Genomic DNA, 55,684 nt, shown 5'->3' with positions numbered 1-55,684 from the left:
GCAACGTTAAATAATGCAAGGGAAATGCCGCATATCGCGCAGTTTAATGATCAATTTCGTGATGGAATAAAAGGAAGTACGTTCAATATAAATAAACGTGGCTTTGCATTTGGTGGGCATGTAGACTGTCATCATTTGCAGTATATAGCGTCTGGTAGCCTTTTAAGTATGAAAGAAACAGGATTGTTTCTAGAGCCGGTGCAAAGTATTAACTATGTAGAATGTCACGACAATATGACGATGTGGGATAAACTAGTGCGCAGCAATGAAGAATCGGAAGAGGTTTTGAAAAAGCGTCACCTTCTTGCAAGCGCCATGGTTATTCTTTCACAAGGTATTCCTTTTTTACATGCGGGGCAAGAGTTTTATCGTACGAAGAAAGGGAATGAAAATAGTTATAATGCGAGTGATGAAATCAATCAATTAGATTGGGATCAAAAAGAGAAAGAGATGGAGACCGTTACGTATATAAAAGGATTAATTGCGATTCGGAAAGAGCATGGAGCATTTCGCTTACAAAACGCAAACCTTATAAAAAAGCACATGACTTTTTTGCAAACATCTACAGAAGTACTTGCATACCACCTGCAGCATGTAGAATCATTTGGACCTTGGAAAGAGATTGTAGTTATATTCAATAGCGGTTTGGAAGTGAACACGGTGCAACTTCCAAAAGAAGAAACGTGGCATGTGTTAGTGAACGAAAAGCAAGCGAAAATAGAGCCAATTTCTTCATTTAGAGGAAAGGAACTTAGGCTGGCTCCAATCAGCGCGTATATATTGACGATAATGTGACAAATCGCTACTTGACGATGCGAATGTAATAAATGTAGAATTGACAAAGGTGACGATTTTGATAAGTTGTCATCCTATGACTGGTTTTGTAAAATAAAATAGAGAGTTTTTGGCATATGCCAAGATTTCTTTTCATTTACAGTAAAATATATATGAATCCACAACATGTGTAGAAATGTTGCGGTTTTTCTTTTCATAACTATAAAAGATAAGGATTTGTTAACGGGTAATGAATATGGAATGGTTGGAACAATTATTAGGAAAAGAGTGGAGTCTTATACCGGCTGGTGGAGTAACGGGCGATGCATATATTGCGCAAAATGGACAACAGAAGTTATTTTTAAAGCGGAATACATCGCCCTTTTTAGCGGTATTGTCAGCAGAAGGAATTGTTCCAAAATTACTTTGGACAAGAAGGGTAACGAACGGTGATGTAATTTCTGCTCAAAAATGGCTTCCGGGACAGAAGCTAGAGCCAGAGGATATGAAACTAGAGCGTGTTGCGAAACTTTTGAAAAAAATACACTCCTCTAAAGCACTTGTGCAGATGATTCAAAGGCTTGGGAAACAGCCGCTTCACGCACAAGAGTTATTACAACAACTGCAACTTGTTTTAAGAGGAGATATAAGGGTTGATGAAACAATTCAGCAAGGTCTTCAATATTTAACGGCGTCATTAAAAGATATTGAATACAATGAATTCGTTGTATGCCATTGTGATGTAAATCATAACAATTGGCTATTGTCGGATGAAGATGAGTTGTTTTTAATTGATTGGGATGGAGCTGTAATTGCTGACCCAGCTTTAGACCTTGGTATGTTATTGTATTGGTACATTCCGCGCCAGGAATGGAGTGAATGGCTCGGGTATTATGATATTGAAATGGATGAATCGCTGCTTAGGCGTATGAGATGGTATGTAATAGCCCAAACGATTTTATCTATTCAATGGCACACAACAAAAAAACAGCAAGCAGAAGCTGAATATTGGCATCAATATTTACAGCAACTACTTGCTTCAGAATAGTATTTAAGAAAAATTGTCCATTCCAGCAATCCACTGAGTAAGTTGTTCTTGATTATTGGAAATATGGTTGTCCAAATTAGAGGAAGATTTACCCGATTGACTATAAGAATATACATCGTTTAGCATTGTTTTAGCGTCACTACTTATATTATCATTTGCGAGTAATGATTGAATGAGACGCTCTAATTGCTCGCATTCAGAAACTGTCCCGCAGCAATCACTTTGGTGATTGACCAAAATATCTTTTAACACTTCTAATTGATGTTGTTGATTAATTGGCATGAACGGATCATCCTTTCGATTGTTTTTCTCTTCCCAGAAATGTAAGAGAAAAAGCTGCTTCGTCATGGAATGTTTAATGCTGTATGTAGTTTTTATCAAAATGGTACATCTTATACTTGAAAGAAACGGACCGAGTGCTCGTACGTACTTGGTTTTTTGTTTGATAGATTGATTAAAACAGAAAAAAGGAATTATTCCTTTAAAATAGTTTTGTAAAGAGAGGGAGACATCTATGCGTTTAAGACATAAACCGTATGCAATGGATCGAATTAATGAATATTCACATATCGTAATTGGGAACCCAGAGGAACGTGCTGGTAGCTGGAAAGAAGTATTTGGAAATGACCAACCAATTCATATTGAAGTAGGTACAGGTCGTGGCCGCTTTATGTATGATATGGCAAAAGCGAATCCTCATATTAATTATATTGGAATTGAAAAATTCACAAGTGTTGTTGTAGATGCACTTGATAAATTAATTGAAGAAGAAGTACCGAACTTAAAGTTAATTAATAAAGATGCTGAAGATTTAACAGTTTTCTTTGCAAAAGGTGAAATTGATCGCGTTTATTTAAACTTCTCAGATCCATGGCCAAAGAAACGTCATACGAAGCGTCGTTTAACGTATAAAACATTTTTACGCAATTATGAAGAAGTGTTAGTAGAGGGCGGAGAGATTCATTTCAAAACAGATAACCAAGGTTTATTTGAATATTCTCTTATGAGTATGGCTGAGTATGGCATGTTACTAACGTACTTAAGCTTAGATCTTCATAATAGCGATTTTGAAGGTAACATTATGACTGAGTACGAAGAGAAATTCTCTAGTAAAGGTCATCGTATTTACCGTGTAGAAGCAAAATATCGTACGGAGCCTATGCAGTAATGCATAGGTTTTTTTATGGCTAAAATAATCAGAATTTTATGTTAAAATTAACGAAAAGGGGGATATGTAATGGAACAACTACAAATTGGAGATATAAAAGTGACGTGGCTAAAAGGTGGGAACACACATTTAGATGGGGGAGCAATGTTTGGCGTTGTGCCGAAAGTACTTTGGTCACGCAAATATAAACATAATGATACAAATCATATTTATTTACGAACAGATCCGTTACTTTTGCAAACGAAAGACGGTAATATGCTTATTGATTCTGGAATAGGCAATGGTAAATTGAATGAGAAGATGAAGCGAAATCAAGGTGTAACAGAAGAGTCATCGGTTTATGAATCATTAGAAAAACTAGGATTGAAGCCTGAAGATATTCACTATGTTTTAATGACGCACATGCATTTTGATCATGCATCCGGCTTAACAAAATGGGAAGGCGATCAACTTATACCTGCATTTCCGAATGCGAAAATTTATGTGAGTGAAACAGAATGGAATGAAATGAGGAACCCGAATATTAGATCACGTAATACATATTGGAAAGAAAATTGGGAGCCAATTGTAGAGCAAGTCGTTACGTTCCAGCAAGAAATAGAAATTACAGATGAAATAAAAATGGCGCATACAGGTGGTCATAGTGATGGACATGCCGTTATTGCTTTAGAAAGCCAAGGGGAAACAATGCTTCATTTAGCAGACCTATTGCCGACGCATGCACATCAAAATGTATTATGGGTAATGGCTTATGATGATTATCCGATGACATCGATTGAAAATAAGCAAAAGTGGATGAAGTATGGCGCTGAAAAAGAGGCGTGGTTTACGTTTTATCATGACGCATATTATCGTGCAGTAAAGTGGAATGAGGAAGGGCATATAGTAGAAAAAATAGAGCGAAAAACGAGTATAGAGGCTTAAAAAGAGGAGGTTGTCCCAGAATATTTGCTGGAGCAGCCTCTTTATTATTGTCGTTTTTTGTCGGTAAGTCGATATATTCAAAAAATCGCCGATATAATTTGAGTTACGGTCGATATATTCAAAAAATCGCTGATATATTTGGAGTTGCAGTCGATATATTCAAAAAATCGCTGATATAATTTTAATCAATACCCACAATTGCAAAAAAAAAAGAGGTTCACCAAATGGGAAACCTCTTTTTATGCTGCTATAACCTCTAAAACAGTACCTGTTTTAGCATCAACTAAAAATTCAAATCGTTCTTGTATATCATCTAACATCGTTGTAAGACCGCCACGATAAACTTCGTATGCGACATCATATTTTTCAAATGTCTCTGGAACCATATGTACCCAAGAGCCAGTAATTTCACCTTTATGACTTAATGCTTGTTTCACCATTTTCAATGCTTTTTCTGAAGAAATATGGGATTGTTCTTGTACTTTGTTTGCAACGAAATAACCAGCTGCGAATCCAACGCCAAGACCTGCTACTAAACCTTTCCAGCTCATATATTCACCTCAATTCTATAAAATAAAAATAGTGTACCAATAATAATTATAAAGCAAATACAGCTAAAAAAGAAGAAACTAGAAACATTTCGAAAATTTCGTTACAATAAAAGAGGTATTCTACTAAGGTTTGAAAGAAGGGGACTTCGTGAATAAAGAGACATTACAATTATTTCGTACGTTAACAGAATTACAAGGTGCGTCAGGTTTTGAACATGATGTACGCCGTTTTATGAAGCAAGAATTAAGCAAATATGCTGATGAAATTGTACAAGACGGTTTAGGTAGCGTATTTGGTCTGAAAAAAGGGGACGAAACTGGCCCACGTGTTCTTGTAGCAGGTCATATGGATGAAGTAGGTTTCATGATTACGCAAATTACGAAAAACGGAATGCTTCGTTTTCAACCGTTAGGCGGCTGGTGGAGTCAAGTTCTATTAGCGCAGCGCGTACAAGTGATGACGAAGAATGGTCCTGTTATTGGGGTTGTTGGCTCTATTCCTCCTCATTTATTAAGTGACGCGCAACGTGCAAAACCGATGGATATAAAAAACATGTTAATTGATATAGGTGCAGATAGTTATGAAGATGCGATTGAAATTGGTATAAAACCAGGACAACAAATCGTGCCAATCTGCCCGTTTACGCCGATGGCAAACGAAAAGAAAATTATGGCGAAAGCTTGGGACAACCGTTACGGATGTGGCCTTGCGATCGAATTATTAAAAGAATTAAAAGACGAAACATTACCGAACACATTATACTCTGGCGCGACTGTACAAGAAGAAGTTGGTCTTCGCGGTGCACAAACTGCTGCAAATATGATTCAACCAGATATCTTCTATGCGCTTGATGCAAGTCCAGCGAATGATGCATCTGGTGATAAAACGCAGTTCGGTCAATTAGGAAAAGGTGCTCTTCTTCGTATTTATGACCGCACAATGGTAACACATAGAGGAATGCGCGAATTCATTTTAGATACAGCAGAAACACACAACATTCCGTACCAATACTTTATTTCACAAGGTGGTACAGATGCGGGCCGTGTACATACAAGTAATTCTGGTATCCCGTCAGCAGTAATCGGTGTTTGCGCACGTTACATTCATACACATGCTTCTATTTTACATGTTGATGATTATGCAGCAGCGAAAGAACTCATTACGAAGCTTGTAAGAGCAACGGACAAAACGACGTTAGAAACAATTAAGAATAACGCGTAAGGAGGAAGGGCGAAAAACCCTTCTTTTTTTAGGTTGAATAGATGACCCATTCATGAGTGGGAGCGGTCAGTGCTTAATGGGTGCTCGAATGGTGTATTAAGAGCGCGGGTAGGAAGTGAGAGGAAGGCTGTTTTTGCTTTCGAAGACGGTAATGTTGTTAGAAAAAACCTTCTTTTTTAGGCTGAATAGATGACACGGTGATATGTGGTAGTGGTTGGTGCCTAATTCGTACTCGAAGCGGATATTAGAATAAAATGATGAATCTTTATAGAGGTGAACGAGATGAAAGTAGTAGTTGGATCGAAGAATAAAACGAAGGTTGGAGCGGTGGAGAAGGTTTGGGGAGATGCTACAATTACATCCCTTTCTGTTCCTTCAGGAGTAGCAGCGCAGCCGTTTTCAGATGAAGAGACGATGCAAGGAGCGATAAATAGAGCGAAACGAGCGCTCCAGGAAGGAGAAGCTCAAATTGGTATTGGACTAGAAGGCGGCGTAATGAAAACAACGCACGGTTTATTTATGTGTAACTGGGGTGCGCTAGCAACAAGTGATGGTAAAACATTTGTTGCAGGAGGCGCTCGTATTAAATTACCAGATGACTTTTTAACGCCACTTGAAGAAGGAAAAGAGTTAAGTGAAGTGATGGAAGAATTTGTACAACGAAAAGACATTCGTAGCCACGAAGGTGCGATCGGTATCTTTACAGATGATTATGTCAATCGCACGGAATTATTTGTACACGTTGTTAAGTTGTTAGTTGGACAATATAAGTATGACGAAAAGCAAGCATAAACCTTGCACCGTGCGCGATGTATGGTAGTATAAAGGAAAGATTATAACATGAAAAAAAGCACTCGTTAGAGGAGGAAATATAGATGAAATCATTAGAAAGCATGGAGCAATTCCAACAATTAAAAAATGAAGAGAATGTAGTCTTTATGTTCTCAGCAGAATGGTGCCCAGACTGCCGATTTGTAGACCCATTTATGCCAGAAGTAGAAGAGAAATATAGTGATTTTTCATTTTACTATGTAGATCGTGATGAGTTTATTGATCTATGCGTGAAATTAGACGTATTTGGCATTCCGAGCTTTGTAGCGTACAATAAAGGTGAAGAAACAGGTCGCTATGTAAACAAAGATCGTAAAACACAAGAACAAATCGAAGAGTTTATTGAAGGTTTAAAATAAGGCAATTTGCCAATTGAATTGTAAAACAACCTCTACCTTCGCGGGGGAGGTTATTTTTTTGGAAGGGAGGATAAAGAGATGAAGATGACAAGTAAAAAGATGAAAGATGAGTTAATAAAGAAATTATCTCGCCCAGAATGGGACTTTCATTATGATAGTGAGAAAGAAGTTCTGCGTATTGAACAGAAAGACTCGAAAAAAGGCATTAACGTATCACTTCCAGGAGTTGTGGCAAAATGGGAAGTGAATAAAGAAAAAGCGATTGACGAAGTCGCATATTACGTACAAGAAGCGTTAATTGCGATGCATAAAGAAGAAAATAGCGGAGCGAAAATTTTACCTGTTATTCGTTCTACTTCTTTCCCGAAACAAGCAGAAGAAGGAAATCCGTTTATTATGACGGATCATACGGCGGAAACACGTATTTACTACGCGCTAGATTCTAATAAAACGTATCGACTCATTGATGAGCGTTTATTACAAAAGTTAGAGCTTACAGAACAACAAGTACGTGAAATGGCATTATTCAATGCTCGCTCATTAGGTTATGAATTTAAGCAGGACACAGTAGCAGGGAATACATTCTACTTTTTAAACACAAATGATGGGTATGACGCGACTCGTATTTTAAACGAATCGTTACTACAATCGATGCGTGAAAAGATTGCTGGTGACATGGTTGTTGCTGTTCCTCACCAAGATGTATTAATTATTGCTGATATCGTCAACGAAATCGGTTATGATATTATTGCACAAATGACAATGAAATTTTTTGCCGAAGGGCATGTTCCGATTACATCACTTTCATTCGTATATGAAGATGGAGAATTCGAGCCAATCTTTATTTTAGCGAAGAATCGGAAGAAGACAGATGGAAAAGAGAAAGGATGAACGAAGTGAACGTTTTTTATAACCTTGAAGGAATTGGTGACACTTTAATTGTTGCCTTACAAGATATTACTTTAGAGAATCGTACATTTGACCGCAAAGGAGATGTTGCTCGCGTTTATGATCGTGAAAGCAACGTAACAGGAGGATTCAACATCTTTAATGCATCTTCTTATTTAGAAGTAACAGAAACAGGTAACCTTACATTAACGAAAGAACTTGTTGAGAAAATCAACGAAATTTTAGCGAAGAACGGCTTTGAAGAAACAGTAGAAGCAGATCTTTCTCCGAAATTCGTTGTAGGTTATGTAGCTGAAAAAGAGAAGCATCCAAATGCTGATAAGTTAAACATTTGTAAAGTAGAAATCGGTACAGAAACATTACAAATCGTATGTGGTGCACCAAACGTTGATGCAGGACAAAAAGTTGTCGTTGCAAAAATCGGCGCTGTAATGCCAAGCGGTATGTTAATTAAGCCAGCTGAGCTTCGCGGTGTTCCTTCTTCTGGAATGATTTGCTCTGCACGTGAATTAGAGCTTCCAGACGCTCCGCAAGAAAAAGGTATTCTTGTATTAGAAGATAGCTTTGAAGTTGGACAAGAGTTTAAATTTTAATTGATGTAAGAAAAAGTAGCCTCGCATATATGGGGCTATTTTTTTATGCGGAATTCCTAAGATTGTAACGTTTCTCATCAAAATCTATATTGTATTTTAAAAATTAATTAGGTAAAATTTAGAAAAAAGAAGGGGATAGAGGTATGAAACAACAACCAAAAATCGCAGAACTTCTGAAACGAATTGAAACTTCAAAACAGCAAGATATCGAATTAGGTACCTATGAAATATATGTGTTTAGTGAAAATGAATTAGAAAAAGGACAAATCGGTTACCGATATGATAAACATAAAAGTTCATTAATAAGTGAAGAGAATGGAAGATGGCAAGAAGGATGGATTGTTATTGGATATGAAACGGATATGGGCGACCCAGTTTTCGTGAATACCGATGACGACGCGTATCCAGTGTATACGGCAGAGCGTGGTACAGAAACGTGGCAGCCAATTTGTATTGGAAATATGGATGAGGTTATAAAACAATTATAAGAAAAACTTTGAGTCCGGTGCAAAGTGATGGGAGAGAGGCATGAAGTATATAAAAACAATGGGCATGATTGCATGCATTGGCATATATATGGGAGGTTGCTCACAAGAACAGCCGAAAAAAGAAACAGCATCTTCTATACAAGAAATAAGTAAAGAGAAAAAGGAAGACGCACCGGTAGAAAAGCAGCAAGAGGAACAAGAAAAGAAAGAAGAACCGCAAGAAGTTCAAACGAATGAGCAAGTAGAAATTAAGCAGGAGGAAGTACCAGCCGAGAAAAAGAAAGAGGAAACTACGCCGGTGCAGCCACCTGAGCAACCAGTACAAAATAATGAACAAAAAATAGAGAGTAAGGAAAAACAAGAAAAATTTCTCGTTGTCATTGATCCAGGGCATCAACAAAAAGCAAATTTAAATTTAGAGCCGATTGGTCCAGGCGCAACTACTCAGAAATATAAAGTGACAGATGGAACAACAGGTGTTGCAACAAAAAAGAGAGAGTCTGTCCTTGTGTTAGAGATGGCTTTTATATTAAAAGAAAAGCTTGAAGCAAAGGGAATGCAAGTATTAATGACGAGAACGTCACAAGATGTTGATATAAGTAATAAAGAACGTGCGACATTTGCGAATGATCATAAGGCGAATTTATTTTTACGTCTTCATGCAGATGGTTCTGAAAATCCGAATCAAAGTGGATTCGCTGTATTGACGCCTGCAGAAGGAAGTCCGTATACGAAAGAAATCTATGCGGAAAGTCTTCAAATCTCTCAAACGATAGTAAATAAAATGAGAGAGAACCAGCAAGTGAAAGTAAATGGAATTAAGTTCAGGGATGATCTTTCTGGATTTAATTGGTCCAAAGTACCTGGTGTACTATTAGAACTTGGGTTTATGTCAAACCATGAAGAAGATAAAAAATTATCTGACCCGCAGTATGTAAATTCTTTATTGCAAAGTGTAACGGATAGTGTAGATGAATATCGGAAGAGTAAAGCTTAAAAGCAGTCTCGCGTCGAGGTTGCTTTTTTTCATATGAAAACACTCATGAATTAGAATATTATGGATAAATATGACATGCTTAATTTTACCTGCACTTTTTTCCGAATGCTGATACAATAAAGGATGTTACTATTTAGTAGAAAGAGTGGTAAGCATGTTAGATTGGATGAAAAAGCTGTTTAACAAAGAGGAAGAACAAACAGCGATGAATAAAGAAGTACCAAAGCAAGCTGAAAGTCAGCCGAAAATTCCTCGTGTAAACCACTACACTGAAGCAAGAGAAGCACAAATGGCAAGTAGGAATGTAGGTAAATGCCGTTTTCCATTAGTACCAGATAATGGGTTTGATGAAGACGATGTTATAGAAACAGGGCATTTTAAAGAACAACCTGTTCAAGCTGTAATATATGAAAATCAGCCTATTCAAAGAGGAATCAAAGTGGAAAGAAGCAGACGACCGTATGTGGAGAAGGTAGTTCCTACATATGAAGAGCCGGAAGTGCAATATGAACCGGTGCAAGAGCCTATCGTAAAAAAAGCATCTGTACCATCGCAAGAAAGTAACCGTAGACCATTTCGTCCAACAGAAATGATTTCGCCAATTTACGGATATAATCGTCCTTCTGTAGAGAAAAAGGTAGAAAAGCAGGAGGAAGAAAAGGAAAGAGAAGATCTTGAAATATCTGTAGAGGGCAAAGCAGTTGTTGATGCATGGTTAGAGAAAAAGGGATACACATTATCTGATTTCTCAGAAGGACAAGCAAAGATTTCTTCTAGTCATGAAGGCGTTAATCAGCAAGAGCAACAGAGTAAAAAGGAAGAAAAATCAGTTGTCGATCAATGGTTAGAGAAAAACGGTTATGAAATTGAGCGCCAAGTACCTTTAGTAGAAGAAAAAGAAGAGGTTCAAGAAATTAGTGTACCGCAGGAAATTTTAGCGGATGAATTACTTCATAATACGGTAGCTGAGCGCATGGAAGATGCAAAGCAAGAAAAAGATGTAGTGGTGCTAAACGAAAATATTTTACAAGAGAAATTAGTAGATTCTAAAGTAGAGCACGAGGATACAATACTATCAGAAGAAATTAAGCGTAATACAGAAATAGAAGAAGCTACTATTGAAGTAGAACAGAAAACTCCAGAAGAAGCAGTGATTGTCAAAGCAGAAGAAAAACTCGAAGAAACAATCATAGTGGAAATACCAGAAGAAGTTGCAGAAGTGCCAAAAGTAGAAGTAATTGCAGAAACGGAACAGCTTGTAGAAGTAGAAGTAGAAGTAGTTATGGAAACAGAGGAATCTGAAGAGATAGAAGTAATTACGGAAACAGAAGAGTTTGAAGAAGTGGAAGTAATTGTAGAGGCAGAAGAATCTGAAGAGGCAGAAGAAGTAGAAGTAATTGTAGAAACAGAAGAGCCAGAAGAAGAAGTAGAAGTAATTGCAGAAACAGAAGAGCTAGAAGAAGTAGAAGTAATTGCAGAAGCAGAAGAGCTAGAAGAAGTAGAAGTAATTGCAGAAGCGGAAGCAACAGAAGAAGTGGAAGCAATTGCGGAAACAGAAGAGCTAGAAGAAGTAGAAGTAATTGCGGAAACAGAAGCAACAGAAGAAGTGGAAGCAATTGCAGAAACAGAAGCATTTGTAGAACTTGAGGAATCTCAGCAAGAACTGGTGTTAGATGAAGCAATGGAACAAAAGAGCGAATTCATACATGTTGCTGAGGCTGATGAACAAACGAAGAAAGATGTCCAAAGCTTTGCGAATGTTTTAATTACAGAAACAGAGGAAAGCAAACTAGTTGTGGAAGAAGCGCCAATCGCCGAAGAACAACCAGTTGAAGAAGAAGCGCCAATCGCCGAAGAACAACCAGTTGAAGAAGAAGCGCCAATCGCCGAAGAACAACCAGTTGAAGAAGAAGCGCCAATCGCCGAAGCGCAACCAGTTGAAGAAGAGGCACAAATTACCGAAGAACAACCAGTTGTACAAAAAGAAGAGCCGAAACGTGAGAAAAAGCGTCATGTACCATTTAATGTTGTTATGTTGAAACAAGACAGAGCACGATTAATGGAAAGGCATGCGGCTAGAACGAATACAATGCAATCTTCTATGAATGAACGAGTAGAGAATAAGCATGTACAACAAGTGGAAGAGAAACCAATGCAACAAGTGGCAGTAGAATCACAAGTGGAAGAACAGCCAGTGCAACAAGTGGTAGTAGAACCACGAGTGGAAGAACAGCCAGTGCAGCAAGTGGCAGTAGAATCACAAGTGGAAGAACAGCCAGTACAACAAGTGGTAGTAGAACCACGAGTGGAAGAACACCGAGTGCAACAAGTGGCAGTAGAATCACAAGTGGAAGAACAACCAATGAAACAAGTAGTGGTAGAGCAAGTACAAGAGAAAGCATATGTTGTAAATCAAAGAGAGAACGATATGCGAAATGTACTGCAAACACCACCGACATACGCTATTCCGCCATTAACATTGTTGGCAATTCCACAGCAAGCAGCGTTAGATAATACGGAATGGTTGGATGAACAGAAAGAATTGTTAGATACAACGTTTAATAATTTCCATGTTGGAGCACATGTTATTAATGTGTCACAAGGTCCAGCGGTAACTCGTTTTGAAGTGCAGCCAGACCCAGGTGTGAAAGTAAATAAAATTACAAACTTAAGTGATGATATTAAGTTAAGTTTAGCTGCGAAAGATATTCGTATTGAAGCACCGATTCCAGGGAAAAGTGCGATTGGAATCGAAGTTCCAAATAAAGAAAGTAAGCCAGTATTTCTTCGTGAAATTTTAAGAAGTCCTGTGTTTACAAAGAGCGAATCACCGCTTACAGTTGCGCTTGGACTTGATATTTCAGGTGATCCAATTGTAACGGATATTCGAAAAATGCCACATGGACTTATTGCTGGCGCAACTGGTTCAGGAAAAAGTGTGTGTATTAATGCGATTTTAACGAGTATTTTATATAAAGCGAAGCCACATGAAGTGAAGTTAATGTTAATCGATCCGAAGATGGTTGAGCTTGCACCATACAATTCTGTTCCGCATCTCGTAGCACCTGTTATTACGGATGTAAAAGCAGCAACAGCTGCGTTAAAGTGGGCAGTTGAAGAGATGGAGCGCCGTTATGAATTGTTTGCGCATGCTGGTGCTCGTGATTTAACTCGCTACAATACGATTGTAAGTGAGCGAGAGATTCCGGGAGAGACATTACCTTATATCGTTATTGTCATTGACGAGTTAGCCGACTTAATGATGGTAGCACCTGGTGATGTAGAGGAAGCGATTTGTCGTATTGCGCAAAAAGCACGTGCTTGTGGTATACATTTATTAGTTGCGACGCAGCGTCCATCTGTAGATGTTATTACAGGTTTAATTAAGTCAAACATTCCAACGCGTATTGCGTTTACTGTATCATCTCAAGTTGATTCGCGTACGATTATCGATATTGGTGGCGCGGAGAAATTACTTGGCCGTGGTGATATGCTATTTTTAGGGAACGGTACATCTAAGCCAGTTCGTGTACAAGGTGTATATGTATCGGATGATGAGATTGAAAAGACAGTTGATCATGTGAAAAAGCAAATGAAGCCGAATTACTTATTTAAGCAAGAGGATTTATTAGCGAAAACAGAACAGGCCGAGTCGGAAGATGAATTGTTCTTTGAAGCATGTCAATTTGTTGTAGAACAAGGGGGAGCGTCCACATCTTCTGTACAGAGAAAATTCCGCATCGGTTATAATCGCGCGGCCCGTCTCATTGAAGAGATGGAATCGCAAGGGATTATTTCTGAAGCAAGAGGAACAAAGCCGAGAGATGTTCTTATTTCTGAGGATGAATTTGCTGCTATGCAGGAAACAAATGTATAGTACACGGTTTTGCTGTATACTAATAGAAAATGTTGGATAGTAAAGTAGGGAGTAAAGCGACATGAAAGAAATTGAATTAAAATTAAAAGGTGAAATAAATCGACTAACGAATAAAACATTTAAATTTGATGAGCGTGTTGGAGAAGGTTGGTTCTCTGCCGTTTACTTTTTAAAAACTAGAGAAATCATTGAAGAATTTCGCCCGAAAAGTGTTGTAACGATGCAGTTTTTCCAAAAAGAGAATGCAGTACTTTGCGGAGCAGATGAAGTAATCGCATTGCTACAAACATTTGCCAAAAATCCTGAGGAATTAGAAATTCATTCTTTAAAGGATGGCGATAATATTAGTCCGTTTGAAACAGTTTTAACAATTCATGGTCCTTATGAAAACTTCGGATTTTTAGAAGGTGTCATCGATGGGATTTTAGCTCGTCGTACATCGGTTGCGACAAACGTATATAACGTTGTCCAAGCTGCACGTAGTGTAGATAAAGAAAAACCAGTTATTTTCATGGGAGACCGTGATGATCATTATACGCAACAAGCTGGTGATGGTTATGCAGCATACATCGGAGGTATGAGCGCACAAGCGACGCATGCAATGAATGAGTGGTGGGGCAAGAGTGGTATGGGGACAATGCCTCACGCATTAATTCAAATGTTTAATGGTGATGTTGTGGAAGCAGCAAAAGCATATCATAAGAAATTCCCAGAAGATGAATTAGTTGTATTAATTGATTACAACAATGATGTCATTACAGATGCACTTCGCGTAGCGCGTGAATTTGGATCAACATTAAAAGGTGTACGTGTCGATACGTCTCGTACAATGATTGACCAATACTTCATTCGTCACCCAGAAGTACTTGGAACATTCGATCCACGTGGTGTAAATCCATCGCTTGTATTCGCACTTCGTAAGGCACTTGATGAAGAAGGATTCCAACATGTAGACATCGTTGTAACTGGTGGATTTGACGAGAAGCGTATTCGTGAATTTGAAGCGCAAAATGTTCCTGTCGATATATACGGCGTAGGAAGTAGCTTATTAAAAATGAATATTGGCTTCACTGGCGATAATGTAGAATTAAATGGAAAACCAGAAGCTAAGGCTGGTCGTAAATACCGCCCTAATCCACGTCTAGAGCGTGTTCAATTGGAAACAAGAGAAGATATGTAAAAAAGAGAAAAACTGATAGGTGATTGACCCTATCAGTTTTTCTGTTATCATAGTATAACAGCTGGTTTTTTGCTATAATAAGTTTGTTATGGACATAAAAAGAAGTACGTACGTGGTTATCCTGATAAGTGAAGATTAAAGAAAACTTCGCTTCATCAGAAATGTATGATGATTACCAAAATAAGAAAAGATTCATATACTGTCTTATAGATAGGCCGTTGTATTAGTTCGAAATGTTGGAGGTTCTTTAAGATGACAGTTTACCATTTTGTAGGAATTAAAGGGACAGGAATGAGTTCATTAGCACAAATTCTTCATGACATGAAGCATACTGTTCAAGGGTCTGATTATGAAAAGCGTTTCTTTACACAAACAGCATTGGAAAAGCGTGGTATTTCCATCCTTCCTTTTGATAAAAATAATATTAAAGAAGGACAAGTGATTATCGCAGGAAACGCGTTTCCTGATACGCATGAAGAAATCGTAGCAGCAAAAGAATTAAATATCCCAGTACATCGTTATCATCACTTTTTAGGTGACCTTATGAATCAGTACACAAGTGTTGCTGTAACTGGTGCGCATGGAAAAACATCAACTACAGGTTTGTTAGCACATGTAATGCAAGGCGCACACCCAACATCTTACCTTATTGGAGATGGAACTGGGCATGGGGTAGAAAATAGTAAATATTTTGTATTTGAAGCTTGTGAGTATCGTCGTCATTTCTTGTCTTACTATCCAGACTATGCGATTATGACAAACATTGATTTCGATCACCCAGATTATTTCTCAGACATTAATGATGTCTTCAGTGCATTCCAAGAGATGGCATTGCAAGTGAAAAAAGGCATTATTGCATGTGGTGATGATGAAGAACTTCAAAAAATTCAAGCGAAAGTACCTGTTATTTTCTATGGATTTGGAGAAGATAATGATTTCCAAGCACGTAACATTCAAAAGAGAACAGATGGTACAATATTCGATGTATTCGTTCGTAATACGTACTATGATACGTTCAAAATTACTGGGTACGGCAATCACAGCGTATTAAATGCATTAGCAGTAATCGCGCTTTGCCATTATGAAAACGTTGATGTAGAAGCAGTTAAACATCAATTAACAACTTTTGAAGGCGTAAAACGTCGCTTTAATGAAAAGCCAATGGGAGAGCAAGTTATTATCGATGACTATGCACACCATCCGACAGAAATTAACGCAACAATTGAAGCAGCTCGTCAAAAACATCCAGAGCGTGAAATTGTCGCTGTATTCCAGCCACACACATTCTCACGTACAGAAAAGTTCTTAGATGAGTTCGCAGAAAGCCTAAGCAAAGCTGACCAAGTATACTTATGTGATATTTTCGGATCAGCGCGCGAAAACAAAGGTGAATTAACAATCGAAGATCTGCAGAAGCGTATTGACGGTGCAGAACTAATTACAGATACAACAACAGATGTATTAAAGAAACATAAAAATGGCGTTCTAATTTTCATGGGCGCAGGTGACATCCAAAAATTCGAAGCAGCTTACGTAAAAGAAGTTCAAGTTGCAGAGAAGTAATAGAAAAGACGCACAGCTGGGCTGTGCGTCTTTTTTGTTGTGCTCGATTTTTATTTACGTATTGACCTAGAGCTAACTCTAGGTTGTAAGATGAAAATGTAAAAACAAGGGGGAGAAAACATGTATAAAATAGGTGAAGTGGCAGAATTAACGGGGATGAGTATTCATACTTTGCGTTACTATGAGAAATTAGGATTATTACCACCACCAACGCGAAATAGCGGGATTCGCCAATATACAGAAGGTGATGTGCGCCTATTAAAATTTTTATATTCGCTAAAACAAACTGGAATGTCATTAGAAGAGATGGCTGAGTTTGCAAGTGATGGATGCATTATAGAGGAAATTAGGCAGAAGAGAAAGGAAGTGCCAGCGAAAGTAAAGAAGAGAATTTCAATTTTAACAACTCACTTAGAAAGGTTAAAAGAACAGCAAGAACAATTGCAAAAAGTTGTCCAGATAACAGAAGAGAAGTTAGAAATTTATTACGGTTTTCTAGAAGGAAAAGACTTGGAGGCCGGCAATGAAAAATAAAGTATATGCGCAGTTATTAGGGTTTGCAATATTTACTGGTGGGACATTTAATGCTTCGAAATATGCGGTGCAGTATTTCGAAGCGATTCATATAGCGGCATGGCGCTTTGGAATTGCTGCACTTGTGATGTTATGTCTTTTAAAAATAAGAAAAGGTTTTGAGGTTGAGATATGGAGGCAGAATAAGGTCTATTACCTTTTGCTTGGTATAGTTGGTGTATTCGGTTTTAACTACTTTTTCTTTTTAGGAATGAAACATACAGAAGCTATTAATGGGGCGCTTATTATGGCGACAAATCCACTTATTACGACGTTATTAGCAAGTGTCATTTTACGAGAGAAGATAGTGAAGCGCCAAGTAATTGGAATGTTACTTGCACTATTTGGTGTTGTTTTTGTGCTTACACAAGGCTCGTTTACCGCACTACAAAATTTATCATTTTCAAAAGGAGATTTTTATATTTTATTAGGGAATATTTGCTGGGCGTTATACGGTGTATTAAGCAGAAGGTTTATTAAAACTGGTAGCTCAATACAAACTACGACATATACAATGACTATTGGTGCCCTTGCCTTTATTATGATATCTTTTACGCAAAAAAGTATAGTACCAGTTTTGGAAATTCCTCTATTAGCTTGGGGAGCGATTCTCTTTATGGCAATTGGAATGAGTGTGCTCGGTTACTTATGGTGGAATAATGGAATTGCCCAAATTGGTGCAGCGAGAACATCTTTATTTTTTAATCTAGTGCCTGTTGTTACAATAATTATTTCTTTTACAGAAGGAGTAAATATAACATCCGCACAATCTGTAGGAATGATATTAGTTATTACGGGAGTATTGTGTTCTTCAGGTTTTATACAAATAAAATCGAAAAAAAGTGTGAATATTTAACATTTTCTATTTGTAAATGTTAGAATAATAAGAAAACTAAAAGGGGCTAAAAACCATGTTCACACTCCGAGTAGACGACGAAATCGAACTACAACTATTAGAAAAACATCATAAAGAGGAATTGTATCAATTAATAAATCAAAACCGTAATCATTTACGAAGATGGCTTCCTTGGATAGATGGGACGAAATCTGCGGATGCTTATGATGAAATTTTCCCGATGTGGTTAAAGAAATTTGCAGAGGGAGACGGTTTTGAAAGTGGTATACGCTATAAAGGAAAGCTCGTTGGGATGGTAGGCATTCATCCAGTGAGCTGGGGGAATAAAGCGACGAGTCTTGGGTATTATCTTGCGGAAGATGCTGGTGGGAAAGGTATTATGACGCGTAGCGTGAAGGCTGTACTTCACTATGCATTTGAGAATTTAAAATTGAATAAAATTGAAATCAGATGCGGTGTTGAAAATGCGAAAAGCCGCGCGATTCCAGAGCGTTTAGGGTTTAAATTGGATGGTATTTTAAGAGATGAACAATGGATATATGATCATTTTCAAGATATTGCTGTGTATAGTTTACTGGCTTCAGAATGGAAGGATATTCAAGGTAAGTAAGAAATCTTATGACAGATTATTTAAAAAGGCCATTTGCAAATGGTCTTTTTTTATGAATTAAAATGGAAGTGGTGGTATAATTTGGTTAGGGGGTGAAGGTATGAACCTTCCAATTCAAAGAAGTAAATCAGCAGTAATTTTCGTGAGTCTCACGTTAGCTTTTATGTTTGTGTATCCAATTGTCATGCTTTTCACCAATAAAGAGCAATGGATGTCAGCGTTAATTGGAATGGGATTATGTTTCATTGTAAATATCCCGCTCGTTTGGGAAGTATTTATTAAAAAGCATAAAGTAGAAAATGGTGTATTAAAGTACGGCATTTTAAATGACGATATTGTATTGAAAGAGATAAGAATCATTCGTCAAGTTGGAAAATCTCTTGAAATTACGACGAATACGTATAAAGTACATATGGTCGCGATGCCGCAACATATGGAGCGGTTTTTGTCGCTTGTAGAAAAAGAGAATCCGCATGTGAAAATAGAAATGGTGGGTAAGAAATGAAAAGAATCTGTACGTTGTTTGTGCTTTTATTAACGGCATCTATTCTTTTAATAGGGTGTAGTGCAAAGAAAGAGAAGTCTGATGTTAGCTTAGAAAAAGCACAAAAAATTGAAATTGAGTCATTGACTGATTCGAGTGATAAAAAAACAATTACCGATAAGAAAGAAATTGAAAAACTGTTTGAAGTCATGAAAATGGATAAGTGGGAAATGCAATTGGCTCCGTTAGATACTCCGCAAGGGAAAACATTTAAAATGTATCAAGAGGATACACCGAAATTAATGGAGTCGAGTAAAGATAAAACAGAATTACATGAAATTGGTACGATGACAGTATATAAAGATGTCCCTTATGTTGAAGTTGAAATGAAAAATAAGAAAATGAGTTTTAAAGTGCCAGAAAATGTGGCGAAAGAGTTATTAAAGTATTAATAAAAAAACGCTCGGAGAAAATCCCGAGCGTTTTTATTATTATTTTAAGTTCTCAGGATTTAAAGCTTCTAATTCAGATACAACGAAACGTCCGTCTTTACGGATTAGTACGTCGTCGAAGTAAATTTCGCCGCCGCCGTATTCAGGGCGTTGGATACATACTAAATCCCAGTGGATGTTAGAGTTGTTGCCGTTCCATGCATCTTCGTAAGCTTGTCCAGGTGTGAAGTGGAAGCTACCATCGATTTTTTCATCGAATAGGATGTCGCCCATTGGATGTAAGATGTATGGGTTTACGCCGATTGCGAACTCACCAACGTAGCGTGCGCCTTCGTCTGTATCGAAGATTTTGTTAATGCGCTCTGAATCGTTTGCAGTTGCTTCAACAATTTGACCGTTCTCAAACTTAAGTTGTACATTTTCAAATGTATAACCGTTGTAAGGAGATGGTGTGTTGTAAGAAACTGTACCGTTAACAGAATCACGAACTGGTGCAGAGTATACTTCACCGTCTGGAATGTTTAAATGACCTGAGCATTTAATAGCTGGAATGTCTTTAATAGAGAATGTTAAATCAGTTCCAGGACCAGTTAAGCGAACTTTATCTGTTTTATTCATTAATGTAACAAGGCTATCCATTGCCTTATCCATTTTACCGTAGTCTAAGTTACAAACTTCAAAGTAGAAGTCTTCGAAAGCTTCTGTGCTCATTTTAGCAAGCTGTGCCATAGAAGCATTTGGGTAACGAAGAACAACCCAGCGCGTTTTCGGAACGCGGATGTCTCTATGAACTTTCTTACCAACTGTTTGGCCGTGAACTTTCATTCGTTCACTTGGAACGTCAGCTTGTTCGTTAATGTTATCGCCAGAGCGAAGACCGATATACGCATCCATATCTTTCATTACGCTTGCTTCATATGCAGCGATTTGTTCGAAATGTTCTTCAGTAGCACCCATTAATAAAGAGCGATCTACTTGATGATCTTTTAAAGAAACGAATGGGAAACCACCAGCTGCATATGCTTCTTTCACAAGTGCAGTTACAAGTTCTTTTTGTAAGCCAAAGTTTTCAATTAACACTTTTTCGCCTTTTTGTAAGCGAATAGAGTAGTTGATTAAATTGTATGCTAACTTTTCAATGCGTGGATCTTTCATATGTAAAGCCTCCCTACTAATTATGTATCCTCTCCTATTGTAACCTACTTAGTGGAATTTGTTGAATCATTTATGTTAAAGTTAACGAATAAGTATGAAAATTCTAATGGAATATAGGGGTTAGAATGAAACGGTAAATGATTGTATAATAGGGGAAAGTATGAAAAAGATAAAGGAAGTGATGAAATGCAAGTTCTTTTATATGTAAGTGCGGCTATTATCGCGGTTGCTTTCGCTGTATTAGTAGTGTACGTATGCAGAACGTTGTTATCGGTTCAAAAGACGTTAGAAAACGTTGCAAGCACGTTAGAAGGTCTAGAGAAACAAATGCAAGGGATTAGCGTAGAGACGGAGCAATTATTACATAAGACAAATGCGTTAGCTGATGATATTCAACAGAAGTCGCAGTCATTAAATAAAGTAGTAGCAGGTGTAGATGGAATTGGAACGACAATCCATTCTTTAAATACGAAACTTCGTAATGTATCAGAGTCTGTTACGGACGAAATTGAAAATAATGCAGATAAAGTAGCGCAAGTTGTACAATGGAGTAGCGCAGCAATTGAAGTATACAATCATTATCGTGCGACAAGACAAGAGAAAAAGGTTGAAAAAGAAGAGCGTAAATTAGAAAGACTTGAGAAAAAAGCGGAAAAGAAAGAGAAGCGCTCTAGACTTCGTATGAGAGGTGAATCGTGATGAATATGACAAAACTGGAAACAATTGAAGAGCTTGAAGTACTAGTGGAAAAGAACGAGCCTTATGTGCTATTTAAACATAGTACGACGTGCCCAATTAGTCACGGTGCATACACAGAGTTTCAAGCGTATTGCAGTGAAGAAAGAGCAGTACCAGCTTACTATTTATACGTACAAGATGCGAGAGATGTTTCGAATCGTGTCGCAGAACAGTACAGTATTAGACATGAATCTCCACAAGTATTATACATAAAAGATGGGATGGTAGTGTGGAATACGTCTCATTGGAATATTAAAAAACACGCTTTAGAAGAGAATATTAAGTAAAAAGAAGCAAGCTAAAGGTGCTTGCTTCTTTTTTTTGTTTTTGTTGAAATATATTTAATGGTAAACTGTTAATAGTTCAAACTAAATAACTAGATTGTTGAAAGTAGGTTTTATGTAATGAAGAAAATGGCATTATCCTTCGCAGTCGTAAGTTTATTACTGGGAGCTTGTAGTAATGATACGATTAGTAAGAAGGATGAAGTTATACAAAAAGATACGAAAGAAAAAAGTATGATTCCGAGAACGGCTGTTTCTAAAGATTATTATAGAACTGTTATTCCTTTAAAAGAACAAAAAGTCATTAATACAGCTAATATAAAAACAAATTCTAAATTAGATTTAGCAGAATATGAAAATGGTTTAATGAATATTGCAAAAGGGCAATTTGATACAGAAAATCATGTGCTGCAATTAAATCAATACATTCCGGAGAATGTAATTGATGAACTAGTCGCGAAAGTAGAAGCACCAGTTTTGACGAACATCATCGAACAAGACTATTTCGGAAAGCAGAATTCAAACGAATTAAGTTTATCTGGTGTTATGATTGGTTTAGCTATGTCTTCAAGCGTATCTAATGAAGAAGCCATTTCTAAAGGTACTGAAGTTGCTAAACAACTTATAGAAGCTATAAACAAAAATGATAAATATAACAAATCGCCAATTACGTTTGCTATCTTTAAACAAGAAAATACAACTTCTTTAAAAAATGGTACGTACATTGCTAGTGCTACTGTTCAAAAGAATGATACGAATATGGGAAACTGGAGTATGATTGATGAACAAGCTTATTCATATCCTTCTGATGAATTTAAACAAGAACATGGAGAAGATAATGCAAAAATAAATGAATTTGCTGATTCAATAAAAAAGTTTTCTCCTGGAGATTTTATCCCAGTCAATGCTAAAGTTTTGTATAAACAAAAGAAAATGGATACATTAAATATGGATATTGTTATTAAATATAACGGTAAAACAGAATTAATGGCTCTTACTCAAATGGCTGCTCAAAGTATGTTAGAGAAATTACCTAAAGATGCGAAAGTACAATTGCAGATAAAGTCCGATAATAAAATCGAGGCCGTTATTATAAAAGAGAAAAACAGCGATAAACCGTTTGTTTCCTTCTTATAAAAAAGACAGTTTAAACACTGTCTTTTTTTTATTGCAAGTGAGAATGTACGAAGTTTTTTTGTAGTGATTTATTGTTATATTTCGTATGAATATCGTATTTTGGTGCCATGGAAGATGATTCAAGATTAAGAAGAAGTCATTGGAAATGGTGTTATGACGGGTAAGCCAAATCAAATTCAAAAAAGTAAGAGGTAAATAATATGAACTTAAAAGATTTAAAAAGTAAACATATTAAGTATGATTGGAAAACTATTTTTGTAGGCGTCCAAGGAAGTTATTTTAGTAAAGACGTTATTTCTGATTATGCGGTAGAATTGATGGGAATTGGTGATGAAAGCGGGTTTGTTAGTGAACTTACATGGGGAGTCTCTAATGAAAATTTAGGTAAGGTGATGTTAGAAATAAAAACTAATTATTTTCCTCAATTAGATGAAGAAAGCCCAGTGTTAGTAGAGGAGAAAAGAAAATTAAGATTTATTTGTTTATCTGAAATAAAAGAAAGATGTAAAGAAGATAATGAGTTATTAAATGAAATTGCAGAGTTTTATGGAAATCACCACTACCCAGAAGATATGGTGAGTTTTGTTAATTATATGCCTCAAGAAGTTCCAACTACGAAAGAAGCTTTGGTAAATAGGTTTGAAAAATTTTTAAAATTAGAGGAAGAGAGATTTAAATATTAAATATATATAGTCACTACCAATAGGTAGTGACTTACAATTAGTTTCTGAAACGGGAAGTTGAGTTATGCTGGATTTAATCGCAGAGAATAATAATGGGCCATTTAGAACATAGACGTTACAACATATTTTTAAACAAATTTTCTAATATGGTTTAGAGTTACAAGAAGACAGGATTGTTGAAATGAATGGTGATGGAAATCATTATTTTATCGAGGGACCATACGCAGTGAAAAGTTATGAACAAGTACATCAAGTTGCTGAAGCAATGAAAGAGCGTCGCATAATACGCTTCATATTTCCGTTGTACCAATTTTAAAGAAAGAAATCTATTTCCCCCTGTCGTTGTCGATATAAGGCATTCTACAGGACGCCGTGATCTTCTATTGTCAGTTGTGAAGTACTTCCAGATCCAGCGCATCAAATGACTATCCATGTCGTTTTTTGTTGGTAAATCGATATCCTATGTCGAATCGCCGATATATTTCAAGTTGTGGTCGATATATTTAAAAAATCGCTGATATATTTCGAGTTACGGTCGATATATTTAAAAAATCGCTGATATATTTCGAGTTACGGTCGATATATTCGAAAAATCGCTGATATAAATTTCATTTACTATCGTACTGCTTAAAATAAGGTTTCTGCTCATGAGATATCTATTTTTTACAAAAAATGCCCTTTTTTTCATGAGAAATACGAAAATACGAGAAAAGAAGCGAATTTTTTCGAAACTTTTGCGGGAAAATATTGTATGAGCCTGCGTTTTTATCGTATCATTAGTAAAAGGAAGAACTCGGGACGATTGGTGGCATCTGCAAATAGAGTTGATGTCTTTTTTTCATTCAAGTAACCGATACATAAAAATAGATAACAAAAATAGAAGGAGTGTGCGATGAGATGAACGTAACAATCTATGATGTAGCGCGCGAAGCGAACGTTTCAATGGCTACCGTATCACGTGTTGTGAACGGTAACCCAAATGTAAAGCCTACAACAAGAAAGAAAGTATTAGAAGCAATTGATCGTTTAGGATACCGCCCGAATGCGGTAGCACGTGGACTAGCAAGTAAGAAGACAACTACAGTAGGTGTTATTATTCCTGATATCTCAAATACGTTTTATGCAGAACTTGCGCGTGGAATTGAAGATATCGCAACAATGTACAAGTATAACATCATCTTAAGTAACTCTGACCAAAACAAAGAGAAAGAGTTCCATTTATTAAATACGATGCTTGGAAAACAAGTGGACGGAATTGTTTTCATGGGTGAAGATATTACAGACATTCACATTGAAGAATTTAAAAAGTCTCCAGTACCAATTGTATTAGCAGCGTCATTTGATGAGCAAAATGAAACACCATCAGTAAATATTGATTATACACAAGCAGCATACGATGCAATGAAGCACTTTATTGAGCAAGGCCATACGCGTATCGGTTTCGTCTCTGGTCCTTTCATTGATAAAGCGGCAAGCGCAAAGAAATTACAAGGTTATAAAAAAGCTTTAGAAGAAGCAGGTATTTCATATGATGAAAATCTTATAATCGATGGAGATTACACATATGATTCAGGTATCGAAGCATTCGAAAAGCTTTGGAGTCTTGATGAAAAACCAACAGCAATCTTCGTATCTTCTGACGAAATGGCACTAGGTGTAATTCACGCAGCACAAGACGCTGGATTAAACGTACCAACTGATGTAGAAGTACTTGGTTTCGATAATACACGCCTTGCATTAATGGTACGTCCTCAGCTTTCAACAGTTGTACAACCAATGTATGATATCGGTGCAGTAGCAATGCGTCTACTAACGAAATATATGAACAAAGAAAAAGTGGAAGATCACACTGTTATTTTACCTCACCGTATCCAATTTAGAGATTCAACGAAGTAAGTATAAAAAGCTCACAGCGATTGCTGTGAGCTTTTATTCGTATTTCCTTGTGCTGAATGTTTAAATTTATAAATATGCGACTTTGATAATGATAATGTATTTGGAACTCTTCATAAGACATTCGCTATAGATGGGGGTATTCCTTGTTATATGTCACATAAATGCAAATTCAACTATTATAGGGCAATGTCATGTATAATAGAAAGAAAAGGCTTGTGAGGAGGGAGAAAAGATGATCGTTCTTTGGATAATTACGCTTTGTATGACTGCTATTTTTGCATATATGACGTTAAAACAAAATGGCTTAAAGCGATTTGTTCCAGGAAGTATTCTTGCAGGAATTGCCCTTATCACGTATGTAATCTCTATTTTTGTTGAAAATGTATCGGTGGATATGAGCACAAGCTTAATGTTTATCGGTATCACACTATTTGCAGGTAGTATTATGGTGCTTATGGTTGCTGGTATTATTTTATTTATTCATATGAATTCGGAAACGTTATAACATATAGAAAAGGCATGACCCGAGAGGGGCATGCCTTTTGTCCGTTCAATTATGCTCTATCTTTAGAAGAGTTTTGTTGTTTTAATAAGTCGCGAATTTCGCCAAGAAGAACTTCTTCTTTTGTTGGTTCTGGAATTTTTTCTTCTTTTTCTTCTTCTCTTCTAGATGTTAGTTTGTTGAAAACTTTAACAAACATAAAGATAGCAGCTGCAATAATTAAGAAATCAAAAATAGTTTGGATGAAGTTACCATACATAATAGATGATTTACCGAATGTAATTTTTAAATCTGTAAAGTCAACGCCACCTAATATCATACCAAGTAATGGTGTAATAATGTCTTTTACTAAAGAACTAACGATTTTACCGAATGCAGCACCGATTACAACCCCGACAGCTAAATCGATTACATTCCCTTTGAACGCGAATTTTTTAAACTCGTTCCACATGTGTTAATCCCACCCTTTCCACGATTTATTATAAAATTTATAATTCCTATCAACATATTCTATAGAAATTTGTGAGAGAAATAAAGAGGAAATGGGAATGAAAGTAAATTCTGAAAAATGTATCCGTTTTAATTTTTGTTTACATCGTTTAATAAAGATTGTAGCATTTGCTGCGTTTTTAATCCTTCTAATCCATCTACAACAGGTTTTGTATCTCCGTGTACACATTCAATAAAATGATGAACAGCATCTTCAAAACCGCGCTGCTTTAATGTCGTTTCCCATGACGGAGAACCGCTTTGTGAAACAGAGTTTTCTGCCTCAATTTCAAATGTATTCATATTTTTTACACGAATGATTTTTCCTGTTGTTACCAGTTCAATTTGTTCTAAGTTTGTACCTGCATGACGATGCATGGCTGTAGAGAGTAAGAGCCCGTTTGCGGTTGTGTATGTATGATGTCCATAAAGGAGTTCATTTTTTTCGTTTATTTGCATCATATTATGAACGACGTTAAGGTTATCATTAGCTAACCAGCGGGCAGTATCTACAATATGTAAGTAATCATCTAGCATAGTAAAATCGTACGTATTTGGCCCTACTTTATTTGTGCGATGCTTTTCAATTCGAATCCATGAAATATCATTAGCTTGTTCTTTGGCAGTGACGTACATAGGAACGAAACGGCGATTAAATCCAACCATTAACTTTCGATTATACTTTTCACTCATTTCGACTAGTTTTTCAGATTGTTCCACAGTAGCAGCTAACGGTTTATCTACATAAACATCGATTCCTTTTTCAAGAAGTGTAGAAACGATTTCATAATGCGTAGCAGTTGAACTATGAACGAAGATTGCATCACATTCTGAAGCTAACGTTTCCATAGAATGAAAATCTTGAATACGATATTGCTGGCAAATTTGTTTTCTTTTCTCTGCATTAGGTGTAAATGCCCCTACAAAATTCCAAGTTGTTTCATTTGTAAGTGTTGGGAGGTAAGCTTTTTGTGCAATACTTCCAAGACCAATCATCCCGATTTTAGGTTTGTTCATGTTTATTCCCACCTTATCAATATTGATATAACGGGTTAAATGTAGCATAGGGCGGGGGAGGAAGGCAAAAAGTAGGATTACTTCTGTCCTTCTATTAAAATCTTCTCTATCTCTTCAAAATTATGAGCCCGAGCGTGCTCTAGCGGGGTAACACCATCGTTGTCTGGAATATTTACATCAGCACCATGTTTAATTAGAAGGCGAATGACTTGTTGTTGCGTTTCATCTCCGTCACTTAGTACGATAGCTTCCATTAAGGCGGTCCACCCGAGATTATTTACATGGTTTACATCAATATTTGTTCGCGTGAGGAGTTCTTTTATAACATCAATATAGCCATGTTCCGAGGCTGGGATAAGAGCTGTTCCGCCATACCGATTCGTAAGAGATGGATCGGCGCCAGCGTCAATCGTTAGTTTTAAAATATCCAAATAACCTTCTGCACCGGCGTATAGAAATGGGTTATTTTTCATATCATCTTGAACATTTACGTCAGCCCCAGCGTTGATAAGAGCTTTGGCGGTTTTTACATCATTTTTGTATGTGGCAATCATAAGAGGGGTACGTCCTTTATTGTCCGTTATATTTATGTCGGCTCCTTTTTTGAGCAATGATATAACAGTATTCGTTTCCTGCTTTTCAGTAGCTGTTAGTAGTGCTGTCTCCATGTTTGTCATCTCCTTTTTAACTTCTTGTTCTTGCGAGCAACCTTGTAAAAAAATTACGCAACATATCATGCTTAATGTTTTTTTGAACATGGAATTTCAACCTCCTAATTTCAACTCTAAAATAAGAACATTAAATTTTTATAAACTGACGCTAAAATTACTATAAAATCGCTTGAGTATTTGAACATATATTTTTATGCTTATGAGTAATAAGGTTTAATAAAGTGAGGATTTAACATATGTCTATTAAAACAAGGTTTTTATTTTCTTATATTGCCGTTATTCTCGTTTCTATTACGCTCATATTAGTCGCGGGGTTTTTAATTGTTTTTTCAATAACAGGGGACTTGGAGTCAGTGAAAAATTTTTATAAAAGTTCCTATATTCAAAAGCCGCTTACGCAAGAAGAAGAGAATGCGTATCTTGAATTGAAATTAGCGGCAAAGCAACATCAATCACAACTATTAGATGAATCGTTCGTTTCATCAATTGAAAAAGAAGGTGTGAAAATAGCTGTAAGAAAGGGAGATTCCATTTCATATGCTTCGAAAGAATTTGAAAGTTCAACCTTAACAGAAGCCCTTCCGAAATTTGAATCAGCAAATATTAATAGTCGTGGTACAACGGAACTAGGCGATACATTTTATCGATATGTAAAATTTGATTTTTATTTTCCGCAGAAAGAAGAAGGTAGTATATTTGTATTAAAAAAGCAAAGTTCATTTGTAGACCTCACACAGAAATTATTTCCGATTTTGTTCATATCGCTCTTACTTTTAGCCATTTTGCTTATTGGATTATTAAGTTACCTCGTCTCCAGAAGTGTGATAAAACCAATCTTTGTATTGAAAGATGCGACTGAGAAAATTAAGGAAGGAAATTTAGATTTTCAAATACCAGTTACATCACACGATGAAATAGGACAATTAAATCAAGGGTTTGAGGAAATGAGGAAGAAATTAAAAGAGTCGATAGAGATGCAAACACAGTATGAAGAAAATCGAAAAGAGCTCATTTCAAACATCTCTCATGATTTAAAAACACCGATTACATCTATTATCGGATATGTAGAAGGAATAAAAGATGGGGTAGCAAATACACCTGAAAAAATGGATAAGTACTTAACGACTATCCATACGAAAGCAAGGCATATGGATACACTCATTGACGAACTATTTTTATTTTCGAAGCTCGATTTGAATCGAGTTCCATTTCAGTTTGAAACGGTTGAATTAAATATGTTTATGCAAGAATTAATAGAAGAGATGCAGATGGATTTAAGTAAAGAAGGTATAGAAATTAACTTACAATTACATGCATCACCACTATATGTAACGGCTGATTGCGAAAAGATAAATAGAGTGATATCAAATTTAATTCATAATAGTGTGAAATACATGGATAAAGAAGAGAAAAAAATTACTGTAACAGTATCGAGTGGTCAAAATAAAGTTATTGTGAAAGTAATGGACAATGGATCAGGTATAGAATCTGATACGCTGCCGTATATATTTGAGCGTTTTTATCGTGCGGAACAATCACGAAACTCTAGTACAGGTGGAAGTGGACTTGGCTTAGCGATAGCGAAACAAATTGTCGAAGAACATGGCGGGGACATCTGGGCGGAAAGTAAGCTTGGGGAAGGTACAAGTATTTTCTTCTCGCTGAAAAAAGTACAGGAATGTGGTGAGTAGAATGAAAAGGATTTTACTAGTAGAAGATGAAGTAAGTATCGCAGAATTACAGCGAGATTATTTAGAGATTCATGATTTTCATGTTGATGTAGAGCATTCCGGAGAAACAGGTTTACAAAGGGCTTTGCAGGAAGAGTATGACTTAATTATTTTAGATATTATGCTTCCGAAAATGAATGGTTTTGAAATTTGTAAACAAATACGTGCTATAAAAGACATTCCGATTTTACTTGTTTCAGCAAAGAAGGAAGATATAGATAAAATTCGCGGACTCGGTTTAGGGGCGGATGATTATATAACGAAACCGTTTAGCCCAAGTGAATTAGTCGCAAGGGTAAAGGCGCATATTTCTCGTTATGAAAGATTATCAGGAAATGTGAGTAAGCAACGCGATACGTTATACATTCACGGAATTTCTATTGATCAGCGAGCGAGAAAAGTTTTTATAAACAATGAAGAAATCGCGTTCACAACGAAGGAATTTGATTTATTAACATTCTTTGTAACGCATCCAAACCAAGTATTAAATAAAGAACAGTTATTTGAACGTATTTGGGGACTAGACTCAGCTGGCGATTTAGCCACTGTCGTTGTTCACATTAGAAAGCTACGTGAAAAAATTGAAAGAGATCCCGCCCACCCGCAATATATTGAAACAGTATGGGGAGCTGGTTATCGCTTTAACGTGTAATGTACCTGCCGAGTAATTGGCAGGTTTTTTTATTGTTATCTGGACTAAAAGGGGGAATAGGTAATTTATGTTAAAATGTAGAGAGGTAAAACATAGGGGAGTATGAGAGGGCGTGCTACATTTTGGGGGATACATGAAAAGATAATAAATCAAACAAGGCTGTAAAGATTGGAACGAATATCGTACTTATTTTATTAATTATCGGTGCAATACAAATGTTTTATGATGAAGACCCTAAGAATGATCATTTCGGTGGGTTATTTATGATGGTCTTTTTTGGAATTAAAATAATTTCTAGTTTTATAATAAATTTAAAAGAAGGAGATAAAAAGGCAGTATTTATTGATTTAGGTTTAGTGATTTTATGTGTACTTCTTTTAATTGTTACTAGTTGAAATATTTCTTTTGAAAAAAGCTCATAGTCTTATAGAGACTGTGAGCTTTCCTTAATAGTAACGGTACTAGTGTAACGATTTATAAAATGTTTGAGTAGTAGAACTAAACAGAGTAGCCTCTTCTAAAAAAGGATAATGGTTACTGTCCTCAAATGTCACAAAGATAGAATTACGTATACCCTTATGTATCTCGATAGAATATTGAATCGGGCACTGTACATCATGTCTTCCGCATATAATAAGTGTCTTTGTTTGGATGGAAGGTAAATGGTCTCTTAAATCAAATGAAGAATACTCTTTATTAAAAACGTTCATCCGGCTAGCAGACATTGTTTTTTTGATTGGTTTACAAAAATAAGAGTTGTAGTTTTCAGGTTTATACAAAGATAATCTTGTCCTCTTAGTAGAGAGTTCCTTTCGTTCTTCATTAGTAAGATAAGGGTTTTTTAAGTTTTCGATGAGCTGTTGCATATAATGAAACTGTGGATGTTCTCGGTTATAAATGCAAAATGGTGTTTCGGTATAGTTACTTGCTGCAGCTCCAGCCACGACTAAAGATTGTAAGGAATTTGGATATGTAATCGCATATAAAAGTCCAAGCATACCGCCTGTTGAGTGGCCAGCGAAATGCCATGTTGGGAGTTGTAAAGCATCTCGTATTGCTTCTAAGTCGTGAGCCGTTTCAATCATACGTAATTCTTTTTTTGAATTGGCTTTTGCTGAGTTACCAGCGTCTCGTAAATTAATGAGGAATACACGATGCGTAGCAGTGAAAACATCCGCAAAGTAATCGCCAGTTTCATTAAATTGCGAATAGTGATGTGTAATGCAAAGGGGTTCGCCAGTTCCTTTTGTAAAGAGTTCGAATGTACCACGTTTCGTGTGGATCATTTGTTGTTTCCACATAATATCACGACCTTTTTTATTAGAGTGGGGATAGTTGATTAGTAACTTAAAATATATCAGCGATTTTTCGAATATATCGACCGTAACTCGAAATATATCAGCGATTTTTCGAATATATCGACCACAACTTAAAATATATCGGCGATTCGACATAGGATATCGATTTACCAACAAAAAACGACATGGGTAGTAATGATACAAATAAAAGGAGACCGTTCAAAAAACGAGTCTCCTTTTGTTTAGTACAAAGATTTTGTCATATTATTCCGAATTATTTCAAGGGATTTCGCTACAGTTAATGCATTCTTTTCTTCAATTTCTGGTTTGCGTGGGATAGGTTTATACATGTTGTCTGGATCTTCCCATGTGAGGGGAAGTTCTGTTTCGGCTTGTCCTTTCCAAGCGTCAATCCATTCTGGAGGGAGATAACCTGAGATGTTTTGGATGTTGTTCATTTCGAGCCAAATAAGTGCCCAAGCCCTCGGGACGACGCGCCAGTGGTCATAGCCACCGCCGCCGACAGCAATCCAGCGACCGTCGCAATATTCATTAGCGATTTCGCGAGCGAGCTTCGGTATTTCACGGTAAATATTCATCGTTGAACAAAGGTGTGTAAGTGGGTCGTAATAATGTGCATCAGCGCCGTTTTGCGTTAAAATAATATCCGGTTTAAAGTATGCGGCAACTTCTTTTACAACAGTTCGATAGGAATTTAAAAATGATTCATCTTCTGTAAAAGCATCCAGTGGAACGTTAAAAGAATAACTATACCCATTACCTTGCCCACGTTCATTCACAGCACCAGTTCCAGGGAATAAATAACGTCCAGTTTCATGTAACGAAATGGTACATACGTTAGGATCGTCATAAAAAGACCACTGTACACCATCACCGTGATGAGCGTCTGTATCAATATATAAAACACGTAAACCGTATTTTTTCTGTATATATTTCATTGCAATGGAGCTATCGTTGTAAATGCAAAAGCCAGATGCTTTGCCGCGAAAGCCGTGATGTAAGCCTCCGCCTAAATTAAGTGCATGTTTTACTTTCCCGGAAAGAACAGCATCGACAGCTGTTAATGTTCCGCCAACGAGTAATGCACTTGCTTCGTGCATATTTGGAAACATCGGTGTATCTTCTGTTCCGAGTCCGTATGTCATTGCAATTGATTTTTCTAACTTTCCTTCTCCAGCAAGTTTTACCGCATTTATGTATTCCTCTGTATGAACGTAGGCAATTTCTTCATCAGTAGCCATTCGCGGGGAGATGACTTGAGAGGGAGAGATAAAACCGCCCTTTTGTAATAAATCGTACGTAAGAGTGACGCGCAGTTGGTTAAAAGGATGATCAGGGCTAAACGAATAGCCCCGAAAGTCATCCGAATAAATAAACGCGCTACTCATGCTTGCATCCCCATGATGTTTGGCCATAATACGCGGTACCCCTCTGCTTCAAGTGCATCAATCACTTTTAGAGGATTCATCGTTTGAATGCGGAAAACGAGTACTTTATCATTCTCATCTTTTGCTGGATAGACGAGAACGCTCACGATATTTATTTGCAAATCGCTAAAAATAGCAACAACTTTTCCGAGAATACCAGGTTCATTTTTTACTTGAATTTCAATTTGTGAACTTGGTTGATGCGCTCCAGTTAATTTCACTAACGTATGCAATACAGTAGATTCAGAAATGATTCCAACTAACTTTCCGGCCTTTGTCACAGGAAGGCAGCCAATTTTATTTTCAAAAAATAAAGTAGCAATTTCCTCAACGAAATCGAGAGGATGACAAGTCATGACAGGGTGTTTCATAATAAGTTCAAGCGGTTGCTTCAGCATATCGAGTGAAACTTGTTCATCTAAAATAGACGGACTTGCATCTCTTACATCCCGATCAGAAATAATGCCTACGACATGATTATTTTGATCGACAATTGGAATGTGCCGAATTCCTTTTGTACGTATTGTTCGGATTGCGGTTTCGATTGTATCGTTTGGATGTAGTGTCACTACATTTTGATTCATGATTTCTTCTACAATCATTCCAGTTGCCCCCTTTATTAATACATAAAACGATTGTGAAAACGTAGACGATCAAATGCTTGAATAGAATCCGTATCAACACGTTTACCGATGCGGACCATTAAACAGTTGGCAGGGTGGGAACAAATTTCAGGATCATCTGTAGCCATCCATTGTAAACCACCAGCATTCATCATCTTCTCCATTACTTTTCGGTATTCCCAAACATTTAAGCCTGTCTGTTTTAAATCCCAGTGCCAATAATATTCAGTCGTCAATATAATATAATCTTCCATATGATCGTCCATCATTGAAACTTCTAATAAGTTTTTTCCAACAGCACAACCGCGGAAGGCTGGGACAACTTCAATCGCCCCGAGCTCAATTAAGTTTTCTATTTTTCCTTCTGACCATCGCTCGAGTGGATCAGGATACAAGTATGTAACATATCCAACAATCATTTGGTCATGTCTAGCAATAATGAGACGAGCTTCTGGTAATTTAGAAATTTCGACAATTGCTTTATATTGCTGCTCGGCAGGACGGAACGCAACTAAATCTGGATGAAATTCATACATTTCTAAGTTATGTGTAGAGACAGGACCTTCAATAATTAAAGTGCCTTTCGCTGTTTTTAAATTTCTAGCATTATATATTTTTTTATGGATCAATGTATTGCTCACCACCTTGAGGTTTTGAGAATCTATTAATATCGTACTTTATAATATATGCGATGTGAATCGAATTTTGTCATTAAAAATTTGTCTAAAAATCAACAAATATACTGAAAATTTTAAATAATGTCATTATAATAGATGATAGAATACATAGGAGGGGGATGTAAAGTATGAAAGTAGAAACGCTTCCAGTCATTAAAGGAAAAAATAATTTGCCGAATTATGAAGAGGCATACGCGAATTTTAACTGGGAAGAGGTTAATAAAAATTTTACTTGGAATGAGACAGGCCGAGTAAATATGGCGTATGAAGCAATTGATAAGCATGCGAAATCCGATCGTAAAAATAAAGTAGCCCTTTATTATCAAGATGGATCGCGAAAAGAGAAATATACATTTAAGGAAATGAAGGATTTTTCTAATAAAGCAGGAAACGTCCTGAAAAATTATGGCGATGTTGAAAAAGGCGATCGCGTTTTTATTTTTATGCCGCGTTCTCCAGAATTATATTTTGCACTTTTAGGTGCGGTGAAATTAGGGGCAATTGTTGGGCCACTATTTGAAGCATTTATGGAAGGCGCAGTTCGCGATCGTTTAGAAGATAGCGAAGCAAAGGTGTTAATTACAACGCCTGAATTGCTAGAGCGCGTACCATTAAATGATTTACCTGCTTTAAAAACAGTCTTCCTTGTTGGAGATAATGTAGAAGAAGGCGGTAAAACGGTAGCGTTCAATCCTTTATTTGAACAAGCTTCAAAAGAATTACATATCGAATGGTTAGGCCGTGAAGACGGTTTAATTCTTCACTATACGTCTGGTTCTACTGGTAAGCCAAAAGGTGTGCTTCATGCGCAAAACGCAATGGTGCAGCACTATCAAACGGCGAAGTGGGTATTAGATTTAAAAGAAGACGATGTATATTGGTGCACAGCTGATCCAGGCTGGGTAACTGGAACGGCTTACGGTATTTTCGCACCGTGGTTAGTTGGAGCATCAAATGTTGTTTTAGGTGGACGCTTTAGTCCAGAAGCGTGGTATGAAGCACTGCAAGATTACGGTGTAACAGTTTGGTATAGTGCACCAACAGCGTTCCGTATGTTAATGGGTGCTGGACAAGATGCAATTAAAAAATATGATCTATCACAAGTACGCCACGTATTAAGCGTTGGTGAGCCATTAAATCCAGAAGTAATTCGCTGGGGTATGAACGCATTTGGACTTCGTATTCATGATACGTGGTGGATGACAGAAACAGGTGGACAAGTTATTTGTAACTACCCTTGTATGGAAATCCGTCCAGGTTCAATGGGTAAACCAATTCCAGGTGTGAAAGCAGCGATTGTTGATAATGATGGAAATGAAGTGCCTCCATACACAATGGGGAACTTAGCGATTGCGAAAGGTTGGCCAGCTATGATGCGTGCAATCTGGAATAACCAGCAAAAATATGAATCTTACTTCATGCCGGGAGATTGGTACGTATCAGGTGACTCTGCCTATATGGATGAAGACGGATACTTCTGGTTCCAAGGGCGCATTGATGATGTAATTATGACGTCAGGTGAGCGCGTTGGTCCGTTTGAAGTAGAAAGCAAATTAATCGAGCACGCTGCGGTTGCAGAAGCTGGTGTAATTGGTATTCCGGATCCAGTGCGCGGCGAAATCATTAAAGCATTTATCGCGCTTCGTGCAGGGTACGAGCAGTCAGAAGAATTAAAAGAAGAAATTCGTCAATTTGTAAAGAAAGGCCTAGCAGCTCATGCAGCGCCAAGGCAAATTGAATTTAAAGATAAATTACCGAAAACGAGAAGTGGTAAAATTATGCGCCGCGTATTAAAAGCGTGGGAGCTGAATTTACCGACAGGTGACTTATCAACGATGGAAGATTAAGAGAGAAAGGTCTGAACGAAAAGCGTTCAGACTTTTCTTTTTGTAAATAATAAAGGAGTTAATATAGATGAAGATACCAATTTTAGAAGGAGACATAGTGTGCTTACGTTCTGTAGAACCGGAAAAGGATTACCAACAATGGTATGAGGTAATGAAAGATCCCGATATGCATTGTTGGACGGGGAATACGATTCCAAAAGATAGTAATGAAATTAAGGACTTGTTGCATACTTATAAAAATTTAAAAGATATTATGGCTTGGTCAATTGTAATGAAACAATCAAAGGAAATGATAGGGACATATTGGATCTCTATGCCAACGGTGAATGAAAATAAAAAGTTAATTGTAACTTCAGAAGCTCAGCGAATTGCACGTAAGTTTTGGCGAACAGGTGTCAATAGAGAAGCGAGAAACTTAATATATAATTACATATTTTTAACTTTAGATGTGGATGAAGTTCATGCGCAGGCTTGGGATAATAATATCAATTCGTGCAGGTCTATGGAACAAATAGGTTTTAAATTAGAGAAACAAGTGAAACGCCTATTCCCTAAATACAATGAATTGTTTTTAGAAAACCATTATGTGCTATATAAAAAGGGCTGGCTTGTATAAAAGGTTATGGTTGAAAAAAATATTTGTTGATGTAAAATAAAATCAAACTTATACATACGAGTTAAAGGGGATAGTATGATGAAAACAGAAAAAGAAAAGATGATACTAGGAGAAATGTACATACCGGCTGATCCAGTTTTAGTAAAAGAGAGAGCGCAAGCACGTATATTAACGAGAAAATTCAATGATACGCCAGAAGTGCAATTAAAAGAGCGTAGCGAAATTGTAAAAGAACTATTCGGAACGACAGGAGATAATATTCATCTTGAGTCTTCTTTTAGATGCGATTACGGTTACAACATTCATGTTGGCGAAAATTTTTACGCGAACTTTGACTGTACGATTTTAGACGTATGCCCAGTAACAATCGGAGTGAATTGTATGTTAGCTCCAGGCGTTCACATTTATACAGCAACACACCCGCTTGATCCAGTAGAGCGCATAAGTGGATTAGAATATGGAAAACCAGTTACAATTGGCGATAACGTATGGATTGGCGGAAGGGCGATTATTAATCCAGGTGTAACAATTGGAGACAATGCCGTTATCGCATCTGGCGCCGTCGTAACGAAAGATGTACCGGCTAATGTAGTAGTTGGCGGGAATCCTGCAAAAATTATAAAAAAAATAAAATAATATTTGAACGAAGCGCCTTCCTCGTCTGTATACATTTATGAAAGAATAGATGAGGGAGGCTTTTATATGTCTAATAAGTTACTTCTTACTTTTGCTTTAATTGGAATTATAGTCGTATTTTCTTGTGGTTTGCTATTACCGATGCCAATCGGATTTAAAGTTTCAATGATTACAGCTGGCGTTATGATGATTGTGATGTTTTCCATCATCATTCCATTTGATAGAAAATATATAGTACGGAAAAAAGGATATAAAATTGATTTTACAAAAACAAAAGTGTACTTTCGCTGGAATGTATTTGATACGATTTCGGCTTGTCTTGCAGTGTATGCATGCATATGTGTGCAAACATTAAATATTTTAGTTTCAACCGGACAGACAATTCAAAACCCGTATGTTCAATTTTTTACGAATCAATCGCAAGTATGGATCATTGTCGCTAGTTGCTATTTAATTTCCCGCATTTCATTAACGTTAAAAGGAATAAAGGAGATCAAAAATCATGGCGCAGATTGGGATTGAGGAGGAACTCATGCTTGCGTATCAAAGTGGGGATAAGCAGGCGGGAGAAAAACTATATGTTTTAATCAAACCAGCGTTATACACATTTTTGTATCGATTTAACCGAGATGAACAATTGAGTATCGACCTCGTGCAAGATACGTTTTTGACGCTAGAGCGTAAGAAACATATGTATGAACCTGAAAAGGGCAAAATAAAAACGTATTTATTTCAAATTGGTTATCGTCTTATGATTAATAAATTAAATAGAAGAAAAAAGTGGCGTACGCTTTTGCCATTTTTAGTGCCGATTCAGGAAAAAGAATTTTCTCACGAAGATCGGCTCACAGTAAGAGAGGCAATTTTGAAAGTTCCCGAAGAGCAAAGAGCGGTCCTAATCCTTTCTTATTATCATGACATGCAGCAAAAAGAGATTGCAGAGGTGTTAGATATTCCAGTCGGAACGGTGAAGTCGAGACTTCATAACGGAATAAAGAAATTGAAACAATTGCTGGAGGTGGATGAAATTGAGCGAAAATCCCTTTAAGAATGAATATAAATTACAGCAGCATTTAGATAGTGACCATGTAGAAATACCAGATTTTCCAAAAACGGTAAGTCGCTTCGATCGATTAATCGGATTTCTTGCTTCTCCGGCGAAAGATCCTGTGGAAGCGACGATTGGGAATGATCTATCGATGGTTTTTCATGTTTCGATATTAGTTGGTGTTCCAGTTCTTTCTCTTATTACGATACTCTTTGCAACGTTGTAAAGGATTGGCAAGGTGAGAAATCAGGCCCTTATTTGACACGCCTATATAAATGATGGTATAAAGAAAAGTATATGAATAATTGAGCGTGGAAAGGGAGAAGTAGTGATCATTTCCCTGTTTTAGAGAGCTGATGGCCGGTGAAAATCAGCACATAGATGATCGCGAATTACGCCCCTAGAGCATCTTTTTTCGATTGAGTTATATTCAAAAGGGAAAAGACGGTGCTAAGCCGTTATGTAAATAAGGTGGTAGGCTTTTTTGGTCTGCAACTAGGGTGGTAACGCGATGATTAAAATCGTCCCTTATTTGAAGGGGCGATTTTTTTATGTTTTCAACCTTCACGCCAGTAATGAACTTAAAGGAGAGTATGTAGGATATGGGTATTTTACAAGATCTTGAATTTCGCGGTCTAATTAATCAGCAAACAGATGCTGAAGGCCTTGAGCAATTACTAGAAAAAGAAAGCGTTAAATTATACTGTGGTTTCGACCCGACAGCGGATAGCTTACACATCGGTCATATGTTACCAGTATTAATGTTACGTCGATTCCAATTAGCTGGTCACCAACCAATCGCACTTGTTGGCGGTGGTACTGGTATGATCGGTGACCCAAGTGGTAAAAAAGCAGAGCGTACATTAAATACGAAAGATACAGTTGCTTACTACACAGAAAGCATTAAAAACCAACTTTCAAACTTCTTAGAGTTTGAAAATGTGGACAACCCAGCAACAATGGCTAACAACTATGATTGGCTTGGTAACTTAGATGTAATTTCATTCTTACGCGATATCGGTAAAAACTTCGGTTTAAACTATATGTTAGCAAAAGATACAGTAGCATCTCGTTTAGATACTGGTATTTCATTCACTGAGTTTAGTTACATGATTTTACAATCATACGACTTCTTAAACTTATACCAAAACCATAATTGCCGCCTACAAATCGGTGGTAGTGACCAATGGGGTAACATTACAGCTGGTCTTGAATTAATCCGTAAATCAGAAGAAGATGCGAAAGCATTCGGTTTAACAATTCCACTTGTTACTAAATCTGACGGTACGAAGTTTGGTAAAACAGAAGGCGGCGCAATTTGGTTAGACCCAGAAAAAACAACTCCTTACGAGTTCTACCAATTCTGGATTAACACAGATGATCGCGACGTTGTTAAATACTTAAAATACTTCACATTCTTATCTCATGAAGAAATTCTTGAGCTTGAGAAGCAAGTAGCTGAAGCACCAGAAAAACGTGCAGCACAAAAAGCATTAGGTTCTGAAATGACAAAACTTGTTCACGGCGAAGAAGCATTAGAGCAAGCAATTAAAATTTCAGCTGCACTATTCAGCGGTTCTGTAGCAGAACTGACTGCAAGCGAAATCGAACAAGGATTCAAAGACGTACCATCTGTAGAACGTACTGCAGAAGATACAGTATTAATCGACTTACTTGTAGAAAGCAAAATCTCTCCATCAAAACGTCAAGCACGTGAAGATGTAACGAACGGCGCAATCTACGTAAACGGTGAGCGTACACAAGCATTAGACTACGTTGTAACAGAAAACGACCGCATCGAAGGTAAATTCACAATCATTCGCCGCGGTAAAAAGAAATATTTCTTAATTCGTTACTAATTAGAAACGAATATATAACAAATAGTACCCCGAATTGTAGGCTGAAAAGTTTATGATTCGGGGTTTTTATGTATGAATTTAGATTACCTGATTCTTTCTTGTAAATAGAATATGAAGAATTAATATGAGCATATAAAGCAAGCTAATTAACATAACGATAAATGCCGCCGGATAGAATTTTGCTGCATATATAAAGAAGTCTATTTGATAAATATCTTGGTAATTTGAAACAGTGCCTTTAAAGTAATTCGTAAACTTAGCACTATATTTCCATTCATCAGGATCATCTATCAAATTACTCCCCTGATACCAATTAATAAGTGCGGAAGTAATAAACAGCATACATGCACTACCCAATTGAACCATTTGGTTTATTGTCAAAATGAATCAACCTCCTATTTTATGGTTATTATAGCGTGCATTCATAGGCCTGTAACCCTTTTGTTGTAATCTCCTTTTCGAGTTCATACGGAAATCACATGTAAGCGGTATGATAAACGTATAACAAATAGAAAGGAGTGGTAAAACGAAATGTCACTAGAAGCGCTCATTATCTTTTCTTTGCTAAATGCGGGTCAGCTTGCAGAGGATACGAAGGCTGATATACATAAAGAGCAGAAAGATGCTTATGTATATGTTCAGAAAGAGGAAAATAAATAACTTTAATATAAATAAAAGCTACTCGAAGTAACTGTTTAGTTGTCTTCGGTAGCTTTTTAAATTATGAATAAATAGGAATTAATTCTCGCTTAAAATCTTCGTACATTTCAAAGGCGATTTTCATGATTTCTTTGAGTTCATCGTAACTGTGGAAATATAGCACGGGTACTTTTTCCGTGTCATTTGATAACAATCTTATAAATATGTCCCAAGGGTCTCCAGCTCTAACTTCACCATTATGCCATGCTTCCCAAATCAATTCAGCAACACCATATTTTAAGCTGATGTTGAATCTAAAGGTGTAGACATCTTTGTTTTTTACTTCTCCTACAATAAAAAAGTCTTCTTTTTTATTGTAACGAGCTTTATAGCCAAGAGACTCGAATACTTCAATAGCTTTTTCATTTTCATAGTTTTCAAATGTATTTGTTCTATCGGAAAATTTTTCTGATAAGGATTTATATCTTTCTACAAATTCAATTTTCTCAAGTACCTCTTTTATTTCAAGTTCTAAATCATATGCCATCAATTATTCCTCCCTAAATCTAATCTTAATAGCATATTTACCTTTCATTTTTTTAAAATACGTCTCAAAATTTTCCCTAAATTTGTTTCTTTTTTCGTACGTGAAATTGAAGTCTTTGCAAATTTATAATTTGCTTGATACAGTTCATTGGGAAGTATCTTAGTTATGATATTTTCACCAGTAGAATCAAATATTCCTTTTCCATGATATTTGATTCGAAACAAAGGAGAAAGCTAGCGTAAACGTTAGTTTAAATATTAATCAGGTGTTCTTCTTTGTGTGATTTTTATCTCCATCGCCATGCAATCGTTTTATCTTCAATGTGGATTGCTGGAATGTCGATTCCTAAATATTTCCCTTCGTTTTCATCGAAAACGGACCAATTTTCATCGTCTAGAAATTCAGGGTCAATACTTTCAAAGTCAAAAGTACTCTCTTCGTCTACCATTTCACGAAAATATTCTTGATAGGGTTTACTATTATCATTTAAATGTATAGTTCCATACATCCATGGTGTTTCTACAAAAATGTCTCTAATTTCACCTATTTCATTATCTTTAAAGTATAATTTCATATTTGCACCCTCTTATTCATGAATTCTGAAATAGTCTTTTGGTATCTCGCCTTTTATCAAATACTCATTATCTCTTTTTGTCCACTTTAGAGCGAGTTTTTTCCTATGAAGGAATTAGTCAACATTGTTACAGAAAGGGATATTATAATACTCGATTTAGATGAAACTCCGCACACGCACCCTGCAAATGATAATTTGTATAAAAGTGTACAACAGCTAAGTTCATCAAAAAAATGTAAGAGTGTACTACTAAGATCGGCTATTCCAAGAACTGTTTCAAATGTGAGTTTAAATCACAATGCTATTATTCAAGAGGCTGATAATAGTTTGTTAACTGCTTATAGTTCACTTGGTTTTTCAGCATTTGGGGATTATTGTGGAGTTAAAAAAGATGAATTAACTGATGGTGGGATAATAAGCCCTGGTTATATTAAGTATTCATGGGACGATAATTCTTATTATGGATTTAAAGGTATAAAAGAACAGGCAGATACTTTCGAAAGTATGGTAGCTCCATCTATAGTTTCTTCTCAAGTATGGAGTAGTTTTACGAAAGTGCACAAAGATAATTGTCGAGGATGTAAAAGTATAGATGGAATATACAATAAAATTAAAAAAGGTAAAAGCCAACCTGAGTGGAAAGGTTGGCTTTTACCTTTATACTATGGAGGAATTTTTATAATATACCCAGTAAGGATCAGCTTGTGTTGAGAAAAAAGACTGAATATCCACTGGCATAATTTTTTCAAAGTGATTACAAAGGTATCCCCAATTTTTATTATATCTTTTTTTTAATACCTTCTTATAGAGGGTATTAATTTTTTTATAATTTACTTTCTCGACAATTATTTCTTCTTTTACCTTTTTATTAGAAACAATATTGTCAATTTTACTTGCTTTTATAATCCAATCTAACTCTTTATTTGTTAAAGTTGAAAGTTGTGCTTCTGGTTTCATATTGTCACTTTTTAACGCCTTTTTTCGGAAACTAAATTTACAAACACCATGTTTTAAATTATAGGTAATTATTCCGCAATGCTGCGGGACTAATTCAGTGACCTTTTTTAAATGTGAAGGATGAATAATGACATAAACCTACTCAAATACCTTTGAATAGTCTGTAATTTGTTTATGTAATTTATCCAATGTGTCTAGTTCTGTCTTTATTTCATATGCAATAGACTTACCATTAATCCTTCTGATATCTAACCTACTTGAATTTATTTTTAATTCAAATACAGTAATTTCATTAAGGCGATTAAGGTGATTTTTAATGAAATTGTATTTTATGGTAATTTCACCAGGGAAGTATTTCATAACCAATTCATTTATGATAGCGTGACCGACTACTGTTCGTTTAAAGGGTTTTATTTTATCAAATACTTCATTTGGAATTATTTCTTGTATGTTAGTCCAAATTTTAGAATCGAAGTCAAAAGGATTATATGATGAGTAAAGGAGTCGGGAGACCCTCTCTAGTTCATGTTGAGGTAAATTATCTTCTATAATTGTTAAACATTTACGTAACACCTTTCTATCCTCCTTTTCTAAAAGCCTTTCTCATTATAAATTCATTTATGTATTTTTTCTATAAAAAAGTTTTATTAACCTTTAATTTTATGCTTTAAATTACTCTATGTTATATAAAATAGATAGGATATTAATAAGTTGACTTAATAGTTAAATTATACCAATTTAATGTAAAGACTGTAAATATTGCGTTTTATAAATTGATTAAAGGTATTAATATATGACAAAACGAACTTATCCATATTCAATAAAAAGCTTACTGAGGTATATAATCAGTAAACTTTTTTATTTAGTATATGTTTATTTATTACATTGAAAGGTGTAAAAGAAGGTACACGTTCTAAATTTAGAAATGATAATTCTAATGTATTATTAGCATTGAAACGAAATGTTAACATTAGATCAAATAAGACAGTATAAAATGAATTAGGTAATGAAGAAAGCCGCTCATTTTTAGGTGGGCGGCTTACCATTTAATTTAAAGGTTTTCTATATAACTTTCTGCTATATCAATATCCTTTGTCATTTCTAATTCTGGAAATTTTTTATCTAATTTTCTTAAACAATTAATAAATTCTTTACTTTGCACAATTTCTGCAATATCTTCAAAAACTTCACTTATCCAATATAAATCTTCTTTACTACAATTCTCTAAATATCTTATAGTATTTTCCTCATTTTCTGAGAGAACTTCTATTATTTCATTCCAACTTTTTTGTATTCCATAATCATCATTTAAATTTAATTTTTTTCTTTTATCTAATATAACTTGCATTTTATTTTCTATATTCATATTAATCCTCCAAACTCTATCTACGGTTGTTGAGTAGCATCTGGGAAAATAGTCCCTATTTCTCCATTTGTTTTTATAACTCCAACCCTAACCCCATTATACTCTCCGAAAATAGTCACACCATTTTCTGCGCTGGAAAATTCGGGTAATTCAGCAACCTTAGCACCTGCCGCTGCAATATCAGAATCTGTCCAGTTTTCGGGAAACCATGATTGATTTGAACCTATTCTTTTTCTTTTCACCTTGTGTTCAGGAACATTACCTACTCTAACACCGTTTTCGTATACTTTAGTTATTTCATAATCCATATTGTTTTCTTCTAAGAATTCAATATTACTTTGTCCATGTCCTCCACCCTTCATTTTTGAAATATCACCTGTTTTAGGATTTGTTGTAAAGTCACCTATATCTGAATGTTTAATACTGCTTTCAGGTATGGTAATCTTGTTAGCTTGTCTAAAATCAGGTGTATCAAATCCAGATCGTATACCATTTCCACCAGAGAAAGCATAAGAAACATCTTTCTTAAAAGATTGTAAAATTTCCGATACTTGCTTCAATTCTTTTACTAGCGTTACACCTTTAGCTAATGTACTTGCTCCACCTGCTCCTTTTGTGACGAGGCCTGCTCTACCTAGTCCCCTATCGAGAATTAGACCGATGCCTATTTGGGTTAATCCATAAGTAGTCCATTGTGTAATGCTCTCTGCATCTCCATCTATAATATCTCGTTTCACAGTACTTGAAAATGTATGCCACATATTTTTTGTCGTTTCATCCAAATGTAAAATCGCATATGTAACATTAATAAAAGTTCCTATATCCATATTACTTAAAGCTTCCATGGACTTGATTTCATCTTCAACAGCTTTCCCTGTTCCGATTACAGTACCATTCCACATCTTTTTTACTGTTTCGAACATTTTAACTACATCGTCTACCTTATCGTCCCAAGCCTTTCTAATCGGAGATTTCTCCTCTAGCCTACCGCACATTTCTCCATCTTTAATCGAATTGTCCGCTTTACGTGCCCTATCTTCTTCTATCGCTTGAATAGACGTTGCCCATTCCATATTCAACCCTTGTGTACTAAATGTACCACTTGTAGGACTAAAACCTTTTCCACTTTGTACTTCTGCAAGCCCCGTAGCAATACTAGTGGCTAGTTGGAGTGCTGTATCATAATTACTACTAGAAGTATAATTGAATTCATGTAGGTGTTCTAACTTTTCTTGCAGTTTCCGTTTCATCATATCACAAATACTCATCATCGCTTGCATAGCTGGAAGGACATTACTAATCCCTTCAACACCTGCTCTCATTCGGTCAATCCCTCGAATTTGTTCTAGTATTTCTTGTTCGATTACATCGGTTGAAGCTACCTGTGATTGAAATTGACTTGGAAAGGCATCATTCTGACGGATTAATTCTTCACATAAGTAAATGATCCCTTGTGCTAAAGGACGAAAGGTTTGTACAAAAAATGATTTTGCACTGCTATATGTTTGTCCTTGTAGAACAGTATCAACTGCAAAAGCGTCAATCGACTGAATGGCTTGTTCCATGCCTTGAATGGTAGCCGTACATACAGCATTCATGCTTTGTGTTTGGGTATGTACTTCTCCTAGATACATGTTTAAACTCATAAATTCCCTTCCTCAACAAGTAAATCATACCGATTTAAGGATGAAAATGTAAATATTACATCCTCTAAATTCCCTATTCCAGAAGGTTATTCTGAGTTTCTGCTTCGTGCAGGATACTGGCGAGTTGGTGAAAAAATAGAAAGAATAAATCGTGAGGAAATTTTAGCGGATTATGATAGAAAGTTTGTTCTGGAAGATGGTAAGTTGTGTACGATACTCACTTACAAAGGAGATAAAAAGAAAAGAGGTAAAAAATCCTCAAAGTAAAACTTATCCGTATCGAAAATGAAAGGTGAGTTGCTCTTATGGAAAGAAAAGAACGAACTGTGTTAGATAATCCGCCAAGTGATGAAACAGCATTAAAAATGGCGGAATTTTTTATGAGAACTTCGGTACCACGTATATTGGCAGCACGTAAAGCTGAAGAGGAAGCTGAGAAAGATGGGAGAATATGACTAAATGGACCATTGAAATAACAGAAGAAAAGGTTCGTAAGTTAAAGCCTATTTTTGAAAGTGTTTTATCTAGAAAGCATGGTAAAATAATTAAAATTACGTCACTAACAATGGGGGATATAACGATTAAAAATGAAAAATAAATGAAGTAATCTTTATACTAAGTTGCATATAAAAATCTAGGGGAAATAGCATTTGCCCACGCTTATTTTATCCCAAAAGTCCCCCAAAAAACCTCCCCCAAATCATTAATTTTATTTAGGGTATTTTACAAAGCATGAGAATAGAAAAAACCCTAGAAACGTTGTAATAACGCTTTTTCTAGGGTTTTTAATACTGTCATCTACTAAGCGATTGAATTAACGAGAGTAGAACTCTACGATTAATGCTTCGTTGATTTCAGCTGGTAACTCAGCGCGCTCAGCGTGACGAGTGTAAGTAGCTTCTAATTTGTCAGCATCGAAAGTTAAGTATTCTGGTACGAAGTTGTTAACTTCGATCGCTTCTTTAACAACAACAAGGCTGTTAGATTTTTCGCGAACGCTGATAGTTTGACCAGGTTTTACACGGTAAGATGGGATATCTACGCGAGATCCATCAACTGTGATGTGACCGTGGTTTACTAATTGGCGAGCTGCACGACGAGTGCGAGCTAAGCCCATACGGTAAACTAAGTTGTCAAGACGAGCTTCAAGAAGGATCATGAAGTTTTCGCCGTGCTTACCAGGCATTTTACCTGCTTGGTCAAATGTGCGACGGAATTGACGCTCAGTCATGCCGTACATGTGACGAAGTTTTTGTTTCTCTTGTAATTGTAAACCGTATTCTGAAAGTTTCTTACGTTGGTTAGGACCGTGAGGACCTGGTGCGTAAGGGCGTTTTTCTAATTCTTTTCCTGTGCCGCTTAGAGAGATTCCAAGACGACGAGACAGTTTCCAAGCTGGACCTGTATAACGAGCCATAGTTGACTCCTCCTTTAAAAATGTTTTTATTTACGTAAAATAAAAACAGACGTAATCGATATTTACGGGCATTTTGTTTTCATGTACCTTCGCTCCAGCAGCAGGGAGTTACGAGATACACCTCCGTAGAGGAACAAAATACAAACGATAAACTCACATTACAAGGCTGCCTTTTTATTTTACACAAACGCTATTATATCTTTTACCTAGAGTTTCGTCAAGCGAGTACGTTTTTGTTTTATGCATATAAATTTTGGAAATTAACAAGAAGGAATTTAAAACAATATAAAAGAAGAGATAGAAACACAAGTAAAACGCTTACATAAAATGTAGTAAAAACGTTCATCAAATTTTTGTTGATGGATATGCGGCAATAAAAACATAAAAGGGGATGTTTTTATGAAAAAGAAGCATATGGAGACAGCGTTAATTCATCACGGTTATACATCTGAGGAACATAAAGGAAGTTTAACACCACCTTTATTTCAAACGTCTACATTTACATTTGAGACGGCGGAGCAAGGCGAGGCGAGTTTTGCGGGAGTGGATCCATCTTATATTTACTCAAGACTTGGAAATCCAACTGTGAAATTATTTGAAGAACGTATGGCGGTGTTAGAAGGAGGAGAAGAAGCGCTTGCCTTCGGATCCGGTATGGCAGCTATTTCAGCAACTTTAATTGGTTTTTTAAAGGCTGGAGATCATATTATTTGTTCAAATGGATTATATGGATGTACGTACGGCTTCTTAGAAGTGCTAGAAGAGAAATTTATGATTACACATTCGTTTTGTGATATGGAGACAGAAGAAGATCTTGAAAGTAAGATTCGCCCCAATACAAAGCTTATTTTCGTTGAAACACCGATTAATCCGACGATGAAATTAATTGATTTAAAACAGGTGATTCGGGTTGCGAAGCGAAATGGCTTACTTGTTATTGTTGATAATACGTTCTGTTCACCTTATTTACAAAGACCACTGGAACTTGGCTGTGACGCTGTTGTGCATAGTGCGACAAAATATATTGGTGGCCACGGCGATGTAGTAGCGGGTGTAACGATTTGTAAAACGAAGGCGTTAGCCGAAAAAATTCGCCCGATGCGAAAAGATATCGGCGGTATTATGGCGCCGTTTGATGCGTGGTTATTGTTACGCGGATTAAAGACGTTAGCTGTAAGAATGGATCGCCATTGTGATAATGCAGAAAAAATTGTATCGTTTCTAAAAAATCATGACGCGGTAGAAGGTGTTTGGTATCCAGAAGGGGAGTTAGCATCTCGCCAAATGAAGCGGGGCGGCGGTGTTATTTCTTTCTCAATAAAAGGCGGGAAAGAAGAGACGCAAGCGTTTATCAATGATTTACACTTTATTACGATTGCGGTCAGTTTAGGAGATACAGAAACGTTAATTCAGCATCCAGCGACGATGACGCACGCTGCGATTCCAGCTGAGTTAAGACAAGAAATGGGGATTTATGATAATTTAATACGTTTATCTGTCGGTTTAGAATCGTGGGAGGACATCGTTTCTGACTTAGAACAGGCGTTAAAGAAAATATCTACTGTGAATCAATAAAACAAGAGCGAGCTATCGGTTTCGTACGTGATGTACTGAATCGATAGCTCGCTCTTTTCTTGTTACATATGTTTTAGGAGTGTTTCCACAAACTTTTCTAAATAGTGCTGATCTACTTCGTCGAAACGATTTTTTTCGGGACTGTCAATATCAAGTACACCGATGACAGTTCCTTCTTTCATAATCGGTACAACGATCTCTGAATTAGAAGCACTATCGCAAGCGATGTGTCCTGGGAATTGATGAACATCTGCTACAAGCTGCGTTGTTTTCGTTTCAGCTGCCGCGCCGCAAACGCCTCGCCCAAATGGAATGCGCACGCAAGCAGGCATTCCTTGGAATGGTCCAAGAACAAGCTGATTTCCTTCTGTTACGTAAAAGCCAACCCAATTCACACGATCTAAAAATTGGTTTAATAATGCGGACGCATTTGATAAGTTTGCGACTACGTTTGATTCGCCAGTTAATAATGCATCCAGTTGTTTAATTACTGTCTCATATTGCTGTTCACGAGATCCTGCATAACTTTCTTTAGTAAACATGGAAACAACTCCCTTTTTATCGAGATGTGTAAAATATTAGCAAAATACGATGTATTTCACATGACTTTGTCGATAGAAAATTAAAGGAATTTGTCTTAAAAGTCAAGAAATTTAAACTATAGCTGTTCAGTGAGAGGAAGTGAGCGCATGAAACAGACGAAACAAAAAGTAATTGATGCGGCAATATCGTTGTTTAATACGAAAGGGTATGACGGAACGTCGGTGCGAGACATTGCAAAGCGAGCGGATGTGAATGTAGCGAATATTTCATATTATTTTGCTGGAAAGCAAGGTTTATTAGAACAGCTTATTACTGATTTTTTAGAAGGATATATTCATGTAATTGAAACGTCATTTGAACAGAGAGAGTATTTACCGGCTAAAGATGTGATGGTGCAAATGGTGCGCGGGATTTTACGATATCAATTTGAAAATAGAGAGCTAACACGTTTCTTCTACCGAGAGCTTTCGCTTGATACGACATTAATTCGTGAAGTGATGACGATTTATTTTTCAAAAGAAAGATATTATATAGAGCAAATTATTAGACAAGGGCAGACGAAACAAGAGTTTCAAAAGGTATCTTTTACAATGTTTATGACGCAATTAAAAGGCATGATGAATATGCCGTTTTTATATCCGCAATATATATCAGAAGTATTGCATTCGTTTCCGTCTGAGACATTCTTCTTAGAAATGTACACGAAAGAAATTGAGCAATGGATGGAACAAGCGTTGTGTAAAACGAATACGTATTATGAATGGCCAAGAGCTGTTCATATGTGAAGAATCCCCACCTAATGGACTGAGGTGGGGATTTTTGTAGTTTCTTTTCTTTGCCATACATTGTTGCATAATAACGCAATAATTGTTAATGAGGCGCCAGCAATTTCAATTTTGTCGACTGTATAACCTCGGAAGATGGAACCGATAAGAGCAAGTACAGGAACTAAGTTCATAAATAATATGCCGTTAATTGCTGAAATATAGCGATTTCCTGTGTTCCAGCAAAATACAGCGATAACGCCTGCAATAATCGACATGTAAAAGAGTTCAAAACGAACGCTTACGATTGTACGTAGTGACGGTACAGTAATTACGTTTGTATATGTTAATACAGTGACAATAAAAACGAGTGAAATCGAGCCGAATAAACAAGTTAATGTCGTATATCGAAGTGGTGACCAAGACGGGAATTGTGCACCACCGTTCGTGTAAATGACCCAACAAGTAACGCCGCATAACATGAGTATATTCGTGGAGAAGTGACTTGCTGCTCCAAATAATAAGTGAATATTTCCTTTCGAAATGACAAGCATAACACCGAATAGTGCAACGAACATACAAAGAAATGTGTAGTTTTGTGGGCGCTTGTTTTTTATTATCCACTGTAATAATAAGGCGATGAGTGGCATAAGAGATTGAATCATCGCCGCATGGATTGCTCCAGCAGGCCCAGCAAGTTGTTGACCATAAAAAACGAGAAAACCGTATCCTGCGAAACCGACTGTTCCATAAAAGAATAACGAAAGTGTTCGTTTTTCTAAGCGGAGTGAATGTTTTCCTTCAGCGATTAAGAGAAGTATAAGGAAAATAATAGCTGCTGATCCATATCGGATAGTGGTGAAGAAGAACGGATCTATAAATTGCAAAGCATTCGCCATTACGGGAAACATAAATCCCCAAGCGATTACAGCGAGTAAGCATAGGGTGGATCCGAGTAGCATTTGTTTTTTGTTCAAGAGTATCTTTCCCCTTTACATTTCGTTATAGTAAGTTGATGAAATAAGTATAAAGATTGATTTCTTCTAAGAGGAAATATCAATTTTTTATAGCAGTTATAACTTTTTGTTAGAGGTGTGTACGATGGATTTAGAGGCAGTACGATCGTTTATAGAAGTAAAGCATACGCGAAGTTTATCAAAGGCGAGTAAGCTTTTACATATTTCTCAACCAGCGCTTAGTAAACAAATTCAAAGATTAGAAGCGGATTTAGAGGTTACGTTACTTAAGCGTTCTGCTCAAGGAGTGGAGTTAACAGAGGCGGGAGAGTTATTTATACAAAGAATGTTACCGATTTTGGAACAAATACATGAAGTGAGAACGAAAATGAAGGGGTATCAAGAGAACCGGAAACTTTCAATTGGTATATTACCAAGTTTAGCCGAGCATTACATATCAGAGTGTAAAGATATATTAGGTGATGCATTCGAAGTAGAGTGGAAAATCGAGCATACGAAAGGATTAAGGGAATTATTTAAAGCGCGGGAGATTGAAGCGATGTTCATTGATTCAGTAGTAGAAGACGCTACGTATATAAAAGAAGTGCGAGAAGAAAAAATCGTTTGCGCCGTTTCAAATAACCATCCGTACAAAGAGAAGACGGTCATTCAAATGGAAGAGTTGCAAAACGACAAGTTAATTGTATATCCAGAAATATGTGATGTACGGAAAATGATTATGAACATGTTTCACGATATAGGTGCAAACCCAACTATAGCTGTTGAAACATCTTATGCAGAACCGATGCTTGCAATGGTAAAAGCTGGTCTTGGTATTACGTTACTTCCAGAAATGGCGGTAGAGCAAGCGGTAAGGCAAGGGAATGTACATGTGATTTCTGTTGAACCCCCACTCATGCGCAAAATTTATTTCATATCACATAGGGAAGAAGGCTCTTTATCTCGCTATTTGCCGGGCAGTAAGACCCCACCTCAAAATTCAGCGAAAGCAAAGAAGTTAGGTGGGGGTCGGGCTGCCCGTAAAAGCCCGATTGGTGAGGGCTGATAATTAGTGGGGGGCCCCCCACACACTGATTAAAGTTTCACTTTATGGCATTCATTTGATGATAAGAGGTAATGCAAACGTAATATTGAAAAAGATTACGTCTGCATTGAAAGAAACATGAAATTTTAAAAAAAACTAGGTCAAAAACACGCCATTACATGGTATGATTAGTACATTGTTAGTTGTTAAATATAGGGGAATTCCCTTTTTATACATAATGCCTTCCATTTCATAAACGGAACGGACAAAAAAAGAGATATAACTAGGAGGCTTTTTTGCATGGATTCTATCCTGACGATCGTTATCATTGTAGTAAGCTCTATTCTAGTGCTGCTCATGATAGAGCTTGTGATAAGAAATCGTTCATATAAAGATATTGCGGCACTGGAGCAGTGGAAACAAGAAATAAAAGATAAGCCTGTGGCAGATGAACTAAAACGGGTAAAAGATTTAAATATGACGGGTCAAACAGAAGAACTGTTTGGCAAATGGCGTGAAGAATGGGATGAAATTGTATCAACAACCCTTCCGAAAGCTGAAAAAGATTTAGCGCAAGCGCGAAAATTCGCCTCGCAATTCTCCTTCCGAAAAGCAAAGCATGCGATGAATGAATCCATAAGTGGTTTAGATGACGCTGATAATCGTATTACTGACATTTTAAATGAATTACAGCAATTGTTAGAAAGCCATGAGAAAAATAGTTCGGAAATTGAAGGATTACGTGATACATATCGTAGTATGAAAAAGAGTGTTCTAGCACATAGACATATGTATGGAGCTGCTGAACAGAAAATTGAAGAAATGCTAGATGCTGAATCTAATAAATTTAAAACTTTTGAAGAAGCAACAGATAATGGCGATTATTTAAAAGCGAGAGAAATCGTTATTAGTTTGGAAGAAGGTTTAGCGGATTTAGAAATCATTATTCACCAAATTCCAGATTTATTGGTAGAATGTCAGGCGACATTACCAGTTCAGCTGGAAGATTTATTGCACGGCCATAATGATATGGTAAGACAAGGCTATGTATTAGAGTATTTGGAAATTCCTAAAGAAGTACGCGATATGACGACACAACTACACACATGTTTAATGGATATACAGGAGCTGCACATAACGGAAGCAGCTGAAAAAGTAGAAAACTTAAAAACTCGTTTAGATGGTTTCTATGATCAACTTGAACAAGAAGTACATGCGAGACATTATGTGGAGCAAAAAACACTTTCTGTTTATGAAGATTTAGAAGAAATCCGAACTGAAACGATTGAAACGAAAGCAGAAACACAACTTGTGAAACAAAGCTATCAATTACAAGATAAGGACATTGAGTCTCAAAAAGTAATTGAAAAGCAAATGCACATTTTAACGAAACGTTTTGAAGTACTGCAATTACGCGTTGCTGAGCAAGATATTGCTTTCTCTATTATTCGTGAGGAACTAGAAGAGATTTATGAGCAATGTGAAACGTTGAAAGTACTTCATGCAGAGTATAAAGAAATGCTACAAACGATGCGTAAAGAAGAATTTGAAGCGCGTGAGAAGTTACAAGAAATGCGAAATACAATTGTAGAAACGAAGCGCTTTATGCAAAAATCAAATTTGCCAGGTCTTCCAGAGAGCATTATGGAAGATTTACAAAGAGGACAAATGGCGATGCAAGCTGTTTATGATCAATTAGAAGTGAAGCCGTTAAATATGAATGCTGTAAATAGTAGTTTAGAAGAAGCATACAAAACTGTTAATGGTGTAGCTGAAATGACAGAAGAGTTAATTGGACAAGCATATTTAGTTGAAAAATTAATTCAATACGGTAATCGTTACCGCAGTCACGATGAGAATCTTGCAGAGAGCTTAAATTATGCGGAGAAATTATTCCGCGAATATCAATACGATGCAGCTTTAGAACAAGCGGCTTCTGTACTAGAGCAACTTGAACCTGGTGTTGTTCAAAAAATAGCTGAATATGTAGACAATGAGCAAACCCTTTAATAAAGGGTTTGTTTTTTTGTGTAATTTTAAGGGCGATGTTGCTATAATGAATAGCGGAATACAGTAAGGTTGTTCGTTTGAAAAGAAAGTGAAATTATAATGAGTAGGGGCATCCCACTAATTATTAGCCTTCATCAATCGAGATAAAACGGAACCTTTGAGTAGTCTTAGCGTAATTACACGTATTTGTGATATGATTATATGATGTGATAGCGCTGAAAGGGGAAGAACGATGATCTATTTTGATAATAGTGCGACGACGAAGCCATATCCAGAAGCCCTTCAATCGTACGTAACGGTTGCTGGAAAATATTTTGGAAATCCTTCTTCTATTCATTCGCTAGGAGGAGAGGCAGAGCGTCTATTAACACAATCAAGAACAATTGCAGCGCAGCTCCTTCACGTTAAACCTTCTGAAATTATTTTCACATCAGGTGGAACGGAAGGGAATAACCTTGCGATTAAAGGGATTGCGATGAGGAATCGTTCGCGCGGCAAACATATCATTACAACGAATATTGAACACGCGTCTGTGTTTGAAGCATATAAGCAATTAGAAGAGCTTGGGTTTGATGTAACATATTTACCGGTTAACGAGCATGGTGTTGTATCGGTAGAAGATGTAAAACGAGCGCTTCGTGAAGATACGATTCTTGTGTCAATTATTCATGTGAACAACGAGACTGGAGCAATTCAGCCTGTTGCTGAAATTGGAACGTTATTATCGAATTATCCGAAAATAAGATTCCATGTGGACCATGTACAAGGGATAGGAAAAGTACCACTTGATTTATACGCTTCTCATATTGATCTTTGTTCAATATCTGGGCATAAATTTCATAGCGTAAAGGGAACAGGACTTCTTTACGTACGTGATGGCGTAAGATTAGATCCAATCTTATCAGGTGGTCAACAAGAGCTTAAGTATCGCTCCGGTACAGAGAACTTACCGGGCATTGTAGCGATGGTGAAAGCACTTCGCATGACGATGGAACAAGTGAAAGAAAAGATAGCTCATTTGCAAAGTTTACAAACAGAGCTTGTACGTTTCTTTAAAGAGATAGAAGATGTAACGATTAATACGTCGCTTGCATATGCAGCACCGCACATTTTAAATGTATCATTTGTTGGTTTAAAACCGGAAGTGGTCGTTCATGCTTTAGAAGAACACGGTGTTTAT

Annotated in this window: 65 protein-coding genes, 2 pseudogenes and 1 other annotated feature (2 of these 68 cut by a window edge); of the genes and pseudogenes, 47 read left to right on the top strand and 20 right to left on the bottom strand. The window is 36.5% G+C overall.

Going from position 1 to position 55,684, the window contains the following annotated elements:
- Together pulA and ACQKNI_RS11740 are read left to right on the top strand one after the other, a co-directional pair.
- Nucleotides 1-795, top strand: partial view of a type I pullulanase gene (pulA, locus tag ACQKNI_RS11745; RefSeq protein WP_098252768.1) — the 3' portion only. It extends 1,347 nt beyond the left edge of the window; the window shows 795 of its 2,142 coding nt (coding positions 1,348-2,142); its start codon lies off the left edge, out of view; it ends in the stop codon at nt 793-795.
- Nucleotides 796-1,024: 229 nt separating this feature from the next.
- Entirely contained in the window at nt 1,025-1,822 is a 798-nt protein-coding gene (locus tag ACQKNI_RS11740) for a phosphotransferase family protein (protein ID WP_088232258.1), read from the top strand.
- 3 nt (nt 1,823-1,825) lie between these two features.
- Here ACQKNI_RS11740 and ACQKNI_RS11735 read toward each other — a convergent pair whose 3' ends face one another.
- The gene (locus ACQKNI_RS11735) at nt 1,826-2,104 is read right to left on the bottom strand and encodes a YtzH-like family protein (RefSeq protein WP_001122235.1); all 279 of its coding nucleotides are present in this window, start codon (nt 2,102-2,104) and stop codon (nt 1,826-1,828) included.
- 232 nt (nt 2,105-2,336) lie between these two features.
- On the opposite strand from ACQKNI_RS11735, the gene trmB reads away from it, so the two are divergent.
- Together trmB and ACQKNI_RS11725 are read left to right on the top strand one after the other, a co-directional pair.
- Entirely contained in the window at nt 2,337-2,990 is a 654-nt protein-coding gene (gene trmB / locus ACQKNI_RS11730) for a tRNA (guanosine(46)-N7)-methyltransferase TrmB (protein WP_088232257.1), read from the top strand.
- 69 nt (nt 2,991-3,059) lie between these two features.
- Nucleotides 3,060-3,914, top strand: a complete 855-nt coding sequence (locus tag ACQKNI_RS11725; protein ID WP_098252744.1) for a YtnP family quorum-quenching lactonase — start codon at nt 3,060-3,062, stop codon at nt 3,912-3,914.
- 239 nt (nt 3,915-4,153) lie between these two features.
- Here ACQKNI_RS11725 and ACQKNI_RS11720 read toward each other — a convergent pair whose 3' ends face one another.
- On the bottom strand, nt 4,154-4,465 hold the full coding sequence (locus ACQKNI_RS11720) for a PepSY domain-containing protein (protein WP_000118537.1): 312 nt from the start codon (nt 4,463-4,465) through the stop codon (nt 4,154-4,156).
- Between the two features lie 148 nt (nt 4,466-4,613).
- Here ACQKNI_RS11720 and ACQKNI_RS11715 point away from each other — a divergent pair, with 148 nt between their 5' ends.
- From ACQKNI_RS11715 to ACQKNI_RS11645, 15 genes are all read left to right on the top strand, one after another.
- Nucleotides 4,614-5,687 carry a M42 family metallopeptidase gene (locus ACQKNI_RS11715; RefSeq protein ID WP_088232345.1) on the top strand — a complete coding sequence of 358 codons (1,074 nt, stop codon included), beginning with the start codon at nt 4,614-4,616 and terminating at the stop codon, nt 5,685-5,687.
- Between the two features lie 282 nt (nt 5,688-5,969).
- Complete coding sequence (locus ACQKNI_RS11710; protein WP_098252743.1) at nt 5,970-6,479, top strand: DUF84 family protein; 510 nt, start codon at nt 5,970-5,972, stop codon at nt 6,477-6,479.
- Between the two features lie 83 nt (nt 6,480-6,562).
- Entirely contained in the window at nt 6,563-6,877 is a 315-nt protein-coding gene (locus ACQKNI_RS11705) for a thioredoxin family protein (RefSeq protein ID WP_000838193.1), read from the top strand.
- A gap of 78 nt (nt 6,878-6,955) precedes the next feature.
- On the top strand, nt 6,956-7,768 hold the full coding sequence (locus ACQKNI_RS11700) for a DUF1444 domain-containing protein (RefSeq protein WP_088232254.1): 813 nt from the start codon (nt 6,956-6,958) through the stop codon (nt 7,766-7,768).
- Entirely contained in the window at nt 7,765-8,379 is a 615-nt protein-coding gene (ytpR, locus tag ACQKNI_RS11695; protein WP_001006777.1) for a YtpR family tRNA-binding protein, read from the top strand. Before ACQKNI_RS11700 ends, ytpR begins: the two co-directional genes overlap by 4 nt.
- Before the next feature lie 143 nt (nt 8,380-8,522).
- Nucleotides 8,523-8,867 (top strand): thiamine transporter, encoded by a 345-nt coding sequence (locus ACQKNI_RS11690; protein WP_088232253.1) that lies wholly within the window; start codon nt 8,523-8,525, stop codon nt 8,865-8,867.
- A gap of 40 nt (nt 8,868-8,907) precedes the next feature.
- Nucleotides 8,908-9,864, top strand: a complete 957-nt coding sequence (locus tag ACQKNI_RS11685; protein ID WP_140417460.1) for an N-acetylmuramoyl-L-alanine amidase — start codon at nt 8,908-8,910, stop codon at nt 9,862-9,864.
- Nucleotides 9,865-10,018: 154 nt separating this feature from the next.
- Nucleotides 10,019-13,741, top strand: coding sequence for a DNA translocase FtsK (locus tag ACQKNI_RS11680; protein ID WP_427282381.1), 3,723 nt, complete (start codon nt 10,019-10,021; stop codon nt 13,739-13,741).
- Nucleotides 13,742-13,802: 61 nt separating this feature from the next.
- Nucleotides 13,803-14,921, top strand: a complete 1,119-nt coding sequence (locus ACQKNI_RS11675) for a nicotinate phosphoribosyltransferase (protein ID WP_088232251.1) — start codon at nt 13,803-13,805, stop codon at nt 14,919-14,921.
- Between the two features lie 252 nt (nt 14,922-15,173).
- On the top strand, nt 15,174-16,484 hold the full coding sequence (gene murC, locus ACQKNI_RS11670; RefSeq protein ID WP_088232250.1) for a UDP-N-acetylmuramate--L-alanine ligase: 1,311 nt from the start codon (nt 15,174-15,176) through the stop codon (nt 16,482-16,484).
- A 120-nt stretch (nt 16,485-16,604) separates the two neighbouring features.
- Nucleotides 16,605-17,018, top strand: coding sequence for a MerR family transcriptional regulator (locus ACQKNI_RS11665; protein WP_088232249.1), 414 nt, complete (start codon nt 16,605-16,607; stop codon nt 17,016-17,018).
- Nucleotides 17,008-17,913: a DMT family transporter gene (locus ACQKNI_RS11660; protein WP_088232248.1), complete on the top strand. Its 906-nt coding sequence runs from the start codon at nt 17,008-17,010 to the stop codon at nt 17,911-17,913. Before ACQKNI_RS11665 ends, ACQKNI_RS11660 begins: the two co-directional genes overlap by 11 nt.
- Nucleotides 17,914-17,968: 55 nt before the next feature.
- On the top strand, nt 17,969-18,523 hold the full coding sequence (locus ACQKNI_RS11655; protein ID WP_427282380.1) for a GNAT family N-acetyltransferase: 555 nt from the start codon (nt 17,969-17,971) through the stop codon (nt 18,521-18,523).
- Between the two features lie 100 nt (nt 18,524-18,623).
- A complete protein-coding gene (locus ACQKNI_RS11650) occupies nt 18,624-19,028 on the top strand; it encodes a PH domain-containing protein (RefSeq protein WP_427282379.1) in 405 nt (134 codons plus the stop codon).
- Nucleotides 19,025-19,459 carry a hypothetical protein gene (locus tag ACQKNI_RS11645; protein WP_427282378.1) on the top strand — a complete coding sequence of 145 codons (435 nt, stop codon included), beginning with the start codon at nt 19,025-19,027 and terminating at the stop codon, nt 19,457-19,459. The genes ACQKNI_RS11650 and ACQKNI_RS11645 overlap by 4 nt, the downstream gene beginning before the upstream one ends.
- A 39-nt stretch (nt 19,460-19,498) precedes the next feature.
- On the opposite strand, the gene ACQKNI_RS11640 is transcribed toward ACQKNI_RS11645, so the two are convergent.
- Nucleotides 19,499-20,614 (bottom strand): aminopeptidase, encoded by a 1,116-nt coding sequence (locus ACQKNI_RS11640; RefSeq protein ID WP_395592187.1) that lies wholly within the window; start codon nt 20,612-20,614, stop codon nt 19,499-19,501.
- Between the two features lie 186 nt (nt 20,615-20,800).
- Between ACQKNI_RS11640 and ACQKNI_RS11635 the strand changes: the two genes are divergently transcribed.
- From ACQKNI_RS11635 to ACQKNI_RS11600, 8 genes and pseudogenes are all read left to right on the top strand, one after another.
- Nucleotides 20,801-21,313, top strand: a complete 513-nt coding sequence (locus tag ACQKNI_RS11635) for a DUF948 domain-containing protein (protein ID WP_001197718.1) — start codon at nt 20,801-20,803, stop codon at nt 21,311-21,313.
- Complete coding sequence (ytxJ, locus tag ACQKNI_RS11630) at nt 21,313-21,639, top strand: bacillithiol system redox-active protein YtxJ (RefSeq protein ID WP_427282377.1); 327 nt, start codon at nt 21,313-21,315, stop codon at nt 21,637-21,639. Before ACQKNI_RS11635 ends, ytxJ begins: the two co-directional genes overlap by 1 nt.
- Before the next feature lie 117 nt (nt 21,640-21,756).
- Nucleotides 21,757-22,773, top strand: coding sequence for a CamS family sex pheromone protein (locus ACQKNI_RS11625; RefSeq protein WP_088232244.1), 1,017 nt, complete (start codon nt 21,757-21,759; stop codon nt 22,771-22,773).
- A gap of 200 nt (nt 22,774-22,973) precedes the next feature.
- Nucleotides 22,974-23,456, top strand: a complete 483-nt coding sequence (locus ACQKNI_RS11620; protein ID WP_427282376.1) for a DUF2247 family protein — start codon at nt 22,974-22,976, stop codon at nt 23,454-23,456.
- A 181-nt stretch (nt 23,457-23,637) separates the two neighbouring features.
- Nucleotides 23,638-23,772 (top strand): hypothetical protein, encoded by a 135-nt coding sequence (locus ACQKNI_RS11615; protein WP_427282375.1) that lies wholly within the window; start codon nt 23,638-23,640, stop codon nt 23,770-23,772.
- Nucleotides 23,724-23,854: pseudogene (locus ACQKNI_RS11610) on the top strand (bifunctional 3-deoxy-7-phosphoheptulonate synthase/chorismate mutase); the annotation flags it as partial. The gene ACQKNI_RS11615 and the pseudogene ACQKNI_RS11610, both read left to right, overlap by 49 nt.
- Nucleotides 23,855-24,353: 499 nt before the next feature.
- Nucleotides 24,354-25,352, top strand: a complete 999-nt coding sequence (ccpA, locus tag ACQKNI_RS11605; RefSeq protein ID WP_088232241.1) for a catabolite control protein A — start codon at nt 24,354-24,356, stop codon at nt 25,350-25,352.
- Between the two features lie 232 nt (nt 25,353-25,584).
- Nucleotides 25,585-25,857, top strand: coding sequence for a DUF3917 domain-containing protein (locus ACQKNI_RS11600; RefSeq protein WP_088232240.1), 273 nt, complete (start codon nt 25,585-25,587; stop codon nt 25,855-25,857).
- Nucleotides 25,858-25,906: 49 nt separating this feature from the next.
- Here ACQKNI_RS11600 and mscL read toward each other — a convergent pair whose 3' ends face one another.
- The 3 genes from mscL to ACQKNI_RS11585 form a co-directional block, all read right to left on the bottom strand.
- Entirely contained in the window at nt 25,907-26,305 is a 399-nt protein-coding gene (gene mscL / locus ACQKNI_RS11595; RefSeq protein WP_088232239.1) for a large-conductance mechanosensitive channel protein MscL, read from the bottom strand.
- A 128-nt stretch (nt 26,306-26,433) separates the two neighbouring features.
- Nucleotides 26,434-27,360 carry a Gfo/Idh/MocA family protein gene (locus ACQKNI_RS11590; protein WP_098253200.1) on the bottom strand — a complete coding sequence of 309 codons (927 nt, stop codon included), beginning with the start codon at nt 27,358-27,360 and terminating at the stop codon, nt 26,434-26,436.
- Nucleotides 27,361-27,437: 77 nt separating this feature from the next.
- The gene (locus ACQKNI_RS11585; RefSeq protein WP_071710325.1) at nt 27,438-28,118 is read right to left on the bottom strand and encodes an ankyrin repeat domain-containing protein; all 681 of its coding nucleotides are present in this window, start codon (nt 28,116-28,118) and stop codon (nt 27,438-27,440) included.
- Between the two features lie 149 nt (nt 28,119-28,267).
- Between ACQKNI_RS11585 and ACQKNI_RS11580 the strand changes: the two genes are divergently transcribed.
- The 3 genes from ACQKNI_RS11580 (at nt 28,268) to ACQKNI_RS11570 (ending at nt 30,808) form a co-directional block, all read left to right on the top strand.
- Complete coding sequence (locus ACQKNI_RS11580) at nt 28,268-29,722, top strand: sensor histidine kinase (RefSeq protein WP_098253199.1); 1,455 nt, start codon at nt 28,268-28,270, stop codon at nt 29,720-29,722.
- Between the two features lies 1 nt (nt 29,723).
- Entirely contained in the window at nt 29,724-30,413 is a 690-nt protein-coding gene (locus ACQKNI_RS11575) for a response regulator transcription factor (RefSeq protein WP_098356950.1), read from the top strand.
- A gap of 167 nt (nt 30,414-30,580) precedes the next feature.
- A complete protein-coding gene (locus ACQKNI_RS11570) occupies nt 30,581-30,808 on the top strand; it encodes a hypothetical protein (RefSeq protein WP_240522874.1) in 228 nt (75 codons plus the stop codon).
- Nucleotides 30,809-30,874: 66 nt separating this feature from the next.
- On the opposite strand, the gene ACQKNI_RS11565 is transcribed toward ACQKNI_RS11570, so the two are convergent.
- The 4 genes from ACQKNI_RS11565 to acuA form a co-directional block, all read right to left on the bottom strand.
- The gene (locus tag ACQKNI_RS11565; RefSeq protein ID WP_098945693.1) at nt 30,875-31,714 is read right to left on the bottom strand and encodes an alpha/beta fold hydrolase; all 840 of its coding nucleotides are present in this window, start codon (nt 31,712-31,714) and stop codon (nt 30,875-30,877) included.
- Nucleotides 31,715-31,953: 239 nt separating this feature from the next.
- Complete coding sequence (gene acuC / locus ACQKNI_RS11560) at nt 31,954-33,120, bottom strand: acetoin utilization protein AcuC (RefSeq protein WP_088232233.1); 1,167 nt, start codon at nt 33,118-33,120, stop codon at nt 31,954-31,956.
- On the bottom strand, nt 33,117-33,761 hold the full coding sequence (locus tag ACQKNI_RS11555) for an acetoin utilization AcuB family protein (protein WP_002123078.1): 645 nt from the start codon (nt 33,759-33,761) through the stop codon (nt 33,117-33,119). Before ACQKNI_RS11555 ends, acuC begins: the two co-directional genes overlap by 4 nt.
- Nucleotides 33,762-33,778: 17 nt before the next feature.
- Nucleotides 33,779-34,411: an acetoin utilization protein acetyltransferase AcuA gene (acuA, locus tag ACQKNI_RS11550; RefSeq protein WP_016130338.1), complete on the bottom strand. Its 633-nt coding sequence runs from the start codon at nt 34,409-34,411 to the stop codon at nt 33,779-33,781.
- Between the two features lie 176 nt (nt 34,412-34,587).
- Here acuA and acsA point away from each other — a divergent pair, with 176 nt between their 5' ends.
- The 7 genes from acsA (at nt 34,588) to tyrS (ending at nt 40,465) form a co-directional block, all read left to right on the top strand.
- Nucleotides 34,588-36,306 (top strand): acetate--CoA ligase, encoded by a 1,719-nt coding sequence (gene acsA / locus ACQKNI_RS11545; RefSeq protein ID WP_088232232.1) that lies wholly within the window; start codon nt 34,588-34,590, stop codon nt 36,304-36,306.
- A 67-nt stretch (nt 36,307-36,373) separates the two neighbouring features.
- Nucleotides 36,374-36,922, top strand: coding sequence for a GNAT family N-acetyltransferase (locus ACQKNI_RS11540; RefSeq protein WP_427282374.1), 549 nt, complete (start codon nt 36,374-36,376; stop codon nt 36,920-36,922).
- A gap of 75 nt (nt 36,923-36,997) precedes the next feature.
- Complete coding sequence (locus ACQKNI_RS11535; RefSeq protein ID WP_088232230.1) at nt 36,998-37,558, top strand: maltose acetyltransferase domain-containing protein; 561 nt, start codon at nt 36,998-37,000, stop codon at nt 37,556-37,558.
- Between the two features lie 66 nt (nt 37,559-37,624).
- A complete protein-coding gene (locus ACQKNI_RS11530) occupies nt 37,625-38,080 on the top strand; it encodes a hypothetical protein (RefSeq protein WP_088232229.1) in 456 nt (151 codons plus the stop codon).
- Entirely contained in the window at nt 38,061-38,606 is a 546-nt protein-coding gene (locus tag ACQKNI_RS11525; RefSeq protein WP_000057192.1) for an RNA polymerase sigma factor, read from the top strand. Before ACQKNI_RS11530 ends, ACQKNI_RS11525 begins: the two co-directional genes overlap by 20 nt.
- Nucleotides 38,587-38,832: a hypothetical protein gene (locus ACQKNI_RS11520; RefSeq protein WP_098253195.1), complete on the top strand. Its 246-nt coding sequence runs from the start codon at nt 38,587-38,589 to the stop codon at nt 38,830-38,832. The genes ACQKNI_RS11525 and ACQKNI_RS11520 overlap by 20 nt, the downstream gene beginning before the upstream one ends.
- Before the next feature lie 77 nt (nt 38,833-38,909).
- Nucleotides 38,910-39,138, top strand: a binding site (T-box leader).
- Between the two features lie 70 nt (nt 39,139-39,208).
- A complete protein-coding gene (tyrS, locus tag ACQKNI_RS11515; protein ID WP_000512075.1) occupies nt 39,209-40,465 on the top strand; it encodes a tyrosine--tRNA ligase in 1,257 nt (418 codons plus the stop codon).
- Nucleotides 40,466-40,543: 78 nt separating this feature from the next.
- Here the strand turns inward: tyrS and ACQKNI_RS11510 are convergent, their stop codons facing one another.
- The gene (locus ACQKNI_RS11510; RefSeq protein ID WP_427282373.1) at nt 40,544-40,846 is read right to left on the bottom strand and encodes a YjdJ family protein; all 303 of its coding nucleotides are present in this window, start codon (nt 40,844-40,846) and stop codon (nt 40,544-40,546) included.
- 150 nt (nt 40,847-40,996) lie between these two features.
- Here ACQKNI_RS11510 and ACQKNI_RS11505 point away from each other — a divergent pair, with 150 nt between their 5' ends.
- The gene (locus ACQKNI_RS11505; RefSeq protein WP_088232225.1) at nt 40,997-41,125 is read left to right on the top strand and encodes a transporter; all 129 of its coding nucleotides are present in this window, start codon (nt 40,997-40,999) and stop codon (nt 41,123-41,125) included.
- 61 nt (nt 41,126-41,186) lie between these two features.
- On the opposite strand, the gene ACQKNI_RS11500 is transcribed toward ACQKNI_RS11505, so the two are convergent.
- Together ACQKNI_RS11500 and ACQKNI_RS11495 are read right to left on the bottom strand one after the other, a co-directional pair.
- The gene (locus tag ACQKNI_RS11500) at nt 41,187-41,651 is read right to left on the bottom strand and encodes a hypothetical protein (protein WP_098253194.1); all 465 of its coding nucleotides are present in this window, start codon (nt 41,649-41,651) and stop codon (nt 41,187-41,189) included.
- Between the two features lie 286 nt (nt 41,652-41,937).
- The gene (locus ACQKNI_RS11495) at nt 41,938-42,225 is read right to left on the bottom strand and encodes a hypothetical protein (RefSeq protein WP_088232222.1); all 288 of its coding nucleotides are present in this window, start codon (nt 42,223-42,225) and stop codon (nt 41,938-41,940) included.
- A 105-nt stretch (nt 42,226-42,330) separates the two neighbouring features.
- Here ACQKNI_RS11495 and ACQKNI_RS11490 point away from each other — a divergent pair, with 105 nt between their 5' ends.
- Nucleotides 42,331-42,936 (top strand): beta family protein, encoded by a 606-nt coding sequence (locus ACQKNI_RS11490; RefSeq protein WP_088232221.1) that lies wholly within the window; start codon nt 42,331-42,333, stop codon nt 42,934-42,936.
- Here the strand turns inward: ACQKNI_RS11490 and ACQKNI_RS11485 are convergent.
- From ACQKNI_RS11485 to ACQKNI_RS11470, 4 genes are all read right to left on the bottom strand, one after another.
- Nucleotides 42,883-43,182, bottom strand: a complete 300-nt coding sequence (locus tag ACQKNI_RS11485) for a hypothetical protein (protein WP_098253193.1) — start codon at nt 43,180-43,182, stop codon at nt 42,883-42,885. The genes ACQKNI_RS11490 and ACQKNI_RS11485 overlap by 54 nt on opposite strands.
- Before the next feature lie 138 nt (nt 43,183-43,320).
- Nucleotides 43,321-43,755, bottom strand: a complete 435-nt coding sequence (locus tag ACQKNI_RS11480; RefSeq protein ID WP_427282372.1) for a hypothetical protein — start codon at nt 43,753-43,755, stop codon at nt 43,321-43,323.
- A 478-nt stretch (nt 43,756-44,233) separates the two neighbouring features.
- Nucleotides 44,234-44,548 carry a hypothetical protein gene (locus tag ACQKNI_RS11475; protein WP_098356947.1) on the bottom strand — a complete coding sequence of 105 codons (315 nt, stop codon included), beginning with the start codon at nt 44,546-44,548 and terminating at the stop codon, nt 44,234-44,236.
- 20 nt (nt 44,549-44,568) lie between these two features.
- Nucleotides 44,569-46,194 (bottom strand): EndoU domain-containing protein, encoded by a 1,626-nt coding sequence (locus tag ACQKNI_RS11470; RefSeq protein ID WP_088232218.1) that lies wholly within the window; start codon nt 46,192-46,194, stop codon nt 44,569-44,571.
- 54 nt (nt 46,195-46,248) lie between these two features.
- Between ACQKNI_RS11470 and ACQKNI_RS11465 the strand changes: the two genes are divergently transcribed.
- The 3 genes from ACQKNI_RS11465 to ACQKNI_RS11455 are packed head-to-tail and all read left to right on the top strand — an operon-like array spanning nt 46,249 to nt 46,792.
- Nucleotides 46,249-46,461, top strand: coding sequence for a hypothetical protein (locus ACQKNI_RS11465; protein ID WP_088232343.1), 213 nt, complete (start codon nt 46,249-46,251; stop codon nt 46,459-46,461).
- A gap of 38 nt (nt 46,462-46,499) precedes the next feature.
- Nucleotides 46,500-46,649, top strand: coding sequence for a hypothetical protein (locus ACQKNI_RS11460; protein ID WP_170933783.1), 150 nt, complete (start codon nt 46,500-46,502; stop codon nt 46,647-46,649).
- On the top strand, nt 46,646-46,792 hold the full coding sequence (locus tag ACQKNI_RS11455) for a hypothetical protein (RefSeq protein WP_170933782.1): 147 nt from the start codon (nt 46,646-46,648) through the stop codon (nt 46,790-46,792). The genes ACQKNI_RS11460 and ACQKNI_RS11455 overlap by 4 nt, the downstream gene beginning before the upstream one ends.
- A 216-nt stretch (nt 46,793-47,008) precedes the next feature.
- Here the strand turns inward: ACQKNI_RS11455 and rpsD are convergent, their stop codons facing one another.
- Nucleotides 47,009-47,611 (bottom strand): 30S ribosomal protein S4, encoded by a 603-nt coding sequence (rpsD, locus tag ACQKNI_RS11450; RefSeq protein WP_071710345.1) that lies wholly within the window; start codon nt 47,609-47,611, stop codon nt 47,009-47,011.
- A gap of 399 nt (nt 47,612-48,010) precedes the next feature.
- On the opposite strand from rpsD, the gene megL reads away from it, so the two are divergent.
- Nucleotides 48,011-49,186, top strand: coding sequence for a methionine gamma-lyase (gene megL / locus ACQKNI_RS11445; protein WP_098253191.1), 1,176 nt, complete (start codon nt 48,011-48,013; stop codon nt 49,184-49,186).
- Nucleotides 49,187-49,248: 62 nt separating this feature from the next.
- Here the strand turns inward: megL and ACQKNI_RS11440 are convergent, their stop codons facing one another.
- On the bottom strand, nt 49,249-49,728 hold the full coding sequence (locus tag ACQKNI_RS11440; protein ID WP_088232216.1) for a GAF domain-containing protein: 480 nt from the start codon (nt 49,726-49,728) through the stop codon (nt 49,249-49,251).
- A gap of 147 nt (nt 49,729-49,875) precedes the next feature.
- Here ACQKNI_RS11440 and refZ point away from each other — a divergent pair, with 147 nt between their 5' ends.
- Nucleotides 49,876-50,514 (top strand): forespore capture DNA-binding protein RefZ, encoded by a 639-nt coding sequence (refZ, locus tag ACQKNI_RS11435; protein ID WP_088232215.1) that lies wholly within the window; start codon nt 49,876-49,878, stop codon nt 50,512-50,514.
- Between the two features lie 11 nt (nt 50,515-50,525).
- Here the strand turns inward: refZ and ACQKNI_RS11430 are convergent, their stop codons facing one another.
- On the bottom strand, nt 50,526-51,470 hold the full coding sequence (locus ACQKNI_RS11430) for a DMT family transporter (RefSeq protein ID WP_088232214.1): 945 nt from the start codon (nt 51,468-51,470) through the stop codon (nt 50,526-50,528).
- A 124-nt stretch (nt 51,471-51,594) separates the two neighbouring features.
- Between ACQKNI_RS11430 and ACQKNI_RS11425 the strand changes: the two are divergent.
- The 3 genes and pseudogenes from ACQKNI_RS11425 to ACQKNI_RS11415 form a co-directional block, all read left to right on the top strand.
- A pseudogene (locus ACQKNI_RS11425) lies at nt 51,595-52,401 on the top strand (LysR family transcriptional regulator); the annotation flags it as partial.
- 393 nt (nt 52,402-52,794) lie between these two features.
- Nucleotides 52,795-54,504, top strand: coding sequence for a septation ring formation regulator EzrA (gene ezrA / locus ACQKNI_RS11420; RefSeq protein ID WP_088232212.1), 1,710 nt, complete (start codon nt 52,795-52,797; stop codon nt 54,502-54,504).
- Between the two features lie 232 nt (nt 54,505-54,736).
- Nucleotides 54,737-55,684: the 5' portion of a cysteine desulfurase family protein gene (locus tag ACQKNI_RS11415; protein WP_098841311.1), read on the top strand. The gene runs 195 nt beyond the window's last position; only the first 948 of its 1,143 coding nucleotides appear in the window; its start codon is at nt 54,737-54,739; its stop codon lies beyond the right edge, outside the window.

The sequence above is a fragment of the Bacillus sp. NPDC094064 genome (assembly GCF_050279585.1).
GTDB lineage: Bacteria > Bacillota > Bacilli > Bacillales > Bacillaceae_G > Bacillus_A.
The sequence above is the reverse complement of the archived record's forward strand: the minus strand, read 5'-3'. Positions and strand labels throughout refer to the sequence as shown.

What these genes read in the sequence shown, in the direction of transcription:
- ACQKNI_RS11740 (WP_088232258.1), top strand. Translation starts at nt 1,025, where the DNA reads ATGAATATGGAATGGTTGGAACAATTATTAGGAAAAGAGTGGAGTCTT.
- ACQKNI_RS11735 (WP_001122235.1), bottom strand. Translation starts at nt 2,104, where the DNA reads ATGCCAATTAATCAACAACATCAATTAGAAGTGTTAAAAGATATTTTG.
- trmB (WP_088232257.1), top strand. Translation starts at nt 2,337, where the DNA reads ATGCGTTTAAGACATAAACCGTATGCAATGGATCGAATTAATGAATAT.
- ACQKNI_RS11725 (WP_098252744.1), top strand. Translation starts at nt 3,060, where the DNA reads ATGGAACAACTACAAATTGGAGATATAAAAGTGACGTGGCTAAAAGGT.
- ACQKNI_RS11720 (WP_000118537.1), bottom strand. Translation starts at nt 4,465, where the DNA reads ATGAGCTGGAAAGGTTTAGTAGCAGGTCTTGGCGTTGGATTCGCAGCT.
- ACQKNI_RS11710 (WP_098252743.1), top strand. Translation starts at nt 5,970, where the DNA reads ATGAAAGTAGTAGTTGGATCGAAGAATAAAACGAAGGTTGGAGCGGTG.
- ACQKNI_RS11705 (WP_000838193.1), top strand. Translation starts at nt 6,563, where the DNA reads ATGAAATCATTAGAAAGCATGGAGCAATTCCAACAATTAAAAAATGAA.
- ACQKNI_RS11700 (WP_088232254.1), top strand. Translation starts at nt 6,956, where the DNA reads ATGAAGATGACAAGTAAAAAGATGAAAGATGAGTTAATAAAGAAATTA.
- ytpR (WP_001006777.1), top strand. Translation starts at nt 7,765, where the DNA reads ATGAACGAAGTGAACGTTTTTTATAACCTTGAAGGAATTGGTGACACT.
- ACQKNI_RS11690 (WP_088232253.1), top strand. Translation starts at nt 8,523, where the DNA reads ATGAAACAACAACCAAAAATCGCAGAACTTCTGAAACGAATTGAAACT.
- ACQKNI_RS11685 (WP_140417460.1), top strand. Translation starts at nt 8,908, where the DNA reads ATGAAGTATATAAAAACAATGGGCATGATTGCATGCATTGGCATATAT.
- ACQKNI_RS11680 (WP_427282381.1), top strand. Translation starts at nt 10,019, where the DNA reads ATGTTAGATTGGATGAAAAAGCTGTTTAACAAAGAGGAAGAACAAACA.
- ACQKNI_RS11675 (WP_088232251.1), top strand. Translation starts at nt 13,803, where the DNA reads ATGAAAGAAATTGAATTAAAATTAAAAGGTGAAATAAATCGACTAACG.
- murC (WP_088232250.1), top strand. Translation starts at nt 15,174, where the DNA reads ATGACAGTTTACCATTTTGTAGGAATTAAAGGGACAGGAATGAGTTCA.
- ACQKNI_RS11665 (WP_088232249.1), top strand. Translation starts at nt 16,605, where the DNA reads ATGTATAAAATAGGTGAAGTGGCAGAATTAACGGGGATGAGTATTCAT.
- ACQKNI_RS11660 (WP_088232248.1), top strand. Translation starts at nt 17,008, where the DNA reads ATGAAAAATAAAGTATATGCGCAGTTATTAGGGTTTGCAATATTTACT.
- ACQKNI_RS11655 (WP_427282380.1), top strand. Translation starts at nt 17,969, where the DNA reads ATGTTCACACTCCGAGTAGACGACGAAATCGAACTACAACTATTAGAA.
- ACQKNI_RS11650 (WP_427282379.1), top strand. Translation starts at nt 18,624, where the DNA reads ATGAACCTTCCAATTCAAAGAAGTAAATCAGCAGTAATTTTCGTGAGT.
- ACQKNI_RS11645 (WP_427282378.1), top strand. Translation starts at nt 19,025, where the DNA reads ATGAAAAGAATCTGTACGTTGTTTGTGCTTTTATTAACGGCATCTATT.
- ACQKNI_RS11640 (WP_395592187.1), bottom strand. Translation starts at nt 20,614, where the DNA reads ATGAAAGATCCACGCATTGAAAAGTTAGCATACAATTTAATCAACTAC.
- ACQKNI_RS11635 (WP_001197718.1), top strand. Translation starts at nt 20,801, where the DNA reads ATGCAAGTTCTTTTATATGTAAGTGCGGCTATTATCGCGGTTGCTTTC.
- ytxJ (WP_427282377.1), top strand. Translation starts at nt 21,313, where the DNA reads ATGAATATGACAAAACTGGAAACAATTGAAGAGCTTGAAGTACTAGTG.
- ACQKNI_RS11625 (WP_088232244.1), top strand. Translation starts at nt 21,757, where the DNA reads ATGAAGAAAATGGCATTATCCTTCGCAGTCGTAAGTTTATTACTGGGA.
- ACQKNI_RS11620 (WP_427282376.1), top strand. Translation starts at nt 22,974, where the DNA reads ATGAACTTAAAAGATTTAAAAAGTAAACATATTAAGTATGATTGGAAA.
- ACQKNI_RS11615 (WP_427282375.1), top strand. Translation starts at nt 23,638, where the DNA reads ATGAATGGTGATGGAAATCATTATTTTATCGAGGGACCATACGCAGTG.
- ccpA (WP_088232241.1), top strand. Translation starts at nt 24,354, where the DNA reads ATGAACGTAACAATCTATGATGTAGCGCGCGAAGCGAACGTTTCAATG.
- ACQKNI_RS11600 (WP_088232240.1), top strand. Translation starts at nt 25,585, where the DNA reads ATGATCGTTCTTTGGATAATTACGCTTTGTATGACTGCTATTTTTGCA.
- mscL (WP_088232239.1), bottom strand. Translation starts at nt 26,305, where the DNA reads ATGTGGAACGAGTTTAAAAAATTCGCGTTCAAAGGGAATGTAATCGAT.
- ACQKNI_RS11590 (WP_098253200.1), bottom strand. Translation starts at nt 27,360, where the DNA reads ATGAACAAACCTAAAATCGGGATGATTGGTCTTGGAAGTATTGCACAA.
- ACQKNI_RS11585 (WP_071710325.1), bottom strand. Translation starts at nt 28,118, where the DNA reads ATGTTCAAAAAAACATTAAGCATGATATGTTGCGTAATTTTTTTACAA.
- ACQKNI_RS11580 (WP_098253199.1), top strand. Translation starts at nt 28,268, where the DNA reads ATGTCTATTAAAACAAGGTTTTTATTTTCTTATATTGCCGTTATTCTC.
- ACQKNI_RS11575 (WP_098356950.1), top strand. Translation starts at nt 29,724, where the DNA reads ATGAAAAGGATTTTACTAGTAGAAGATGAAGTAAGTATCGCAGAATTA.
- ACQKNI_RS11565 (WP_098945693.1), bottom strand. Translation starts at nt 31,714, where the DNA reads ATGTGGAAACAACAAATGATCCACACGAAACGTGGTACATTCGAACTC.
- acuC (WP_088232233.1), bottom strand. Translation starts at nt 33,120, where the DNA reads ATGAGTAGCGCGTTTATTTATTCGGATGACTTTCGGGGCTATTCGTTT.
- ACQKNI_RS11555 (WP_002123078.1), bottom strand. Translation starts at nt 33,761, where the DNA reads ATGATTGTAGAAGAAATCATGAATCAAAATGTAGTGACACTACATCCA.
- acsA (WP_088232232.1), top strand. Translation starts at nt 34,588, where the DNA reads ATGAAAGTAGAAACGCTTCCAGTCATTAAAGGAAAAAATAATTTGCCG.
- ACQKNI_RS11540 (WP_427282374.1), top strand. Translation starts at nt 36,374, where the DNA reads ATGAAGATACCAATTTTAGAAGGAGACATAGTGTGCTTACGTTCTGTA.
- ACQKNI_RS11535 (WP_088232230.1), top strand. Translation starts at nt 36,998, where the DNA reads ATGATGAAAACAGAAAAAGAAAAGATGATACTAGGAGAAATGTACATA.
- ACQKNI_RS11530 (WP_088232229.1), top strand. Translation starts at nt 37,625, where the DNA reads ATGTCTAATAAGTTACTTCTTACTTTTGCTTTAATTGGAATTATAGTC.
- ACQKNI_RS11525 (WP_000057192.1), top strand. Translation starts at nt 38,061, where the DNA reads ATGGCGCAGATTGGGATTGAGGAGGAACTCATGCTTGCGTATCAAAGT.
- tyrS (WP_000512075.1), top strand. Translation starts at nt 39,209, where the DNA reads ATGGGTATTTTACAAGATCTTGAATTTCGCGGTCTAATTAATCAGCAA.
- ACQKNI_RS11505 (WP_088232225.1), top strand. Translation starts at nt 40,997, where the DNA reads ATGTCACTAGAAGCGCTCATTATCTTTTCTTTGCTAAATGCGGGTCAG.
- ACQKNI_RS11500 (WP_098253194.1), bottom strand. Translation starts at nt 41,651, where the DNA reads ATGGCATATGATTTAGAACTTGAAATAAAAGAGGTACTTGAGAAAATT.
- ACQKNI_RS11495 (WP_088232222.1), bottom strand. Translation starts at nt 42,225, where the DNA reads ATGAAATTATACTTTAAAGATAATGAAATAGGTGAAATTAGAGACATT.
- ACQKNI_RS11490 (WP_088232221.1), top strand. Translation starts at nt 42,331, where the DNA reads ATGAAGGAATTAGTCAACATTGTTACAGAAAGGGATATTATAATACTC.
- ACQKNI_RS11485 (WP_098253193.1), bottom strand. Translation starts at nt 43,182, where the DNA reads ATGAAACCAGAAGCACAACTTTCAACTTTAACAAATAAAGAGTTAGAT.
- ACQKNI_RS11475 (WP_098356947.1), bottom strand. Translation starts at nt 44,548, where the DNA reads ATGAATATAGAAAATAAAATGCAAGTTATATTAGATAAAAGAAAAAAA.
- ACQKNI_RS11470 (WP_088232218.1), bottom strand. Translation starts at nt 46,194, where the DNA reads ATGAGTTTAAACATGTATCTAGGAGAAGTACATACCCAAACACAAAGC.
- ACQKNI_RS11460 (WP_170933783.1), top strand. Translation starts at nt 46,500, where the DNA reads ATGGAAAGAAAAGAACGAACTGTGTTAGATAATCCGCCAAGTGATGAA.
- ACQKNI_RS11455 (WP_170933782.1), top strand. Translation starts at nt 46,646, where the DNA reads ATGACTAAATGGACCATTGAAATAACAGAAGAAAAGGTTCGTAAGTTA.
- rpsD (WP_071710345.1), bottom strand. Translation starts at nt 47,611, where the DNA reads ATGGCTCGTTATACAGGTCCAGCTTGGAAACTGTCTCGTCGTCTTGGA.
- megL (WP_098253191.1), top strand. Translation starts at nt 48,011, where the DNA reads ATGAAAAAGAAGCATATGGAGACAGCGTTAATTCATCACGGTTATACA.
- ACQKNI_RS11440 (WP_088232216.1), bottom strand. Translation starts at nt 49,728, where the DNA reads ATGTTTACTAAAGAAAGTTATGCAGGATCTCGTGAACAGCAATATGAG.
- refZ (WP_088232215.1), top strand. Translation starts at nt 49,876, where the DNA reads ATGAAACAGACGAAACAAAAAGTAATTGATGCGGCAATATCGTTGTTT.
- ezrA (WP_088232212.1), top strand. Translation starts at nt 52,795, where the DNA reads ATGGATTCTATCCTGACGATCGTTATCATTGTAGTAAGCTCTATTCTA.